The sequence below is a fragment of the Xenorhabdus sp. PB61.4 genome (assembly GCF_963894935.1).
GTDB classification, from domain to species: Bacteria; Pseudomonadota; Gammaproteobacteria; order Enterobacterales; family Enterobacteriaceae; genus Xenorhabdus; species Xenorhabdus stockiae.
This window is the reverse complement of sequence record NZ_CAWQJR010000079.1, coordinates 1-53,817: the sequence shown is the minus strand read 5'-3', so window position 1 is coordinate 53,817 and position 53,817 is coordinate 1. Positions and strand designations below refer to the sequence as shown.

The following is a 53,817-nucleotide window of genomic DNA, read 5'->3' as shown; positions in this document are numbered from 1 at the left end:
CAGCTCAGTAGCCAGGGCTTGTAACTGTTTCTCGTCCATCTTTTCACCTGTTTTAGTTGATAAATTAAACATATCAAAAACAGGCAATTACACAAATTTAGAAACAGGGTCTTTACACTCACATCAATCTCAAGGCATAGATTAACATCAGTTTCAAACCCTCTTTCCTTCAGCTCAAGTGCAGATGAACAGTTATAAAGTGATGCTAAACCATGCTGCTGTTGTTGTTTATAGACAGCAACGGCAGCGTATGCTTCAGGGGATAATTTACGATCGCCAAGAGACGCAATAATTCCACCAGCAGCAACATAGTCTTCAATAGAAAAACGGATACTCCCATCAGGCCAACGCTCTCCGCTCGGGATAACGAGAATACGCTTAAAATCCTCACAAGCTCTTGCACACGCAGTTATGTTTCTGAAGCAACCGCTAAAAACCGTCACACCATAATCTTTTGCTTTGAATGAAATTGATGAACCATTAGGTGATGGTAGAACCAGTTTAGTACCTTCAGGAATTGCCTGAAGAGAAGCTGGTGAAAGGCTGAATTGACTGTCAGCACATTTTCTGTTGAAGCTGGCAGACAGTGCCCCTAAATTTCTCGCATATTGAATAGCTGTCTCGTCTTTCCACGAGTAAGGATAAACATAAGCATTATTATCACTCGCTATACTGACACAGGTTGAGAAAGACATAACATCAACAATAACCACACAATCAACATATTGCGCCAGATTTTCAGCGGCGTGTAATCCCCATTCCAGACGTACTTCAAATTGACTCTGACAATACCAGCTCATATGTTTTCCTAAAGTTTATAAGATTATCAATAATCAGGTAGTCGTATACTTCCAATATGGAGGTGTTCAAAATTTATCGAGAAAGACATCCGCATATGTTCGTATGGGACGCATTGCCGTTAATGAAAGCGTAACCTTTCACGGTTGATAAGTAAGGTGTATATATGTGCCATGGGGACCGGATTCTCCATGGCGATGATTAACCTTACTACTACAGATTTTTTATGGCTCATTCTCCCAATAATCAACACACTCGCTCATAAAATTCATGGCACGGAATTTCTTCATCCCATCTACATCAGATTTGGCTAAGTATTTATTTGAATCGGGGTATTCGCAGATTTCGGGGCTTTCCATTGTACTGATGGAAACATAACGCAGCATTTCATTGGATGTATTAATAATATGATGCGGATACTTATCTCCCGGAGGGATGCAGATAACATCTCCTTCTTTTATCGGTATCATGTCACCAGCAATACGAAGTGTTCCAGAACCTTTGATAACAATGAACATTTCTTCTTGTGAATAATGAAAGTGATATGGCACCGCGCGTTTTCCGGGAGGAACGCAGTCAACAGAAGCACCCAGTTTAGAAGCCTGAGTCCCCTCTGTGAGAGAGCCTCCATGAGATGCATACAATGGAGAACGTTCAAAATTATCCAGCTCAATTTCATTTATATTTCTAATTATAAAATCTTTCTTTGGATTATTATCTGTCACTCGCTTTTCTCCGAAATATAGCTACATTACTATTCTCTTTTACTGTTTATTTAAGGTAGGTTGATTAACGTAACATGTTGCATTTATGAGTTATTACTTCTGATGCATTTTCGTCTTCTTCCTATGGTTCACTACACGCTGTTGTCGGCTAACATTATGCGGTTCTCTGACTTTCATTTTCCCACTACCGGGAGGTAATGCTCTATCAATAGTCAGTTCCGCACCTGCTTTTGTCAGGTTTTCTTGTAGTTGATGGTGTTGCTGACACCAGATAGCATCGATATCCTGATCACGTGTAGTATCTCTTTCTTCTGAAAATGCGACTGTCCTGACCTGAAAACGAGTACTTTCTTCACCACCAGCACCAAGTTCTAAACCATAATCCGGTGTTAACGGATGCGAGATAACCACCTGACCATCAGTTAACCATGCATTAACCTCATTTTCATTTATCTGATACCCCAGCTCGCGTAACCCTGCCAGAACAACATTACGACGTTCAGCTGCGGTAATACGTTGTTCTATCCGAATAATGGCATCATTTACCAATGCAAGATGATCTGTTATTTCAGCAAGTGAACCTTGCTGTACTAGATTGCCTGCTTCACGAGCAATAATCACGGCCTCTTCATCTTCCAGACTTTCCAGTTCAGCAATAGTGACAGCCAGTTGAACGCGAAGGTTCTGCAAATGTTGTATCTGTCTGATTTCGGTTGCCAGTTCAAAAATCAGGGAATCGGTTTTGAGTTGTTTTTGCGCTTTATCATTGAGTAATAAAATCTTCTGGTATTGGGTCTGATATAGTGAAAGATCCTGCTGGTTATCAAGAATACCCAATCTAATTATCATAGCTTCTATCTGCTCAAACTGAGCTGTTGTTTGAGCAGATATTGGTGCCTGATAAAGTGAATCACTCGTTGACTCTGTATCATTCTGCAATGAATGAATTAATGCCATATCTAATGACGGTTGACTGTCCGGTAATTTATCGTCAAGAAGGTCAGTTACAAATTTCAGATTCTTACTACGATGATAACTTGTCCGTACTTCCTTCTCCTGTTCTTCCAGTAATTCAGCCTCAAGTAGAGCTATTTCACCCTGAATATCCTGCGTAAATTTCTCAATATTATTTTGCAAATTATCCATTTCATTGGGTGACAGAGTAGTACCCTTTTCCATCCGCATACTTAATGACTGAAATACCTGAGAAAATGGTTTATTTCGTGCCTCATCAATATGGGAAAGTGACTGACTGATTTGCTCCAAGCGTTGATAATATTTCTTTAATCGAGCAAGTGAACGCTGACAAGCAATAAAGTGTTGTTTTCTGACCTTTATTCTGTGCAAAGATGAACTCATAACAATACCTATCGTTATTTATAAATATTCATATGCTGGGCTGAGAAAGCCTGTGTAATTGCTGTAACCAATTTCCGTTGTGCTATATCCGGCTGATGGAACCATTCCACAATAGAGATACGGTAGCAGGCCGGTACAACGTTCTTTAATACGGTTGGACGCCATACTTCCCGCGCCCTTGCCTGTTGTAATAACGAGTGATTCGGCATATCACATTCCAGACCAATGATATATTTTCCACTTTGTGTATCTTCAATAATGCAATCAAAATAGAACACTCCGGCTTGCTGCACGTTAGCTATTTGCCATCCTTGATTCTGTACAAAATCTATTACGGACTGCACAAAGCCATCACTCATCTGGTTGTGGTCATTAAATCCTGTATCAGTAAGACACATTTTATTAAGTAATGCCTGATTTTGTTCATTTTGTCCGATAGACAAGTTACGGGAGAAAATTAGATATCCCTGCAAGAAATCCCGGGGGATTTCAGGTTTGCGATAGGTTGCAAACAAATCGGATATTTCATCCAGTGGCATAGATGAGAAAATAACCACTTGTTTTCTGGCTCGGGTAATTGCCACATTTAGCCTGCGTTCACCACCTGTTTGTCCTAATACACCAAAATTACGCCGAAAAGTACCTTGTTTATTACGCCCAAATGTTGTGGAAAATAAAATCACATCCCTCTCATCGCCCTGTACGTTTTCAACATTTTTCACAAACAGAGACATATCTTCACCCTGTTCCTGCCGTTGCATTTCCTGTATATAAGCCTGACAAAAATCTGTATCTGTTTCAGTCAGCTCTATCAGTAACTGATGTATTAACTGGGCTTGTTTTTGATTAAAGGTGACAATTCCGACAGACGGTCGGCTTTCAGATGGTATCCGCCATATTTCAGCCAGACGTATTATGATGGCTTTTGCTTCTTCAGGATTGGTCTGATTATGGTATGTTCCATTGACCATCTCCAGTGACAGCGGTTTTATCTTGCTGAGCACTGTTTCTGAATGTTGTGCCGGAATATTCAGGCGTTTTTCATAAAAAGCATGGTTGGAGAAATTAATTAAATCGCGGTAAGCAGAACGATAATGGATGTCGAGTGTATAAACCGGTAGTACAGTTCGTGCCAGATGCAATAAATCCGGGCACTCAACAAGTTGTCGATAATCCCATTTGTTATCACTCTTTTCCTGCTGCTGTTCTGGAGAATCATTGTCCTCCCCGTCTTCCAGATCATTATTTATTGAACCACTAAAAAAACTGGAAGGCGGCATCTGTTTATCATCGCCACTAACTATCATTTGCTTACTACGATACAGCGTTGGTAGCGCATACTCTATCGGCATTTGTGATGCCTCATCATAAATAACCGTATCAAAAAAACCGGGTCTGAGTGGTAAAATCTGGCTGGCAATATCCGGAGTCATCAGCCATATCGGGCGAAGACGCATCAAACCAAGTGCTTCTCCCTCTTCGATAAACTCTCGTAATCTTCTGGCTCGTTTTCCGGTTAAGCGGGTAATTTCTTCCCACACACTTCGTGGACTGATTTGCTGATACTCTAGCCCTTTATTGAGTGACTCACGGTTTAGCGTCTGAAACTCTGCTAATTCTTTTTCCAGTTGCTGTGAGTTGTTATTCAGAACATCAGCCTCAGTAGATAAAACCGGCGTTCTGCTCTCAAATAATGTTTTCAGGGCCAGGTAATAGTGGTGTTTAAGTGTTTGTTCAATTTTATGACGGAGCTCTGTGTCGCTGAACTGAGAAAATGCCTCAACATGAGGGTGTAAGAGCGCGAAAATCTCCCGATGAATTTCACCGAAATCAGCAGAAAGTACACTGTATTCCAGATAAGGTTTTAATGTCGGCAAGGCAGCCTCTAACGCAATAAGATAGTGATTAATGGATGCTTGGTGTTCAATCGCGCTGGAAAAGCATTGTTGTGTCTGACTGGTCAGATATGGTTCCAACAAACCAAGAGCATGACGACTTTTTTCCTTTGTCTGAGCACGTGTAATTGCGGCTTCAATCTCAGAACTCTGCTGTAAAAAACCGAGCTGCTCTCGATCACATATCGCACCGAATAAATGAACAGGTTGCGGATAATTAACCACCCATTGCGCCAATTCAGCAATCTGACGAAGAGTTTCAGTTGTATTTATCGACTGCTGAAGTAATAAAAAGATATCAGAATCAGAAAGCGCTTCTAATTCAAGTTGTAGATGTAACTGGTTCAGTTCATCACGAATAAGGCGCTTAGCCTGTTCAGCCTTAATGGAATGATAAAGTGCAATATACTGTGCCGGATTATTTTCAATCCCATTAGTGGCAGTAAATAAGTTAAGTTTGCGCTGACGGACATAATAAAACGGATTCAGGTGCAACCAGAATGAAGTCATTTCTCTCTCTTTTAGCGCCAGTGACAACTGCATCAGCAGCTGGCTTTCACTTTGTGCCAAAAGATTAAAGAAACGAGGGTCGCACAATGAGATATCTATCTGCTGTAGCTGCGCTATCAGAACTTCCAACTGACTAATAATCTGCTGGCCACGTAACCGCGGTCCTTTTTCATCGCAAAATAACGGCAGCCAGCGGGAAAACTGCTGCCACTTCAGAGCGGATAACAAAGAGAAAGCTGTTTTACAGGCATCCAAGGCAGCCTGATGATCAGCTAGTTTATCAATGGTTATCTGTGTATGAGGGAGTGTCAGTGTTTGTTCTCGTGCCGTTTCGGTCTGTATAAATCCGGCTAAAACCCGGTTAAATTGCTGAAGGCTATGCTCATCCGAAGAGAAATAACATAATTGTGAAAATGGACTGTTTTCATAATTTGCAGCCAGCCAGAGCGGAGCAGCTTGAACGATATCATCAATAATTTTAGCTATTTCAATTGGCTCTGATGAACGGAAACACAGCCGTAGTTTTGGTAAAAGCTGCGGTAAATCGAGAGAAACTGATGCTTTATCATGCCTATCGCGCAAGGCAATCAGGGATGCCAACAATTGACGATAAGAACATTCTGCTGCCTCATGATGCTGGTACAATCCGTTGTAATAGTTATCTAACTGAGTTTCATGTGTATTTATACTTTTAGCAATAAGACCGCGTTTATACTCCCAGTTTGTTATTTGATCGCCGGTTTTCTTTAGCATAAACAGAGAATCTATCTGTTCACGTACTGATTGAATAACATCACGCCCTTTCTGCGCCTGACGTACATACACAATACGATTAATTAGGCCGCAGGCTATCAAACGTTTATACACGACTTCCAACGCTGCTGGTTTCTGACAAATCACCAGTACCGTTTTCTGTTGACCGATAGTATCCGCAATCAAATTTACGATAGTCTGACTTTTCCCCGTTCCCGGTGGTCCTTCAACCAATAACCCTCTGTTCTGCCGCGCTGCCGATATAACGGCTTCCTGTGAGGGATCTGTTGCACTAACAAAATAACGTTCTGCTGCTTTCAGTGGAAAAGGTTCTGATATTTCAGCCTCCACCAGCCCCAATGCTTTTTCCAGCGCTGTGTTCTCAATCGGCAATCCGGCTATTTGTTGTAGATCTTCACCGATGGCCTGTCCGATAAACGACGCATGGAACAAAACAGCTGAGCAACATAATGATGCACTGTTTTCCGCTATTTCCGCATCTGATGGTAGTGCGGATAAGTCCCTTACTGATACCGGCATGATAGTAGAGAGCTTCTCCATGATCCCATCAACGGTCAAACCAGCATATCCGATCAACTGTTCTAAAATTGTCTGCCACTCTTTTACCGGCGGAATATCATTCAGACTGGCTAATGCCGGATTGAGTTTGACTGCTCCACGTTCATTATCAAACTGTAAACGGGCAATACCTCGCATTCCGGTATTCATGACTAAATTAACAGGCCAGAGAAACAACGGTGCTATACGGGGCTTCATTTGTGACGGTCGGGTATGAATAAGTAGGAAAGGAAATCCCATATACATGCCGTTTATACCCGTGTCACGATGGTATAACTCGCTTTTCATCTGCAATATCCGCAACCTGTCGTTAACTTTAGGCATTTGCAGTAAAGTTTGGCTATCGATTGCGATAGTATTTTTAGGGCGGTTAATTAGATGCTGTAACAAATCCAGAGCACTTTTTTTAACGCCATTCAGTTCTGTCATATCAACCCGACCTGCCGATGGAGTCAGGCGCATACGAACCAAATTACCCCGTTGAGTACTTGCAGTGATTTTCCGGGTAAAAAACTGCATGACATGCTGAATGTAACGCTGTTTTTCTGGCACAAACCATTGTTCTGCCGGAACAGCCAGCATCACAATAACTTGCTCAAGTGACAAACGCTGAGTCAATAAAAACTGCTCAGTCCAATCGTCAATGTCCGTAATCCCGCACCGACAAAAATCACCGATTCGTTCTTTTACCTGCTGATAGAGTGTTAAGCGGGGTAACTGTAATAACGCATCTGCCTGTATACGATCAAACGTACTAATATGGTAACGCTTCGCAAGTTTAGCGGCCTGATCCAGTAGTGTCTGACGTGCAATAAACTGACCAATATCAGCACTCAATAATAGAATGAGGTCTTCGTCCTTTAAATTTTGCTGATCAATCAGGGTTCGTAAACCACTGTGGTGTGTATCGGGGAATAACTGATAGTGTGTCCGCCAGCGGGTAATTAGCTGACTATGAGAGGTAGTAAGCAGATAAACTCTCAATGAATTTTCATTCAGGCTGATTTCCAGCTTCTCTGCCCGGCCGTAAACCTGCTGTTGACGATAGTTAAGTTGTACCAGCCAGTGTTCAGGCTCAATTTGGCGTAACAACTGTGACAGCGGATCATTAATTAATCTGTAGCCAATATCTGCATGTTCTAATAACCAAGAGGGCGTAATTATCTCACCACAGTAAATAAACGGTATACCCGGATTTAGTACTTTTAAAGTCAACGTCAGACGAAAATTATCATCAATATCCTGAGTATCAAGGAAAAGACGCAGCTGTGTACGAATTGATTCATAATGACTCATTCCAGCAAGCCATGAAATGAGTTCTCCGCGTAATAATAGGGATAATGCCTCATTCCATTGCATCACCTCTGCCGCTTTCAGAGCAAACTGAGCAGGCTGATTATATTCCTGACCGGCCAGAATAATTTGTTGTCCGTGCTGCGGTATTTGCTGATTTATCTCAACAGGGGCAGCCATAGGCCGACCATCCAGCCATGCAGACACCTCAGGCCATTGCCAACGTTGTGTGCGATCGCGGGCTAATAATCCGAGCAAAAGAATACGAATATTTTCATCCAGATCATCAGGAATAGTGATCCCATGTGCCATTACTTGAATTAAAAAGGCATTAGTATGAACTTGCTCAAAACAGCGCCCATGAGTGATTTGTTCGAGCAGAATAATACCCATGCTCCACCAGTCGGAAGCGGCAGACACTCCACCAGCTAAGGTTTCCGGTGCACTGTATCGGCTGATATCCAACGGTGAAACAATATCAAGCTCGAATTCGGACAAACAGGCTGAACCAAACTCTATAACTACAATATCCAATGGCGAACGCTGGCGGATCATAAGATGGGAAGGCTTAAGATTACGATGACGTAAACCACGCTCCGAAAAGGCATTCAGCGCCTGCCCTATTTCCAGAATAAGTTGAGGGATTTCTTCCTGTTGCCATGTATTTCCCAGCGCAATAAAATCTTCCAGAGAACCACCGGGAATATATTCTGTCACATGCCATGACCTGTCGTATTGGCGACCGGTTTCCAGTAACTCCGGAACATGATTATTTGGTAAAAGCCGGTACACATCATAGACAGACAGTTCTGGTTCTTCTCCCTGCTGATAAAGTGTTAAAACTCCCTGTCTACTCGTTTCCTGATGAGTTACATGATAACGCTCACGGAAATTACCCTTATTATTTATTCGTTCACCTATCAACCAGTTTCCGACAGAAATCAGGTTATGTGGCGTTGGTTCTGTAAATACTGATTCTATTGGTGCTTCTGCTGATAAAAAAAGAGCGCTCTGATCAGCATTGTCTTCCACAGAGAATTCTGCTGCATCCCCACCACATTGCAGGCAAATAAGATCATCCTCTTCCATTGGGTGACCGTTCACACAAACGTAAACATGCTCCTGAAGCCTTACCTCTGTAGGTATTGTTGCTACATCAGTGGATATTGCTGTTGACTCTGGTAATTGTGGACGCCAGCCTGATTTATGGATAGGTTCAGCAGATAAGTCCCATCCACATGACTGTGTACTGATATATCCTTCACAGAAAATTTCGGTCAGGGGACGCTCTGTCTTACAATGGGGGCAAAAACGCATCATTACCATAACATACCTGTTGTTATTCTATTTTTTAATCTGTGTTACCTGATGATCCCCTTGGATAAGCAGATCTCTGAATCGTTCCATATCTCCTTTTTCCGGAATACCGGCAATAAATACCCGGCCTTGAGCATCCAAAGAGAGATCCAAAACTTTATCTGTTTTTTCTAATGGCAGATGATAAGAGTGATAAAGCTGCCGGCCTAATGGCGTTAAAAGATGCAATTCCTGATTGTCACTGCCACGCAAACGCAAAGCCTGTGTTGCTTCCTGCCGATAAGGACCAGAAACCAACACATCAATTAAGCCGACCATAATCTGCAACTTTGTTTTTAATATGCGGTATTCGTAGCCACTGAAAACCAGAACATCGCCAGAAAAGTGACGGCGTAACGATTTTAATAACGTATAAAGTGCCTCTGGCTGATCAAAGGGTTCACCACCGGAAATGGTAATGCCATCTGCTTTTGTCAGCCAAGGAGTAAGCTGTGTCATCAGAGTGTTAATCGCTATGCGTTGTTGCGTAGGTCGCCATGTATCCGGAGACATACATCCTTTACAACGAATGCTACACCCTTGTGTCCAGATCCCGATACGTTTTCCCGGACCGAGAGAAGTCACAGGAAAATGCAGGCGCGATAAACTAATCTCCATCAGACTGATTCCTTAACTGGTACCAGTTGTACTGTTGTTATTTCACCTGTTTCGCCTAATGCTATCTGTTCGATACAAAAAGATTTATTCGCGCATTCATTCAGGTCAAAGACCGCCCTTGATAACGGATTGATAAGGTGGATTTCAAGCTGATTACGAATACCTCTTCCGCCGTTAGATAAATCTGCCAGACAACGGGATTTAAGGATGGTTATTACGGTATCCGCAATTGTGATGAACAAGCCTTGTTTTTCCAGATCGCGCAGAATGTTGCTGACCATTTGGTTAAAAATCTGCTCTGCCACATCCGGTCGGATAAAGTCAAAAACAATAATATTTTCACCAATACGGTTGAGCAATTCTGGGCGGTTTAGTACCAATTTGAAGTGACGTTCGATTTCCCGTTTTATATTTTGTTGTACAGTGTCAAACGGTTCATCTGGAGTGGTGTTAGCAATCCGTTCCCCTTCATTATTCAGTCGATAAATGCCAAGGTTTGAGGTGAAGATAATTAATGACTCAGAAAAATAGACACGATCACCACGGCCTGATGTCAGAACACCATCATCAATAATCTGTAAAAATTTATCCATTAATTGTGGATGTGCTTTTTCAATCTCATCGAACAGTACAACGCTGAACGGTTTTTCCCGAATCGCATTAGTCAGTTCACCGCCCGTGTTATATCCCACATAACCTGGAGGAGCTCCGATAAGGCGCTGATCGGCATGTTCAGCACTGAATTCAGACATATCAAAACGGATATAAGCACTTTCATCACCAAACAATAATTGAGTTACTGTTTTTGCCAGCTCAGTTTTACCGACACCAGTAGGGCCTGCAAGAAACAATACTCCACGAGGGCGCCCACTTTTACTACTACCAACACCAGTTACTGCACGCTTAATAATATCCAGTAAATGTGTGACTGCATGGTGTTGACCTTTTACACGCTTTTGTATGATGTCATATGCATTACGGATTTTATTTTTATCAATTTTTTGCCACGGATCTTCCGTAATACCCACTTTATAACGTCTGACCGCATCGCTGATACGTGTGACCGGAACTTTCTCAAACCGGGCAAGTTGTATGATGGCAGTTAAATCGAGTAGTAGCAGACCTTCTGTTTCATCAATAAAATCACTTAATAAAACGGTATATTCATTATGCGATATTTGGTCAAAATCCGGTAAAGAACGTAATAAAGTCGGTGCCAGCGCTCGGCGCATTTGCCCGTCAGGTTTGGCGACCGGAATATGGCGTATTCGAGGATTGTTAATCAGAAACCAATCCGGTAAATCAGTCTCCTTTTCAACTATCCAGAAAATAGTATTAAAAAATGGCTGTCGCTGGAGGCCTGCCGGACGGGCTTTTGCCTGATGAGAAAGAACTAAGGCACGGGTAAACAAGTGATGTTCAATAGCAGCAAGATTTTCACGCTGAGAAATCAGACAGGAAGCAAAATCCACGCATAATGCAATGGGTTCATCTGGGTACTCTACCCATTTCTCCAGTACACTATTTAGTAAATCAATTCCACCAGGAATACTATTCGTATTTATCGGTAATCCCATGCGTTGTAATAATACTTTTCCCTGATCTTCAGACCGGGATGAATGATTGATTAACGTAAATCCTGACAGAGGATTAAACGTCATGATATGGGTATAGCCCATATCAAATAGTGTATTTTGTAACACTTGTTCCAGCCCCAGTGGAGTCATAACCTCTGGAGCAATTTCATACGCCTGAAGATCTCTGACATTACCAGATAAAATAAACTGACTTTTCAAAGGTAAAAAACGTTGTAGATCTCGTAACCAACGTGCTTTCTGGAAAGCATTTTCCATGAAGCTCTCTCTTTTTTATTCTCATATAAAAATAATGAATAAGTTTACCGTATATAGATAAAAAAATGCCAGATTAGACGATTAAACATATAGTTATTTCTATCCTCCTTCTCAAAAAGAACAATAAAATTAATAGAGGCAATATCAAACAAATACTATTTAGATTGATATTTTTAATAATATAAAAAAGTCTAACATTAGTTTCAGTGGATACTATTAATAAATGATTTATTTTTTAGTTGATACATTTTAGTGTCTATATTTCACAGAATGAAAATTAGGATATAATATTGGTTAGATGACAATAGGAGGAAGATATGACTGAGTCATTGCAAAAAACCAAGCTAAATAAGACTGAACATGATGTACTGGAAATATGTCGTGAAGTGCTACTTGTTGAATCAATGGATATTTATGATGATTTTTTCAGTCTTGGGGCAGATTCTATTTCTTTAGTTGAAATACAAATCTTTATTGAGGATAAGCTAGGAAAAAAAATAGACTGGAGCGATGTTCTAAGATTCAGGAATGTTCAATCACTCTCTGCTTTTATTGATTCCAGTTTTCGCATTCCGCCTCATGACAGAAGGGAAATCACATGGAACGGAGTAAAATATGCTTTTCGGGTTATTGGTGACATCAGTGATCCCCAAATAGTCCCCACATGTATTATTGTTGGTGGTTTTCAGGATATGTACTCCTTACCTCACCTAGAATACCTCCTCAAAGAAGACAGCCCTCTCATCTTTGTTGACCTGCCAGGGACGGGGTCTGCTGACGATATTCCCCCAAATCAAAATTTTGAGTTTCTGGCGGAATGCACACGACACCTTTTAGATACTTTGTCTTTACAAACAATAAATCTCATCGGTATTTCATACGGCGGAGCGACAGCGCTTGAGTTTACGTACAAATGGCCTGAGAGAGTTAATAAAACAGCATTTATTGGCACTGCACTCACCCAGCCACTTCATATTCAAGATAAGCTAGATACAGCATTAAAGGCGCTGACCGAAGGGAATTATGAAGAATTTACAGAAAATACCATTGCAAGTATTCTTTGCCTTGATCCGGATGTCAACATACTAGGCAGAGAAACAACATATAAACTTGTTAAGAAAACATTACTGGAATCAACACGTCATCATGCAGAAAGATATAAGTATCTCCAAAAACGCCTTTTAAACCAAAGAGAATATGAGAAAGCAAACGGCTTTAACAAAGCCACTTTATTCATAACGGGTGAATTCGATATCATCACTCCACCAGAAATTATTAAACGTTGTGCCTCTATTTTTCCTAACTCTATATTTACGACAATAAAAAAATCAGACCATCTTGTCATGATAGAACGGCCTGATGTGCTGACTGATATTCTTATTCAATTCTTTAATGGAACATCACCAATCCAAAACAGTAATTTAAACGATATTGAGTTTATCAGTTAATACTCTATCAATATTACTCCGACTTCAGGATATCTAAAACTCCCCTTAGCAAATCTGAAATACCTTGCACTTCATATACAAGGTATTTCAGGTTAATAACAAAAACGCCTTTGTCGCCATGATTTAAACAGATAAGCATTTCATCTACAGATAAGTGGAGTTTGCTAAGGTGAGTGATATTTGAAGAAATCGGGGCGAAAAATCATGATAACAATGTCATTATGCAGTAATAGATTGATTAGCACGTTATTTTTTGCATTAACAATCAATCCTGTGCTTGCCTTTGCCGGAACTCCAATTAGCACCGGAGAGCGTAATCTACCCACATTTTATAATTGGTCAGGGAAAAGCTCCACGAGCATAGAGTAATCATCACTGTATGTTTCCATGCTCATATACAAAAAGATCTGCGGTTAAAATAGGAAAGCAGATCTTAATGAAGGAGGTACCAAAAATACGCTATCTTTTGCGCTTATTGGAGCCTACGACTGCTGGGGAAGCCATATTTTTTAGACTTCCAGCCTAAAGTTAATCCAGCTAATAACAATAGACAGATCACCCAGGGGAATGAAGATACTCCACGGGTTTCCAGCAGAACTCCTCCCATGATACCGCCACCAGCGATGGCAATATTCCATACTGTCACAACCATAGATTGCGCTATATCGGCACCATCCCCTGCGGCGTCAGCAGAAGCTGTTTGCAATAATGTCGCTGCACCACCAAAGGTTAATCCCCAGACAGCAACTCCCAGATAAATGACTGAAGGGATATTACCACCAAAACCAAGCATAACGGCAGTTAAGGTGAATATGCTAAGGCTAAGTAACACCAGTATTCGCAGATAGTTATCAACCAATAACCCGATGATCCAGATACCCAGTAAAGCTGCTATCCCAAATATCAGGAGAATGAAATCAACACGTTCCGATAATCCGGCGGGTACAAGAAAAGGTGAGATATAGGTATAAAGAATGTTATGTGCCAACATCCAGAAAAAAATGACAAGCAACACCGGACGAACACCCGCTGTGGTAAAAACTCTGTAAACAGGAACACGCCGCTCTGCACTTTGCCCAGAAAAATCAGGTACCTTAAGTATGACCCATATCGCCAGTATTAGTGTCAGGCCAGACATAATCGCAAAGGTTCCTTTCCAGCCAACCAGATTACCCGCCCAAGTCCCGACCGGAACCCCCAGAGATAATGCAATTGGTGTTCCCACCATTGCCACGGCCATTGCCCGGCCCTGCAATGAAACTGGTACCATCAGTCGTGCATAACCGGCTAAAAACCCCCACGCAAGACCCGCTGCAACTCCAGCCAGAAAACGTACAGTTAACGTCAGAAAATAATTTGAGGATAATGCAGTAATCGTATTAAAAATCAAAAAACCAACAATCGCGCAGAGTAGAACGGGTCGTCTCCGATAACCGCGTACTGCGGCGACAAGAGGAATTGCTGCTAATAATGACCCTAGAGCATAAAGAGTGACTAACTGACCCGCTAACGCTTCTGAAACGCCAAGATCCAAGCTAATTTGAGGTAGTAACCCTGCGGGTAGTGTCTCCGTCAAAATAGCAATAAAGCCCGTCATTGCCAGCCCTAATAACCCGGAAATAGGAAGACGTTTAGTTGTCGTTACTGATAATACAGACGTTTTTTCATGCATTTAAATGATCCTTTTAATATATGTATCGATCGATATAAAAGTAGAGATAACAAGGCTACCTTGTCAAGGACTTTTATATCGATTAGTATTTAAGTAGACTTTAATGAGGAAATAATGATGGCTAAAATGGGGCGTCCACGTCGTTTTGATCGAGATGTAGCGGTCAATCAGGCGATGTTTCTGTTTTGGGAACACGGCTATGAATCAACGTCTCTGAGTCAGCTAAAAGCTGGAATGGGTGGCATTTCTGCTCCCAGTTTCTATGCTGCCTTTGGCTCCAAAGAGGCACTATTTAAAGAAGTAGTAACCCGTTATCTGGATACATATGGTCAGGTAACCGCAAGCCTTTGGGATCATAATATGCCCCCCAAAGACGCGGTTGAAATGGCACTACGTCACTCAGCGAGAATGCAAACAGAATACGATCACCCCTCGGGTTGTTTACTCGTATTGTCAGCTAGTGTTTGCTCACCAGAGCATGAACATATCCAAAAACTGCTGGCAGATATCAGAGAAGAAACGCGGAAAGGTTTTGCTTCGTGTATACAGCGCGCCATAGATAACGGTGAGTTAGCAAGCGAAAGTGATCCTTCAGCAATGGCGGCGATGTTCAATGGTCTTCTGTTAGGATTTTCAACTTTAGCCAGAGATGATGTTTCGCTGGAGGTTCTTGAATCATCCATTACGCAAATAATGAAAATTTGGGATCTCAAAGCCAATCATTGTTGAATAATAACGGGCTGTATTTTTACTTGAAACACAGCCCGTTGCAGATTTTTACGACAAAAATACTTTAACCAAAAGAGTGCTTATAGGGTCTGGAGCGTAAGATCTCCCACCGGAAAGTGTAAGAATCTTTCAAAGTCTTCTCTGAGAGCCGTCTCTGGTAAAGACTGTAAAGATAACTCCCTCTGCTGACAATCAAAAATACCATCTTCCTGTCCAAGGTCACTTTGTATCTTTGATTCATTAACAAACAATTCAGTTCTTGGGATACGAACTTTCTCGTATTGGCGCAGAGCGGCAACTGGATCTGGCTGCTGCTTCAACATATGCCCCAAAACAGCAGCATCTTCAATCGCCATCCCGGCACCTTGGCCCAGTGTCGTAAGCATAGGGTGAGCGGCATCGCCTAAAAGAGTAATTCTTCCTTTTCCCCAAAGCGGGGAAAAAGGCCTGTCCTGCGCAGATACGGAGATAATATCTTCCGATGGCGTTTGTGAAATAATGTCGGAAACAATTGTTGGCCAACCCTCAAAATAGGCCAGAACATCCTGATTACTCCCTTCCCAATGACAGGCCTGTTCGTTACTCATGTTTGCAGTTCCCCACCAATAAACTTCGCCTCCGCCTATATCGATTAAACCGACTCGTTTTCCCTGCCCCAAATAATGGACAACATAGCCGGGGGTAATTTGCGGATGCTGATAGCGGGTAATTGCCAGCCAGCAGATATAATCAGAAGAGCGGAGCGGCTGATTCCCCTGTAGATATTCCCGGACAACAGAGTGGATACCATCAGCACCAATCAACAGGTCACCCTGTGTTTCTCTGCCGTCAGCAAAACGGACAGTCACAGCATTATCACTTTCGATAATTTCATCTACTTTCGCATCGACATGGATAATACTCTGATCTAATTGCTGTAACAGGGCTTCTTGTAGTGCCTTACGTGATAAACAAACACTATCAAATCCATTGGAAGACGAGATTTCAGGTACAGGCATTCTGCGTATAAGCTGATCCTTAACGTTCCTGATTTCGAAATTCTTAACCGGAGCACCAAAGTTTTCCAGTTTCAGATTAACCCCAATAGAGGATAACGCCGCAACAGCATTAGTTATCACAGACAGACCAGAACCTGCCGTTCGTAAAGTCGTGGCTTGTTCGTAAACTTCAACCTCATAACCAAGACGCTGTAAAACAACCGCCGTCGTTAATCCGCCAATACCTGCACCAGCTATAATAACTTTCAATGGACGGGACATATTTTCTCCGAATCCGATATTACTTGTTTTGTAGACGATTTTTTCATTTCCTGAAGAATGACCTTTGCCACTTCCTGTACATAAGGTTCCTCCATGATTTCCAGATGATCACCGGGCACATCAATAACATTGATATAACCGCTTGTCTTGTTCTCCCAGCCATTTTTCGGATCACGATACTCACTTCGTACTGCATCATGCATAGAGCGCAGAATGACAGGTAACGGCCGTGTTGCATGTAATAAAGTCATATTGATATCAGCTTTATAAGCGGCATGGTCAGTAGCCGCTTTCCAGTTTGCTTTATACACATCGAATAACCGCTGTATGACTGCGCGGGAACTACCCTGAGGAATTGCACCTGTCGCGATAGCATGCTCGGTAATATATTCGAACTGTTCCTGCAAAGAGGTAATCTGTTCCGGTAAGGTCTGTTCCGGGAGTGTGGCGCCTTCATTCAGCCACAATAATTCCCAGAAGAACCATCGCAGCAAAGCGCCTTCATTTATTGTTGTCTCAGGCGATGCGTTAACAGCCACCGTGTCTAAAATAAAGAGGTCTGTCACATCTTCACCCTGCTCTTTCAATTGTCGGGCCATCTCGAATGCGACAAATCCGCCATAAGACCAGCCTCCGATTGAATATGGGCCATGTGGTTGTATTTCACGTATCGCTTCCAGATAATTTGCCGCTTGTTCTTGTATGCTGTTCAGCGGTATAGATCCTGCATCTACGCCATGCGCCTGTAAGGCATAGAAAGGTTGATCATCAGGGAAATACTTCACTAACCGCAAATAGGACAACACATTTCCCCCCATAGGGTGGACAAAGAACAGTGGCTGTTTATGCCCTGTCGTTCGCATGGGGACAAGCGGACTGAATTTAGGATACCCTCCCTCTTCCCTGATATGTGCAGCTAACTGGGCAACCGTCGGATAACTGATAAAAAGAGACAAAGGAACACTGGTACTGAAATGCTTTTCAATCAAGACCACCATTCTCATGGCAGTTAATGAAGTAGCACCGATATCAAACAGATTCTGGTGAACAGATACAGCAGGAATTTTCAGCAAATCAGCGGCCAAATCACACAGAACCTGTTCATAATTGTCTCGTGGCGCAATATCTTCTGCGTTGTTATGACATTGCATGACTTTCATATTGCGTAATGCAGCATCATCACGCTTACCACTTAGCGTTTTAGGCAGAGTACTCAGCCACTCTATTCGGGAAGGCACCATGTATTTAGGTAATTTTTCAGACAAATGTTGCTGTATACGCCCAGTTAATGCTTCATTCTTTTCTCCGATCAAGAATGCCACCAGCAGGCTATCATTTTCCCCATGTTGCTGAACGACAACAGCGACGTCTTGCAGAACCTTGTCAGCACCGGGCGTACTCGATATCGCTAATTCTATTTCTGCCAGTTCTATACGATACCCACGTACTTTAACCTGAGTATCTTTACGGCCTAGGCTGAGGATATTGCCATCCCTGAGTTTTACACCCAGATCACCGGTTCGATACAGTGTCCCGCTGCCTTTAAGGGCAATAAAGCGTTCTGCGGTTAATTCTGGCTGACGGTAATAGCCCTGTGCGACAGGTAAACCACGGGCATAAATTTCCCCCTGTTCACCAATGGCGACCTCTTCTAGCTGGCTATTAAGCAAGATGATATCTGCGTTGTTGATACTTTTACCAATGGGAGGAAGTGCCGGAAAAACTGCTGGATCCCCCTGCATGGTAAATGCCGTGATAACATGAGTTTCTGTCGGGCCGTACTGGTTCTCAAGAATACCGTTATTAATCTGACCGATAAGCAAACGAATATCGTCAGTCACCCGAAGTTGTTCGCCTGATGAAATAACAACTTTCAGGTTTTTCGGATAGGTTTCCAGTGCAACGGCTGTTTCAGCTAATTGCTGAAGCGCAACATAAGGCAGATAAATTCTTTCTGTCCGGTAATTATCAAGAATACGCAGTAATTGCAAAGGATCGCGTCGTTCATCCTCACTGATAAGATGTAGCTCACCACCGGCAGTCAGCGTAGAGAAAATCTCCTGAAATGAAACGTCAAAACTCAGTGGCGCATACTGTAAGGTAGAACAAATATTTTTACCGGTATGGGTTTCATTTTGCCAAATAACCATATTTGACAGGCTACGATGCGGCATTGCCACACCTTTGGGTTTACCCGTTGAACCGGAGGTAAACAGTAAATAGGCCAGTTGTTCAGGCACTATTTCTGTCTCTGATTCCTCTGTTTCTGATAAAGGCACACCTCTGTGTATCAGCGTGTCAGCCCGCATGGTTGGAATTGTTGCCACGTTAAATAACTGACTGGATTTATCATCAACAATGACAAGTGCTGGCTGAGCCTGTTCCATCATGGCTTCAATACGCTGAGCCGGATAGCTTAAATCCAACGGAAGACAAACTCCGCCGGCTCTCATAACACCAATCAGTGAAGCAACCAGTATCGGAGAACGTTCAAGCGCAATTGCAACAGGCGTATTTTGCACAACGCCACCAGCAATCAACACGGAAGCAATTTTCCCGGATTCCGACCAGAGTTTCCTGTAACTCCATTGCAGATCATGATGACGGATTGCAATTGCATCCGGCTGTTCCCGTACATTTTTGGCCATCATCGCCAGTACAGAGATAAATTCCTGAGAATATATGTCTTTGTTGCTTTGTGTAAGTGGCTGGCTTAGCGTCGCCGGTTGATCACGATGGCTGACCATTCTGTTCAATATGGACATATAGATATCCATATAGGTATCAGCCTGAATCTGTGAGAACACCCTGCCATCAAAATCACATCGCAGATAATGTTGGCCGGTACTGAAATCGGTCATGACATTGAGCAGTAATTCAAAATTCGTCTCTTCCCATGGATCAAATGTAATGAGAGATAAATCAGGAGTGTCAAAAACGTCTTTTAATACATGAAAATGAATGTAATTAAACGCGGAACTTATTTCCGCTCCTTCTCCTGCTACTTGCCGGATAGCATTAAGCGGATATTTACGATATGGAGCATGATGCTGTTCAGCGCTAAATACAGCATGGATACACTCTTTCCATGTTTTATTCTGCGCAGAAAAACGGACAGGTAATGTATTGAGAAACAACCCCAGTGTTTGTTCTGAATTCTGTGCATCCGGTCTGCCATGAGTGACTAACCCGGTTGCAATTTCATCCTGAGCCGTAATTTTAGCCACAGTCAAACAATGGGCGGCAAAGAATACTGATTTAACTGAAACACGTTCACGCTGGACTAATATCGTCAGCTTTTCTTCAGTCTCTTTGGAAATGATTGCTTTTTTAGTGAAGATCCGATCTTCTGGCTCACTGTCGTACAATCGGTAGGCCGGTAATTGCGTTCTGGGAAGCCCGCTGAACATGTTTTTCCAGAACAACTGATGTTCCTGACACTGTAATGCGTGGAGTTCATCCTGAATATACAGAGCTGGGGATGGTAATACATCTGTCTCAGAAGCATACATGCCGTCATGCTGGTAACGAGAAAAGAGTTCACGTATCAAATTTGCCACACTGCCACCATCCAGAATGGCATGATGAAAACTGAACACCATATCAATAGTATCTGCCGTTCTGAATAAGCTGATTCGATACAATGGCGCACAATCAAACTGATAGTTATGGCAACGCCCCTTTTCCATGCACTCTTTGATCGTTGTTTCGGAATCATCCTGTGTCAGTGAGCTGATATCATGAATCTCTACAACATCATCAAGCCTGATATTGTGGTTGATAATTTGCAATGGCTCACTGAAATCCGCCAGATTAAAGTGAGAACGCAGGACAGGATGCCGCTGGATTATCGCTGATATACTTTGGCGAAAAGTTTCAGGCTCCCACTTTCCTTTCAGCGTATAGCGGAAAACATCTTTATAGGTGGCTGAATGTTTGCTCTGCTGGCTGTGATATATCAAACCAAGCTGGAGTTGAGTGGCAGGAAACGCATCTTCATAGTGTGAAAGTGCTGCACGCTCTTTTTCTTTGATCAAGGCAAACGGAGATAGCTCAACATGTTTTTGAACTTTCCGGCCAGCGTCAATTTGCTGGCCCAACTCAGCTATTGTCAAATATTGTGATAACTCAGAAAGCGTGACATTCATTCCTGCTTTTTCAGCCTCAGAACGTACTTTCAACATCAGGATTGAATCACCGCCTAATGTGTAAAAATTATCCTGCACGCTGAGCTTCTCAAGCTTTAATACCCGTTGCCATATTTCAGCCAATTGATGTTCAGTTTCAGTCTGAGCATCATCATAGCTAGCCGAAACCTCCGTTTTTACCAATGAGCTATTTACCAGCGTAATAAGTGCCTGACGATCAACTTTTCCATTTGGAGTAAGAGGAATATAAGAAACAGGGATAAATTGCTGCGGGATCATGAAATCAGGCAAGCATTCCAGTAACATTTCACGCAGTTTTTCAGAAGTAAGATGCTGGTTATTAATGACATTCAGGTTAATAACATAATATGCACACAGGTAAGTATCACCATTACTGTTTACCTGTGGTAAAACCTCCGCTTGGCTGATCCCCTGAATACGCTCAAGCGTATTTTGTATTTCCCCAAGCTCAATACGGTTTCCTCTGATTTTTACCTGATTATCAATTCGCCCCAAATATTCAATGCTGCCATCAGGTAACCATTTAGCTAAATCCCCTGTACGATACCAGCGTTCACCTCCATCCAGAATGAATTTCTCGTCTGTTAATTCAGTTTTATTGTGATAACCACGGGCTAACCCAATGCCACTGATCTGCAATTCACCTGCAATACCTATTGGTTGCCGGGTACCATGCTGGGACACGATTCTCAGTGTAATATTGTTGATCGGGAATCCAATAGGAACCCGACTGATAACACTGCTATTTTCGGGAAGAAACTCAAAATATGACACATCTACGGTTGCCTCTGTCGGGCCATAGAGATTAATCAAAGCCGGTGCATGTAAACCAAAAGCGGAAAAAATCTGACGGAATTGATTAACCCGTGTCGGAGGTAAGGCTTCACCGCTGGTGAATACACGGCGTAGACTTGTTAGTTGATTCACTAACTCTGGTTCAGCTTCCAGAATATCGAGGAAAGGCTGAAGCATAGAAGGAACAAAGTGCAATGTTGTTACGTTGTGTGCACTTATCGCGTTTATTATCTCCCGCGGATCTTTATGAGCACCGGGAGGTAATAAGTGAACAGATGCCCCGGAAATTGACCACCAGAATAACTCCCAGACAGACACATCAAATGAAATAGGCGTCTTTTGTAATATCACATCAGTGCTATTGAGTGGATAACGTTCCTGCATCCACTCAATCCGGTTTACCGCTGAATTATGATTGATCATTACACCTTTAGGTTGTCCGGTAGAGCCTGAGGTATAAATCATATAAGCCAGCGAATCTGCGGCAGATAAATTGGGCTGCTTTATATGCTCATGAATTGAAATGCGACTTCCGTCAATGACAACATATGATTGCTCACTCAAAGACGGATTAACCTCATCGGAAATGATGACCGTGACACCACTGTCCTTCAGCATATAGTTAACCCGCTCTTGCGGATAATTGGGATCTACAGGCAAATAAGCGGCACCGGCTTTCAAGACCGCGAAAATCGCTGTGAGCATATCCGTACTGCGATCCATCAAAATAGCAACCATGTCCCCTTTTCTCACGCCAGCCTTCAGTAAAACGGCCACCATACTGTCTATACGGCTTTGGAACTGGAGATAAGTCAGTGCTGGTTTCCCGCCAGAACTTGCGATAGCGATTGCGTCACCATCTAATGCAACCTGAGTATAAAATAGCGTTGATAAGGTTTCTTGTTTTGAGAATTCAGTAACCGGCCCTTGTTCAAAAAGAGCAAGTCGTGCCATTTCTTCTATTGAAGAGAGGTTAACCTGAGCAACAGTCTGCTCCGGTGATGTAACCATCTGTTCAATGATATGACCTAAAGATGAAGTAAAGGCTTCAAATGAATAATCTTCATCGAAAATATCCTCAGCCCCGGTAATATCAATGGCAACTTCCCTGTTATTCCCACAACTATGAACATGAATCGCAATAGCATCATCTTCATGGGCTGTTGCTGCGGCATAAATCTCTCCGTCGTTATAGATATCACGGGAAGCCGCAGTTAGGGGTGAATAGTTATAAGATACAGTGACATCAAAACACTGACGTTTCCCGGCGCCTATAGATTTAAGTAAACGCCCAAGAGGAATATGTTCAAACGTTTTTAAATTTGAAATATCGGCTTTAATACGCGCCGCCAGTTCAATAAACGTATCCTGTGCGTTGACCATAACAGCCAGTGGCAGTGTATTAGCCCACTCCCCTGCAATATCAAGCTGATTCATACGACGGTTAAGGAATGGAATACCAATGGTTAATCGGGTGTTATTGTGTACTCGTGATAACAAGATAGCCACTGAAGCCATAACAACCTGATAAGGATTGATTCCCTGAGAAAGCATTTTCTCTACTTTAGCGGGCGCTAATAGGTGCCTATGTTGTATAAAATGAGACTGATGCGTTTTCTTTTTCCGATTAAAAAAAACCGATTCATGACGTTGTGTAAGATCAGCCAGTTTTGTTATTTGCTGTTCGGTTTCTGGCTGTGACAGAATTTTTTCCTGTTCAAGGATCGATGAAATATATTTTTCAGTGTTGAGGGATAATGACTCTGTATTATCATCAGTATTCCGATAATATTTGGCGATTTTTTTTGTTAGCTGATTTATTCCCCAACCATCACAAACAATATGATGGGCTCGAATAAAAATAGCTGACTGGTTATTTTTCAAATTGCGCAGTAAGACAACTTCAAGTAATGATTTGTCATTCAGAGTAAAAATGTGTTTTGCCCATTCTTTGAAGAGCACAGAAATATCTTTACCTTCAGCATCAATAATTTTTACTTGATTAATAGCACTGTTTTTTATCTGCTGATTCAGCACTCCATCCTGTTCAAGGATACGTATTTGACGTGTTACATCGCAATTTATAGTATTGTTAACTGCATGAAAATACCTTTCAAAATTAATATTTTCTTTTAATTTTAGTGCGATGGCTATAGTAAATTGATTACTTTCTGGATTACGTTGAGTTTCATAATAAATTTCTTTTTGGTACTGGGTAAGAGGTACTACTTGTGAAGTTTTCATAGCGGTTTACTGCTTACATCGTAATTCGGGTGTTTTATTTTATGAACCACGCTCTACTCAACACAAGGAGTATTATTTTACATTGCATTACATTTTTTATTAAGCACATAATAAAATCAGATTTTATGGCAATTAATTGATATTTATCAAAGAAAAATAATTTAATTAACAGCTTTCCATAAAGTCTGGGTGATAATATTTAACCTGTTTTTTCATGGGGATAATTATTGCTCTTATGACATTATTTGATAATGCAAGATTTATTAAAAGAATATATTTTAATTCTAATTAATTATGTATACGTAGGAGAAAATAATGCTATCAGAAATGACTGTGTCTTATCGTAAGTCTGCTGCACTGTTTGCCTTTGTAGAAAGTAAGGCGCCATTATATTTAACCACTCAAAAGGGTAAAACAGCGAAACACCTTGCTCAATTATGTCATGTTTCTGAGGACAGGTTTCATAGGTTGTTGAATTACATGCAAACCCTCAATGTGTTAACAAAAAAAGAAGATAAATTTTATCTCACTGAGCAATGCTCAACTCTCAGTGATCCAAACAGCCTTGAGACACTACACATAAAACTCGAATTAAACCCAGCTATTTGGAATGCATGGTCACAATACAGCACATCTCTGAATGAAATGAGCGAAAAATCGGCGTTTGAAATTCAAAATCATCAATCATTTTTCGCTTATGCAGGTCATGAAAGTAATAAAAACTTCAAAGTGACTTTTGATGAGTTTATGTCAAAAGCAACTGAGTCAAAGAGTGATCCAATTATTGAAAATATGCCTCTAGATGGCATTACTTCATTCATTGATATCGGTGGAGGTCTTGGCGCTTTAGCAAAAGATATAAAAACGCACTATCCCCATATCCAGTGTCACGTCATGGATTTGTATGATTTTGATAAAAAAGAATCTGAAGGTGTGACTTTAATCAACGGTGATTTTTTTGCTGATATTCCTTCAGGATACGATGCTTATTGTATAAAAAACGTATTGCATAACTGGCCAGATCAAAAAGCCGTTGACATTCTCAGAAATTGCCATAAAGCAATGAGAAAAGATTCTGTTTTATATATTATCGAGATGATTAAAGAGAAAAATAATGCGACTTCAGAATCTTTTGATTTATATATGGATGTCACAGTATCGGGTAAATCACGATATCGCTCAGAATTCGAATCAATAGCAGGACAAGCGGGTCTTACTATAACAAATGCATACAATCTTAATTTCTCCCTGACAGGAAGTCACCACTATATTATTGAAATGAAAAAGTAAGCAATCAATAACCCGGATCACTATCCATAATTCGGGTTATTTTCCTTATTTCTTGCTTTTCTATCTCTCACTACTATTCCGGAAAATAACATGCAACAAACATTAACCACTCAAACCTCTCGTCTTGAACTGACTGAACGTATTATCACAGCCAAACTTGCGAAAAACCTCTCATGGGAAGACATTGCGCAGGGCACAGGGCTGAGTGTGACTTTTGTTACAGCGGCCTTACTTGGGCAGCATTCATTACCGATGGAAGCAGCCAAAAAGGTTGTCGAACAATTGGGGCTGAAAGATGATGCGGTAAAACTTCTACAGGCAATTCCTATGCGGGGTTCAATCCCAACCGGAATACCGACTGACCCAACGATTTATCGCTTCTATGAAATATTACAAGTCTACGGAACAACCTTAAAAGCGTTAATTCATGAGCAATTTGGCGATGGTATTATTAGTGCAATTGACTTTAAATTAGATATCAAGAAAATCGAAGATCCCGCAGGCGGAAGCCGGGCTGTAATCACTCTGGATGGTAAATATTTACCGACAAAACCGTTTTAATCATGTGAAACCCGTGTGCTGGTGGGTGTTTTTCTGTGAGCGGAGAATGCCGGAGAATGTTTCTGACAGAAATGGCATTTAAAAAACTCTTCCCGGATAGAACATGAGAGACACCGTAGTCCGATAAGTTTCCTATTGAAACCAAATCGCAACTACGTGTCTCTGAATTAGCTATTTCGAAGGTTGTTCCTACTTCGTAATTTCCTTAACTTGCAATCGATATGTAATCAATGATGCAAGTTCAGCCAGCGGCTTATCACTTAACAACAATTCCAGCGGAATATCCAAACGTAATTGTTTGTTGATTTTTTGTACCAACATTAAACCATTCAATGAATCAATACCGTTGTTAGTCAAAGGTAGATCGGGATGGAATACTTCTGTTGACGTCCCAACAATCTCACCACAAAAAGTTTGTAGCAAGCTAACGACATCATCCAGATCACTCACTGCAAGCGCCGCTTCTATGGGGAAAGTCTGAACCACATTTTCTTGCTGAACATCACGCAATAGCGGTAAATGACGCATCTGGCCGGACAGCAAATTTGACCAGTTCGTCAAGAATGGCACCAGTTGCGGCTCAATCCGAGCAAACAAGCGCTCTAAAACAGCTAATCCCTCCTCTGAACCAAATGGCTGTAAGCCACTATTTTCCAATATTGGCAGCGTTCGACTATCCCGCAAAGCGATCCCCGCTTCCCATGGCCCCCAATTAAGGCTTAACGCAGGTAAACCTTGCTGACGCCGTAAACAGGCCAGACTATCCAACATAGCGTTAGCCGCTGCGTAAGATGCCATACCCGGTAAAGCCAATAATGCCCCCAACGAGGAAAACATAACAAAATGCTCTAAAGGTGCATCAGCCAATGCTTGATGCAATGTCCAGGCAGCTAATGCTTTAGTGGCAAATACTCTATCAAACGCCTCAGGGCTGAGTTCACGATATCCCTGATCTTCAACATGCGCAGCGCAATGAATCACCCCTCGCAGCGGCTGGCTGGCTTGTTGTCGATACTCAGCCAAACAAATGCGGGTCCTTTCCACATCACCGAGATCAACCGGCAGATAATTAGCCTCTATCCCTTGTTGATGTAGCATTTCCAATAACTTTTGATCAGCCGCATCAAGGACAAGACGACGCCCTATCAATAACAAATGTTGGGCACCATGTTGTACCATCCAGGGAATCAATTGACGCCCAATATCACCAAAAGCACCAGTCAGCAGATAGCAGCCATCTGGACGAAAACGCACTGGTGGTAGCGCGGGTATTTCAGGTAATGGCACAAGGCGTAGCACATAACGCTGGTCATGGCGCAGAGCTAATTGATCCTCGCCATCACCTATCAATAGCGCGTCCCACCATTTGGCTGGAGCCGTGATACTGTCAATATCCAGTAATCCACCCCATAATGCAGTTGCTTCTTGTTGGCCAATAACGCGCATCATTCCCCATAATGCGGCGGCAAATGGGTCGGGCTGATCCTGCTCAGTGATTTGATGAGCACATTGAGTCACTATCCACAAACGTGGTTTTATCGACCGTTCGGCCAGCGCCGAACACAAATGTATCAACGAATGATAAACCATCCGCGGAGCCTGCAACGGCCAGAGGATCAGGATCCTTTCGGTTTCAACAGGAAGAGTATCAACTAATTCCTGAATTTTCTGATAACTGTCAGGCAGACCAGAATACAACGAGGCACATCCACCACGGCGTTGCAACTCATCAGCTAACTCTTCTGCCAGAGCGTTTTCACCCCCAAGGATAGCCCATTGCGTCACAGACTCTGTTGACGGCTGAGCGGGCAATTTACGCCACTGTGGTTGGCCGACAACCAGATTGTGCAGTTTGGCAGACAAGCTGTTTTTTCTATTACCAACAAGCTGAACGCAAAACCCGCTGATCTGACAAAGCAACTTACCGCTATCAGTATAGACGTCAATATCACCAATCCATTGTTGTTGCGTCTGCTTAGTATTTCTGGCATGGGCATGAACCCGACCTGACAATTTACCATTGATACGCAAATGCTGAATACTGACCGGGATACGGAACTCGTTAGCAGGAATTGGCGCGTGAACATCAGCAGACTGAATCGCCAACAATGATTGGAAGATGCCATCCAAAGCCGCTGGGTGGAAATTCATTCCCTCCGGTGCAGGTGGTAATTCAATCTCACAGATTGTTTCTTCTTTACCAACAAACGCATGGCGCAGAGTACAAAAAACACCACTATAACTGAAATGTAGATGTTGAAATGCCTGATACAACATCTCTTGGTTCCACATGCAAGGATAGCGATCATTTACCGCTAATGGAGGAATAGCACAAGCAGTAGCACCCGGTACAACGATGTTCACTTGTGCACTGGCTGCAAGTTGGTAATGTACACTCTCATCCAGATTACGGGTAATGTGTACTTGCACTTCCATTCGCTGGCGATCTAGCTGTGTCTTTAACCTGAATTCTATGCCTGGCTCTAGCAGTAAAGCCGATTGCAACACAATATTATCAAGCGCTAATCCAACGTCAGGAAAACAGATACTAGCCGCCGCCAACATGATTTCAATATAGCCCGCAGCCGGAAACATTGCATTTCCCATGACAACATGATCGAGTAACCAAGGCACTTGTTCTACAGTCAACTCAGCTTGCCAACTCTCGCTGCCCGGCTGAGCTTCGCCCAATAATACACCGCTCAATATACGTAATCGGCGGCGACGGCTAATCTCTGGTTCATGCCAATAAGATTGCTGATGCCAGGAGTAAGTGGGTAGATCAATTGGGCAAGCGGTAGGCATCAGAGCCCGCCAGTCCGGTTCAACCCCAGCTTCAAACAGCTGTCCTAACAGTTGTGGCCAATTCTGCCCTGAGCGACAAGCAAACACTTGCCCTCGATAAGGCTGGCTCCAGTCCTTTAATCCTGCACTCAGTAGGGATTTAGGTGAAACTTCCAGAAAATGGTGGAAACCCGCTTTGAGCATGTTTTCTACCGCATCGTCAAAACGGAGTGACGAGACAACATTGTCAGCCCAATGCTCGGGATTCAACTTTCCATTAATCAACTCCCCGGTGACTGATGAAAACACTGGCAACAAAGGTTCTGCCGCGGGAACGGTTGCCGCATCCGCAGTCAACCCAGCCCTGATTGACTCTATATAATGTGAATGAGAAGCAATTCTATAATTAAGCCAACTACTGGCGATACGCTGCTGCTTTAAGCGCTCAGCAACAGCGGTTAATTCACTTATCGGCCCAGACAGTAAGCAACGATTGATACTATTACGCCCTGCTATCACCACGGCAGGCTCGGCACCGGGGGCAGACAAATGAGGCAATATCTGCTCAACTGTCGCCGCCACGATTAATAATCCGCCGCCTTTATTCAACACACGTTCCAGATAATGATAACGCTGATGTAACAGTGTCAGGGCCTGCGTCAGATCATAAATTCCCGCCAGATAACAAGCCGCCATTTCACCGGAACTATGACCAAGTAACGCCGCTGGTTTGAACCCCCACTTCTGCAACTGCGCAGCCATTGATATTTGTACAGCAAACTGCATTGGCGGCTCTATCAGTTCATCGGCAGAGATCAATGCCGCATATAAGGAAGGTGCAGAAAATCCCGTCCAAATGGCCTCACAACGCTCGAATTGTTCAGTAAATTCGGGAAATTGCTGAAACCAAGCGATAGAGTCTTGCCAATCTTCACTGCCAATACCCGCAAATATCCAAACCAGACGATCAACCTTTTTATTGTTATGCTCCGACGACACATTCAGATTAGTCAACCGCTGTAGCAACTGTTCCCGGTTACTGAATGCGATCCCCTTACGTAACGGAAAGCAGTGACGAGTCGTCGCCAAGCTATAGCACAAATCATCAAGGGCAATATCTGGCTGCTGTTGCAGCAAATCAGCAATGCTCTGAGCTTGTTGCTTCAGAGAAAACTCAGACTGCGCAGACAATGGCAGCATGAAAGCTTGCCCTTGCGTCGTCCGAAGTTGTACGGAAGGTTCTGCATTATTACTTAACACCACATGGACATTCGTTCCGCCAAAACCAAAGGAATTCACCCCAGCTATCACTTTTCCTTCAGGCAATGGAGTTAACTGCTGTGGAACTTGCAATCCCAACTCAGTAAAACGAATGTGGCGGTTAGGCGGCTCGGCATGTAAATTGCCCGGTACCTGTCCTCGTTGTAAACACAATACCGCTTTAATTAATCCAGCAATGCCCGCCGCAGCTTCCGTATGACCAATTACGGATTTACACGCACCAATCAACAATGGGCGGTCTGTCGGTTCGGGCCGACAGACCAGCCCCAGTGCTTCTGCTTCTATCGGATCACCTACCCCAGTCCCAGTACCATGGGCCTCAATATAATCAATCTCTTCCGGGGAAATCCCCGCCTGAGCACAGGCCATCCGAATTACTCGTTGTTGTGCGGTGCTACTTGGCTGAGTAATCGTGGGAGTGCGGCCATCTTGATTGGCAGCTGAACCGTGGATCACCGCCAAAACGGGATCGCCATCCTGTAAAGCCGCATTCAAAGGTTTCAGCAAAACAGCACCGACTCCTTCACTACGCACATAACCATCAGCGTTAGCTGAAAAGCTATGACAGCGGTTGGTCAATGATAGAAAACCAGTACGGCTTTCTACTATCGAAAAATCAGGCATCAACATTAACTGGCTGCCACCCGCTAGCGCCAGTTGTGATTCTCCGCGCCGCAAACTTTCACAGGCCAAATGGACCGCTAACAGGGACGATGAACAGGCGCTATCAATAGTCAAGGATGGCCCTTGAAAATCAAATGCATGGGATATCCGGTTTGACAACATGGTTCCCATTGCACCGGTTGAGGTATAACCGGTAGTCTGACGCAAATCAGTAAATTGCAGGTGCATATAATCATGAGTGAAAGCACCGATATAGACACCAACCGCCTGACCCGCCAACGATTTTGGCGCTATTCTCGCCCGTTCCAGCGTTTCCCATGTCACCTGCAACATCAAACGATGCTGTGGATCGATAAAAGGCGCTTCTGTATTACTGATATCAAACACCGCCGCATCGAAGCCGGTAACATCAGCGATAAACCCGCCTTCTCGCGCTACCATTTTCCCCGGCAAATTGCGATCTCGGGAACTATAAGCCTGAGTTGACCAGCGTTCAGGGGGGACTGGAGTAATTGCGTCACTTGAACCACATAACAGCTGCCAGAATTCCTCTGGAGAGCTAACACCTCCCGGGAAACGGCAACTCATACCGATAATGGCAATCGGCATATTATCGCTTCTCATCATATTAATATCCATAGTGGTATTCTTTACTCCGATTAGTTGTTTGCCAGATCATCGGGCTTACTTATCAACACCAAGTCGTCGGACTGGGAATACATTTTGGCGGATGAGGTGGTAACCCCGGCATCATCAATGACTGATAGCTGATACCCGTATTGAGTAGCTGATAACGCAAACCACTTGGGCAGGTGGTGGCTCCATCCATTGCCTGAGTGATATCAATTGTCACCCCAAAAGCGACATTAACCGGTTGCAATGTATTGTCAGCCGCAGTACGGATGATACGTAATGGCGATCCACCACAAACTTGCAGATGGTTATTACCGACCTCACTCACCCGAATCACCATAAAGTTACAATATCCTCGATAATTCAGATCGGTGTCTGGCGGCTGGTTGGAGATAATCCAATATTGATCACTTTGCTTTTCAATGATTTTGGCATTAGATAACAGGCTGTAGCCGTTATCAGTGAATACCTGACGCAACTCTTTTGAGACTGTGCCACTATTTAATGAACTCATCAGCTCAAGCGCCGCACTGAATAAAGGCACACCTGTTAACTTATTGCCTGTTTCTTCAAACGGTAAAGCCACTGCGCCATTGGTCAGATTAGCGCCGGTCAATTTAGCTTCCGTAAAGATAGTGCCTTGAATTGAAGCAAAGGCCAGAGATGCCGGCTTAAGACCTTCGGTGGGTTCTAACATTGCCTTGCTGAAATCAGTATTCACCAGGCTCGCATAGGACAAATTCGCACCAAACAATCGAGCCTGAGTGAAATTCATTGTCGCTAAGTTAGCATTCGACAAATTGACCTGTTCCAAATTGGCGTTATCGGCTCTGGCGTTACTGCCGTACCAATGAGCGCCAGACATATCAACCGCGTACAGATTAGCGCCAGTCAGGATAGCATTAGGCATAAATGTGTTGGCAAGAATTGCCGCATTACCGCCATTATCTTGCGCAACGTTTAATTGCCCATCCTGATAGTGAATAAATAATGGTTTACCATCATGTTCCACCAGCCAGTTCTGGCCCGGCTGACGAACCAACACCTCTGCCTGACCATTAACTAATATCTTTCCCTGATACAACATTTGACGCAACCGTTCAGGCAGTTGCTGATTATCCAGTGTCTGAGCATCGGCTTTATCCAAATGTGTCACTGTGGATAAAGCACCAAATTGAGCACCAGTTAAATTAACATTCTCCAGACTCGCATTAGATAAATTCGCGCCGACTAAAGAGACATTCCCCAGAACAGTGGCACCGGCCAGATTAGCACCGACCAGAACTGCGCCATTCAGTGACGTATAATCCAGATTTGCCTTTTTCATCGACGCCATCAGAAATATGACTTGATCCAGCTTCTGGCTGCTCAGATTAACGCCATCCATCTGCGCCTGAGTAAAATCCGTTTTAGCGGTAATCGTGGCATCAACCAAGTTCATCTTTGTCAGCACCGTCGCTAATAAGGTACTGTCGCTGAGGTTAAGCTGGCTATAACCGGTGGTTAACGATAACCGAGCGTTGGTCAGATTTGCGCCACTGAAATTAACATGATTGATATTCGCCCCGGTAAAATCCGTCCCCACTAATGTGGCCTGACTAAAATTCGAGGTCTGCAAAGTGGTATTCTGCAAATTCACCAACGTCATGATCGCCGCGGTAAAATTGCAGGAAGCCAGACTGGCCCCGCTGAGATCAACATTAACCAGATTCGCCTGAGATAAATCAGCATTCTCCATTATCACCGAAGGTAACAACGCTCCAGAGAAATCCGCACCGGGCGCTTTTAGACGATTCAATATCGGCTGACCACCACTACTCTTACAGCCACGGAAAATGGCGTTCGGTAGCTCAGCGTCAGGCATATTGGTATCACTACCGACGATACACTTTTCAAAAAGCGCATTTTTACCATGAATATGCGTTAGATCAGTCTTGCTTAAGTCACAACCATTAAAATTACAATCATCAACTTTGATATTAGTTAAATCAGCGTCAAGCAATGTCGAACCATGCAGGTCAGCATTGGACAAATCGACGGCCATCATCACCATTTCATTCAAATTCTCTTTAGCGAGATAAGCAAAACGCAGATCGGCTCCCATAGCCCCCCATTCTTTGAGGAATGCCAAGTCCTTTGTCACGATAGTACGAGTAAATTGGGCTGACAGAGGCGGACTGCCAGTGACTGCCTGCCAAATCAGCCCAGATTGTTGTGCCACCAAATAGCTGTCACCACTGCTACTGATACGACGCAGGCGAAATCCAGATCCTCCAACCTCTTCCAACCGGATCTCAGCAACCGTACCAGTGCGCGGTTGATTAGCTTGAGGAGTATTGCCGCTTGCGGCCAGGTATTGCCCATTGCCAGCCTGTAACCAAAAGCTAGTCATGCCATAAGCATTAATCATTTGATTTATCGCCCCTGATTGCTTGGCTGACAGGCTAAGCGTACCATCCTCCTGAACAGTAATCAGTTGGCCAGAAGCCGCTGCAAATTGCCATTTGCCAGCAAAAGATCTAGATTCGCTCATGTCATTATCCTCGCAGCAAGTGATTTACAGAAACCTTCCCAGATCTCCCAGCCTGACCACCGCTGGCGCTAATCCCTCCAATACCATATTTTCCATCGGCTGCATGTGAACCGTCACCATTTACCCCACCGCGCCCAGCAATCCCCCCAGCACCTCCGGGTTGCCCGAATCCTCCACTCCCGCCATTAGAGGTGGCAGATACCGGTTTTGGTAAGTTAGTCTGGAGATATCTGACCCAAACATTACCTCCATTGCCGCCATTACCTCCATTGCCGCCATTTCCCCCATTGCCACCGTTACCACCAGCACCACCGGGTTTCCCTGACGATGATGAATTACCACGGCCACCATTGCCGCCATCACCCCCATTGCCGCCATAACCCGCTATGCCACCATCACCACCGTTACCGCCATTATTGCTAATACGCACTACACCCTGTACGTCAAAACGGGTACAACGCAGGGCAAACCACCAGCCAGAACCTGATTGACCATCCTGGCCACTCTGACCAAATTGACCATTACCACCAGGGCTACCGGCAGTGGCTGGCTTACGACGAGAAGCATTCTGACCATCAACCCCCCGTTGACCATCAGCGCCATTGGCTCCATCGGCACCATTCACGCCATTAGTACCCAAAATTTGAATATCTGCGACCATGACTCCTCCTTGCCGTTATTGTTTTTTGCCATTGACATAAACTGAGCCTACGGTACCTGCTTTTCCGGCAATTCCTGTGCTCCCCGATATACCATTTTTACCTGAGTTACCACTGGAATAACCACTACCGCCGCCGCCGCCGACACCACCAGAACCACCATTGCCACCAGAACCACCATTGCCGGCAATTGCCCTGGCCTTAAAGGATGCGCTCCCCCCTTCGTCGTAAGTAAAATAGATGTTACCGCCGTTACCGGCGTTACCACCATTACCGCTGGCACCACCATTGCCACCGTTACCGCCATCACCGCCGTTTCCAGCCCTACATTCGCTGGTAGAGCTACCGCCATTCCCTCCTCTCCCGCCATTACCACCGTTACCGCCATTACCGCCATTACCACCATTACCGCCTTGTGTCAGCATATTCACAAAGCCTGTGATAGTGCCGGTTTTAAAATTGACATCCACTGCATCCCCTCCTTTCTCGCCGTCACTTCCTCTGGCGCCCTCAGTACCATTGCCACCCGTAGCACCTGACGTAGCCTGTATTGCACAGGAGTTTTTATTATCTTTACCGGAGTTACCATTACTGCCGTCTTTCCCATTGGAGCCACTGTTTCCGCTCCCGCCATTGCCTCCGTTCCCTCCAATATTTTCAATGCTCGGGCCATCATTATCTGTACCTCCTAAGGCACTAACTATGATCACTTCGTTCGCCTGAACCGTGCCATTGGTGAGATAAATAACTTTACCGCCAGGTTGAATCGTTATCTTATTAAAATTTAAGTTAACGGGTTGCCCGTGACTCTCTTTACTTCCAACAATCAATGGATTACTGGCAGTAACAACGATATCTTCACCACTGTATAACGCGACTTTCATCGGGAAACGTTTAGCGTTCAGAATATCTTCATAATCTTTGACCAAAGGAGAATAACCATAGATATAAGCGCGGAAAGCTTTACATATATCAGCATGATTACCGGTGACATTTGCCAACCGTTCAGCAGAATAGGGTTCAGGTAGCGGATGATGGGGTTCCATTCCGCCTGGTCCATACTCACTGTCAGGCACACCCCCAAGTTCCTTCAATTCTTGTATGGTTTGTACGGTAAAAAACGCAGGTGGCACAGTGGCTATTTTCGGGTCGTCAGAAAATATCACCGGCCCGTCAAAGTCCGAAGTGTTCAATTGCTTTGGCTGCCGCTCGGTACCGGTCAAATGATAATGCTCACGCAATTCAGCCAAAGTTTCGTTAACCGTTTTCATTTTATTCATGGGAGTTCTCCTGAGTTTGGGTATAAGTTTGTACGTTTAGAATCACAGAGGCATCACATATCAGTTGCCCACCTTGCTTAAGCGCCAGAGTGTCAACTACCACCACTATCGGTCTTGAAGTCGGATTGCTAATGTTCAGAACCCCGTCATCAGCTATCTCCAGTTCAGCAATCGCAAAAACATCAACGGTTGCCGGAAAGGATATCGGCGCTTCAACAGGGGGGATACCAGAAAGGGTCAATAGATCAGATGCTGACGACACTTCTGCCGTATAAGAAGGAGCCAGTGACTGTGGGTCGTCAGGCCGTAAAGAGCCTTGCGACGAAGAAGCAACAACAACTTTCTCCGTTACATCGCTCTCTGGGATACCTAATAATTGCAAAACCTCTTTAAATCCTGAGTTATAATTTTTTAATGGCATAGTTTTCTCCGAGAAACTGTAAACAGAAATAATCTGCTGATTATCGCCATCCACGGTGCAAATAACTGGGTAACGGGTACTAACATCAGTAATGATGAAATAACCATTTTCATTGATAGTTTCGATCGTTGCCTTGTTACTAAGAGGGTGTTTGTTGTCAGCAAAAACTGCGCGGATTTTATCCATGTCGTGTCGCTGGAATATCGGTAATTGATCGATACCCAGATCGAATATTGGTGTAGTTGGCTTCCACTGGCTGATCTGTGGTTGGGTACGTTGATTTTCACCCAAGAATTTGCCGTAATTCATCGCCACCAGAGTACGGAATGAATCTATCGCCAGATGTCCAGCAACAATATGCTGGCGCTTAGCTGGATCAGGCACTAAGGTCGAATCAGGGACAGTTACCAGGAAAGTACCGTCAGGATTATAAATATCAAGGATATAATCCGTTGGATCCCGCCCTTCGTTACGGTATGACAAGACATAAATATATCCCTTCGTCTCAACCGCAACATCCAGATACTTAATCCCGGCTGGCTTATTCAGTGGCATATAGGACAGATAATCCGCTACCGTAATCTGAGTAGGATTCGTTGTATTAAGGGTTAACAGCCAGGATCGAGCGCTGCTAAGATCATCAATTTGCCATTTGACACCTTGACCGATAGCGGTAACCCGCACATTACTCAAATCGTTATATACAGATACCGTTTGTCCCTGAGCGGTCAGCGTGTAAGTCGCGGGTTTCTGCGGATCATATACCAACCAGCTCAGCCCTTGCTGTATCACGTCAACCGTTGTGCTGCCAACTGGGTCAATATTACCGTCTGCGGTCTGGTTATAACTTAGATAGATCCCATCTTGCGCAAAGGTTTTAATAATCTGCTCGTCCAGTACTCCAGCATTCAGCGAACGTATAAAGTTTGGATCACTGTTACTGAACAGGAATGTCAACCCCTGCACACGAAATGCTTGTTGTAATTCCGGGGAAAACTCCTGAGCATCCAGTGTTGCCTGATAATCAGCGGTAGCAAGTTGAAACAGTGTTGCACCCGCAAAACTCGGGAATGGGTTCCCTTTAGTATCAAACGCCTGAATACGGGTATTGAATGTCTCCAATAATAGTATGCGGCCATCTGGCGTTACGGTTAGGGCAATTGGCCCATGAGTTAGCCCTTGCAGAATCCCTTCTCCAGAGACAATTTGTGCCGCTGGAGCCTGATCATCCGGATAGCCCTGATCACCCAACGTCAGGATCTGCATCTTGCTATATTGCCAACTGACAGCAATGACATAGCCGCTCGGATGAACCACCATCGCATCAAGATGTGGAATGGTGAAAGTCCCCCACGAAAGCGGATTATCCGTCAAACCAAAATTATGGCTGCCATCGCGCAGATCCACCCGACGTAAGTGATATTCACCAAACCGTGAATCAATAATAAAGTTATAAGGCGTGATGGTTTTTTCGTCCGGTCCTTCGCCAAAACTGTTATAACTGATCAGTGGTTGTACTTTGAAACCTACCGCAGATAATTTCAGACGCTCATTCAACGAGTCGTTGCTCAAAGTGGAAATGTTTTGCAACACGTACATCTGGCCGCTATTGGGTGGACTTAATGGATCTTCCAGTGGAATATCCTGCCCAGAAGCCTGATAGCAATAACCAACCTGATAATCTGAATTCAGGATTGTCATATTGACCAGCTTGCAGATGTTATTGCCTACATTGCTACAATTGGTTGAAGACTGGGTTTCCAACGGCACGCTGCCTTCAATCCACTGGTACTCTTTTTTACCGCTATCGTAAGACAACTGTTCCCAATATTCGTATTGAGTCACCTGAGTCAGCGGCACCAACATCTCTTTTATATTACCGCAGACGCGCATGATGCCTTCATTAGGGTCGTCTGGCTGCGCATTCAGCAGATCACTGGTGTAGCTCCCCGCTAACCAGCCAGTGGCTGAATAGACATTAGCCTTGATTTTGAGTGTTCCACCCCAGCCAACCGAATTGAAATTAAAAGATAGTGGTGTATTGGAACCTGTCGCGGGTAATGGAATAGTCTGGGTATAGTAGGTGCCGTTGGTATATTCAACGGTTACCTGGCACTGTACTGCCACCGGCGGCCAGATTGCGGTTTTCGGACGGCCCGCTTCACCATGAGCAGGATCGGGATTCAGGGTAAAAGCCAAAGTCATCTGGCGCTTGATATCCACTTCCAGGGTAGCTGGTGTGGAAAGCAACTCACCCGTCGTCACTGCAATCTGCGCAAAATCTAGCGCAATTGAAGCAAGCCGAAACGCCCAACCCACCACCGGAACCGCCTGAGCGGCTGCACTGGCTGCTATCTGGGCGGTAACATAAGTGGCTAATGCTTCCATCCCTTTTTTGGCCAAAATACCAATGGCAATACTGGCTAAACTGGTGAGCACTTTCTTGGTATTGAATAACGCGGCTCCGACAGCTGCCCCACCACCAATCAACGGGAAGGCAACAGCGGCTAATGCAGCAACACTATCCTTATCGGAAATAAAATCTTTATACCACTGAGTGTTAGTCACTGCGGCACCAGCCAACATCATCAGGGCCGGAATACCGTACTGGAACATGCCAGTTAAAATCACACCCGGCCAGATAATCGGGTCTTCCCAGCGGGAAGTTCCCAAACCACCAAACAAGAATTTAGCCGCCTGAGCTTCCGCTGGCCAGGGTAAGCCAAATTTAGTGGGATCAGTGGGCATCGGAATCCCCATGATCGTATTGACATTAGCCAATACACCCAGGGCTTTTTGTGATGGCGTTTCAAATAATGCCGCCAACTCTTTAGGAAAATAAAATGGCCAATCACCATCAACTGTCGGATTATCAATTGGTTGTTCCATCTTAGTGTCTTTAAAGAACTGAATATAGACACCTAGCTGACGTAAGTATTTGTTCTTAAAATCAATGGAAAAATGGCTTTGGCTGCTATCGTAACGGATGCTGTCAGCATACACATCCATACCGTGATTAGGAGTACGGTTGGTGGCAGTCCAAATTTGGTTGGTGCCCCGCTTAACAGTCAATGCTGCTGCCTGATCTTTGAATTCGGCAACGTCCAGAGACGCACTTTGGCTGACACTCCAGTTATGATTTTGCAGGCGACCATCATTATGCGAAGTTTTCAGCGCATTAGATGTTGGCGAGCCGGAATAATTCTCCGTATCATCCGATAGGTTATATTGCATCACCGGATCACCTTCGGCGAAAATCACCTGTCCGTCTTGACCTACCCAGTCAAATTCGTAAAACATTGCGTTGCCATCAGGGTCAACCAATTGCCCATAAGTGGCAAAACCGCCTGTCTCTGTCGCGGGTCCCTGACTCGATATTGATATAGCCAGTTCATAAACTCGGTTATATTGCAGTGGGTCTATTGCCTCCGGTGGGGCAATATGTGAATGAGTGACAATTGATGCTGCATAAGCCTGACTGTTAGATAATTCCGGATGGGAAAACACAATAGAGCAAGCAACATCCCACGGTGTTTTAATTTCATTAGCCGCAACCCACAAATCGGCGTAATGAATAGAATTTCGCGCTAAATGTTGGTTATTAACACCGAGAGCACTAAGTTTACCCGGCAAAGCCATCTCTATATTATTTACTGTCAGTTTTTCTCTGTTACGTTTGGCATAATGATGTAAATGAGCATTGGGAATATGATAAGAAAGATGATAAAGAACCGGTAATGAAGAACGATAAGGCCCGGATTTATCACCAACCACTTTAATTAGCGTAACGTGATGAGGTAAAAAATAGTGTTCAGGTACCTCCGCGAAATGGCTGATATTGTGTGAACCGTAACTCAGAACCATATCTATTGCAGGATTTTCTCCAGCTGCTCTGGCTAAACTTGACTCATCATGTTCTTGCAACGGTATATTATATTCACCAACCCAAAGGTTTAATTGACTGGATTGGGTACGTAAATGGCTTTGAGCTAGGTCAAAATGTAGAATATGCGTTTTCATTTGTATTTCATCTCTCTAAATGACTATTTTCGTTATCACAATAAATACTCAATAACCGTATAAATAATCCGGCAGAAAATCCCGAAAAAACAATCCCCATGAGAATGAATACATCCTCCTATAGACTTATTTTTTAAATGATAAGCACCTGAAACTAAGTAGAAAAAAATTTCTCTACTTTACAAAAATCAATTTAATGTGACATAAAGCTAACTTTCAATTTTAGCTAATTAATGGTTTCAATTTTAAATCTTTATTATTCGACTTTATTAGTATGAATTAAATTAAGAGTAAAAATAATCCTCTAAAATTATAAAACCTATCTTCAATAATAAAACAAGCCTTTAAACAAACTCATCTCATAAATTAAGAGGGCATTTAAATAAATTAGTCTCATAAATTAAGAGGGCGTTCAGAATTCTGTGTCACGTTAATTTATCGGTTATAACGTTATTACATTATCCAAACGCTCTTCAAAGGTCGTATATTCAATCTGTTGATTGTGTTAAACGTAGTATTCACTTTCAATGAAAGTGCCGATGACATTATTCGCGTACTTTGGTAGATAAATTGCCCGACTCTTCTCTTATAGCAATATCCCAACTAAAGGCGCTAATGATGAGGGATATTTTTGCGAAGCATGGAAAAAAGCTGTTGCTCTGTCTTGCACAGAGACAAACCACCTTCAGTATGTACTTTCACCAGCCACGGCTGTACCAATCCAGCCTGCTCAAGCTGCGTTTTTTGCAGGAACACGGTTTCAGTGCTGCCGGAACTGATCATTTCTCCATTTGCCAGCACATATAAGCCATCGCAGATTTGATAGATTAAATCTATATCGTGACTGGAAATAATGATCCTTTTACCTTCAGCAGCAATAGTGTGGATAATATCTAGCATTTGTTGGCGACCTGCCGGATCAAGCCCTGCGGTTGGTTCATCCAGCAATAAATATTCAGCATCCATAACCAGCGCACCCGCAATAGCGACTCTTTTTTTCTGACCAAAACTCAGGTATTGAATAGGCTTATCGCGAAAAGTGTGTGCATCTACCTGTGTCAGTGCATATTCGATCCGACGCTGAATTTCAGTTTCATCAACACCCAGATTACGCAAGCTAAAAGCGAGATCACTGTTGATATCGGTATAAAAAATTTGTTGGTCGGGGTCCTGAAAAACTGTCACAACACGCTGGCGCAGGGCCATCAGACCTTTTTTACTGTAATCCAGCGGTGTGTTATTCCACCAGACTGCGCCTTTTTGTGGGCGCAGAATACCGGAAAGATTCATAAATAAGGTGGATTTGCCACAGCCATTTGCACCAATAATGCCAGTAACCTGAAAGCGACTGAAATCAAGTGTGAGATCTTTTAAGACCGGATCATCCTGATAGCTGAAAGACAGTGCCCGAGTTTCTAACATATTATTTCACCTTACTTTATGGTTTTCTTATTGTTAAATGGAAATTCCCCTGATATAGCTTGAGTTCCAATGCCACGCTCATTTGCTGATAACGGTTCATTACCCGCACAAATAACATACTGATTAGCATTGCCAATGAGTGGTAGCTCGTTCGCAAAGTGCGGTAACCGAACCGTAATGACTGCGCATGATGAATTGCGGCTGCTTCCTCTACAAAGATAAAAATAAAACGCCATGTCAGCAGGAGTTGTTCGATTAGCAAATGAGGAACGCGGCAAAATTTCAGTAATCTGATTATCTGCTCAAAGGGCATGTTCATCATGAACCAGAATGTTGCAGATAGCGCAGCAAGGCTGCGCCAGAGAGTTTGGTTAGCTATCTGAATTCCCTGCGTATCAATGCCAAACCAATATTGCCCGATACGAAATCCCCACAGCAGTTTTTCCGGCTGCATACCAATGGACAACACAATAGCAATCAGGCCAAATACCAAAAAACTGCAAGGAATTAACAGCCACTTCAGATAACGCAGCAGGCTGATCCGCAATAGATAGCAGCTAAGCATCACAAGCCCGACCAACAACACGGCCTGCCCCAATGGCGAAAGCACCATTGCCAGAGTCATGAATAAGAGATACAGGGCGAATTTCGCCCTGGGATCTTTATCACGCCAGCGGCTCTGGTAACTGAGTTTATCTATTCCGATCATGATCTTTCCGATTACGGTGATAGTAACCAAAAATGTAGAAAATCACGGCGGTCCCCAGACTTCCCTGTAAAGTAAACAACAGGCTTTCAATCTCACCACTGGCAGGTTCATAGAAGGATTCAAACCACGGTGTATAATCCGGCGCTATTTCCATAATCTGAGCTTCTGCCTGCCCATCTGCTCCACCAAATTCGCCGCCATGCTCAATGAAAAACGGGATAATACACAGGGCTGCAACGAGGGACAGTAATATCAAGGTCTTTTTCATTTGTTGTTCTCCTCAGAAACTACGGGCCTGAATTAATTGTCTTTTTACCAGCTGGTCGTAAATCAGTACGGTTAGTAACCCTTCAGCCACGGCAATGGGAAGCTGAGTTATGCAGAAAATACCCATGAATTTAAGGATCGCCGCCCCCATACCGAGTTGCGGATCAGGAAAAGCAACACCCAACTGAATGGAGGTCATGGCATAAGTGACGATATCAGCGACAAAAGCACACAAAAAGACGCTAATATCTTTGCGCATTCCCGTCTTGCAGGAGAAACGCCAGATCAAATACCCGGCCAGCGGGCCAATAACTGCCATTGACATTCCGTTAGCACCCAGCGTTGTGATACCGCCATGCGCCAGCAATAGCGCCTGAAACAGCAAGACAATTGCGCCCAGTATTGCAACAACGGAAGGGCCAAATAGAATCACCGCCAGCGCCACGCCGGTAGGATGTGAGCAACTTCCGGTAACCGAAGGAATTTTCAGGGCTGAAAGGACAAAAATAAATGCGCCACACAGTGCCAGCAGGACTTTCTGATTCCCCTCATCCTGCACAATCTGGCGTAACTTTACCAACCCGACCGCCAGACAAGGCAGAAAAGCCAGCCACCAGCCAATCGCCCACATGGGGGGCAAAAAACCCTCCATGACATGCATAGCAAAAACTTCCTGCGGTGCCATCACCAACAACAGCGCGATAATTGCACTCAATAACGTAGAGTTCGTCAGTTTCTGTTGCATAACTCACCTCGATAATTGCCAGTTTTTATTAATTAAAATCGTTGAAAAATAAGATAACTCCTGTCTGCAATCTTTTTCACTGAACGGCAGTGTGGTAAGGTCGCGCCAGCATTGTTCACCCGGCAATGTGGCATCAGCCATCATCAATGCATGTTCCAGAAGATTGTGACGTTGTAACAAGTTGCGGATCAGGGGGAAACGGGAATAGACTTTCATCAGGACAAGGCAATCGTGATTGAGCAATGCCTGTTCTAAAGTGGTTTCAGAAGCAGTACAGGAAATCACAGCCAATGTCTGGTTTTCCATTGCCAAGGGCATCGTACTGGCAGCGGCGATAGCAGAAAATGAAGTTATTCCCGGAACAATTTCCAGCCACGGCGGAATGACCATCTGCGTCGATACCAGTCGCTGCGAAAGGTATACCCATGTGCTGAACAGCATAGGATCACCCAAAGTGATAAAACCGACTTTTCTGCCATTGAACACTTCTTCTTGCAATGAGTGAGCAACTTCATCCCACACTGCGTTTTTAGCGTCTATATCGGCTTTCATTAAAAAGTGGTAAGTGAAAACTTTGGTTTCCGCCAAAAGATATTCTTCAATAATGGAGTGAGCAAGACTTTTGGCTCCCTTTTTACCCGTTGGCGTATAGATCACATCAAGTTCAGCAAGAATGCGGGCTGCCCGTACCGTAATCAGATCACTGGCTCCCGGCCCTACGCCAATAACATACAATCTCCCCATATTATCCGACGATTTTTTGTCCATCAGGCTTTCTCCTGACAGTTCAGCGCACAAGTAAGGTGGTCGACAAACATCTGCCGAATTTTCGGATTTTCTCCCAATCCCTGTAGCCAGGGGATTGCGGCTATTCCGGCTTTTTCCAGCTGTGATTTCCACGAGCCATCTTCACTTGAAGCCATGTCATTGATGGCATGATCTCCGGCCACCAGCATCAATGGCATCAGGTATACCTTACGGATCCGTTGCTCTTTTAATCCTTTTATAATCAGGGGAAGTTCCGGATAACTTTCAACCGCACCTACCCGTGCCGGAAAGTGATAATGATTCATCAGATGGTCAAGACAGGCGTAAGCAGAAAAAGCATGGTGCTCTGTACCATGTCCCATAAAGACGACACGTTCGTTTTCCGTCAGTACAGGAAGCTGGTGGTGTAATGCCCGCATCAGTTGCAGATAATCATCAAAATGGCTGAGTAACGGAGCGCCGAGCACTAATCGTCTAAAGCGAGGACGAAATTTTTCAACTTCATGTAACACCTTTTCATATTCATCGCCCTTGATAATATGCAAACACTGAACGGCAACATCGTTATAACCGGCGTGGTGCAATCTGGTTAACGCATCATGGGGGTTATCAATATGAATATCATCGCGCTGGCGCAATTTGCGAATGATCATACCGGAGGTAAATGCCCTGAAGAGTTCCCTGTCCGGAAATACGGATGCCAGTTGTTGCTCACAGGCTTCAATATTATTTTTCAGTGTTTCGTGATAACTGGTTCCGAAACTGATCACCAATAGTGCTTTTTTCATTTCGTTTTTCCTTATTGGTTTGTTTTAATTTGCCAACAAGCACGCCATCTCTTCTAATCCATGAATCTGAGTGATCCCCTCACCTTCAAATTGTTGTTCTGGGCGACAAAGCACAATGCAGGGCAGCCCAAGAGAAAGACACGGTTCCACTTTTTCCCTGAAGCCCCCCTGTTCACCAGACTCTTTGGTAATCACAACATCTGCCCGGCAAAACTGGTAAAAAGCCCGATTAAAATCAGCACTGAACGGGCCTTTCAGGGCAAAAATCTGATCGACAGATAAGCCGCAGGATTCACACATTTTCAGCACTTCTGCGGTTGGTAATACCCGGGCCAGTACCGTTTTCTCTTTCAGGTACGTCATATAATCGGCCAGTTGTTTACTGCCGGTTGTCAGCAAAACCCGTGTACCCAGCCTGACCGCTGTTTCGCATGCCTGTTTGATGGTTGTGACTTTATGAATAAGCGGGTTATCGACGGTATCAATATCGCTGGGTCGGATATAACGAATGAGAGGAATACCTAACTTCTGGCAGGCACTGACAATATTCTGGCTCAGTCGTTCAGCATAGGGATGCGAGGCATCAATCACCCTTTCCATTTCCCGCGTTTTCAAGTAATCAGCCATCTCTTCCGCTTCCATTCTGCCGGTAATTATTTCGCCACGGATCCCCATCGCCTGTTGTACGCCTGCGGAAGTTGCCACTGACAGGCAGTAATTGATACCGACAGTATCCATCATCTGACAAATCTGGCGGGCATCGCTGGTTCCGCCAAAAATGAGAGTCGCTGGCCGTTTCATAACCGGTATCCCCTTGGTGTGATCATCAGTCCGTCACGTACATATGTTGACTGATTACCCACTATCACCAGACTACGCATATCAACACGGGAGAAGTCCATTGAGCCAAAAGTGGTCAGCCATTTATCTTCATGTTTACGTCCTGCTGCTTTCACGACTCCCACAGGCGTATCTGCCGATTTCCATGGTTCCATCAGGGCAAATGCCCGGGCCAGATGTTCTTCCCGTCCACGGCTGCGCGGATTATAGAAACAGATGACAAAATCGGCTTCTGCCGCGGCCTTCACCCGTTTTTCGATCAATTCCCACGGCGTAAGCAAATCACTCAGGCTGATATGACAAAAGTCATGCATTAACGGTGCCCCCAGCAAAGCAGCGCAGGCGGTACTTGCCGTCACTCCCGCCACCAGCCTGACTTCTACATTACGTTTTTGCTGGCTGACCAGTTCCAGAATCAGACCGGCCATGCCATAAATACCCGCATCACCACTGCAAACCACCGCCACATTTTTACCCTGTTCTGCCAGCTCAATAGCTGTCTGACAACGTTCTATCTCCTTACACATGCCAGTTTTAATAATTTCCTTGTCACCAACCAACGGTTTCACTAAATGGGTGTAGGTTTTATAACCCACCACGATATCAGCGGCTTTCAGGGCTGTTATCGCTTCCTGCGTCATCATGGCTTCGCTACCGGGACCAATTCCAATAACAGTTAACATGGATTCAATACTCCTAATGTGATGGTGACACCTTGCTCTCGCAGGGTATGGCCAACTAAGTGCCCTTTACTCATTAGCCAGGCCACAGGCTGGGAAACACTGCCGATGCCTACCGTTTTCCGGACAAATTCAGATGTGGGAAATACTTGTTCATAGTGGGAAAGCTGATTAACAGAAAAAGTCTGGAATGGAATTTGATGCTGGTGGCTTAATTGGATTAATGCTGGTTCGTCTTTTTTCAATTCAATACTGCCGATAGCTTTCAGTGACAGTGGTTCAAGGTTGAGTTCCAACAGATGGCGTTCTAAGAGTTCGGCACATCGCTCAGGTTCTACCCCTCGCCGGCAACCTATTCCTGCCACAATACGGCGAGGAATTAATTTAAATACAGGGATTGCCAGCATTAGATTAGTGCGCTCATAACTGACGTATACCAAAGCATCCAGCTCAGGGCGCTCTTCCAGAAAATCGACGGGAATGAACCCACGTATATCGTAACAATTTTTTTCATCACTCAAATCAGGGTGAAACCAAATTCCAACCCGTTTACCGTTAACCAGCATTTGATTAACGGTTTTAACGCTCTCGCGGAAATTCTCCATCTTTCCATCTAATTGTTGGGATAAGAGATCCAGCGCCGCGACCTGATTAACATCCGTTGCTGTCGTAATAACGGCCTGACCATCAAGGATATCGGCAATCTGCTGTGCCAGTTTATTTGCTCCTCCCATATGCCCTGACAATAAACTGATAGCAAACTGCCCTTTTTCATCCAGCACGATAACCGCCGGATCAGTCATTTTATCCCGGAGTAAAGGCGCAATAACCCGAATGGCGATCCCTGTTGCACCAACCATGATCAGTGCGCTATACCGTGTGAATACTTTGCGTACCGTATTGGAAAAACTACCGTCAAATGTGAAAAATCCACTTTCCACCAGCTCAAGGGAAGTAAAGCAATCTATCGCTAAATAGGACTGCAAACGACGAGCCAGTGCGATGCCTCCCGCTGTCAGGCAAAACAAGGCATATTTGTTATCAGGTGCGACTGCATTAACTGACGTTGTCACTCCATCTGTTATAGTGTCAGCAATCATTATGTCAGGCGCTACGGTATTCATGGCTGAACCTCGCATCGTACAGTTTTGAATAGTGGTATTCTTGCCCAAGAAAAGCGCCCACCAGAATCAGAGCCGTTTTACGAATACCGGCACTGCGGACCTGTTCAGTAATGGTTTCCAGTGTTCCACGCACAATCTGTGAATCAGGCCACGTTGCCTTATAAACCACCGCAACCGGTGTTCCCTGTTCATAACCGCCCTGAATTAACCGAGCAACAACCTCCCTGATGTTCTGTACCGAAAGGAAAATCGCCATTGAGGTTTGATGAGCGGCAAAGGCTTCCAGTGTCTCCTGCGGGGGCATTGGTGTTCTGCCTTCCATACGGGTAATAATTAAACTCTGGGCAACTTCGGGGACGGTGTACTCCACCCCTAATTGCGCGGCCGCGCCAAGAAATGAACTCACGCCGGGAACAGAGATAAAACTGATCCCGTGGTTTTTCAGCTCCTCCGCCTGTTCACGAATAGAACCAAACAGCGATAAATCTCCCGTTTGCAGACGAACCACCAATTTTTTCCCTTTCACGCCATTCACCATTAATTCGGTGATCTCTGATAACGTTAATCCGGCACTGTCATGGCATTCAGCATCAGGTCGGCAATAACTCAGCAGCTCGTGATTAACCAGTGATCCGGCATAAATCACTATCTGAGCCTGACGTAATAATTGATATCCCTTTAGGGTAATCAGACTCTTATCTCCCGGCCCCGCACCAACAAACCAGACTTTTTCGGTGTCAAAGCTGACGTTATCCATTCTGTACCTCCGGATAAGAACCTTTCCGGCAAGACAGTAAGTAAGTCGGATTGTTAGGTCTGAAATAATGCCCCTGTCCTAATGCGGTCAGTTCCCCCACCTGAATTTCGCGCCCGTCCAGCTCTGCTACCGTACACGCTCCCAAATAGGACAATGCCTGTGTGAAATTTTCTAACAGAATGAAAGTCATGACCAAACGCCCGTCTGAATTCAGGTTGAGCAACGCCCAGTCAATAATTTCGGTCAGATGGCCACCCGTTCCGCCAATGAAAATAGCATCTGCACTGATTTCCAGTGGCACAGGGGCTACCCCCGATTTAATACGGATCTGATGGCAGGAAAAATGCTGAACATTTTCAGCCAGTAGCAGTAATGCATCTTCTTTGCGTTCAATGGCGATAATATCCAGAGCGGGATAACGCAGTGCCGCTTCAATACTGACGCTGCCAGTACCGGCACCGACATCAATAAAATGTCGGGCGTTTTCCAGTTGCAAACGTTCCAGTGCCAGCGCTCTAACCACTTCTTTGGTCATTGGAATGCGATGACCACGCAAAAACAGTTCATCTTTCATAGAAATCACCCTTCAGGATAATCACGACATTCAGGCCATAATGAATGTCGCCACGTTGCGCGATCTGCTCTGCTGTCAGGCAACGAATGTGTTCATGTTTGTGGGATAAGTTTTCACCAATCACCATGTAACGCTGTTGCCCTCGCGCCAGAATTTCCTGTGCAATCTGGTAAGGGCCAATCACGTTATCCGTCACCATGGCGATTTTTTCGTGTTGGAGTAACCAGTCAAAATCCGGCTTGCGACCGTGACTGCTGGTGAGATAAATGTCATTCATATCCAGCAAAATTTGCGCACACAAATACTGGACTGAACTGATACCGGGAATAATGCGGATATTTTTTCTACCATTATGCTGGTCATCAGCATCTGGTTCTTTTGTAGTAAAAGATAGCTTTGAGAAATGTTGGCTAATCCGTTTACCGATGCCATAGAAAAGCGGATCACCTGAAGCCAGTACAACAACTTTGCGATGCTGATTTTGTTCCAGCCACTGCATTAACGTATCCATATCAGCATTCACAGGATGGGTTTCACCATCGAAGTAAGGAAATTCGGCAAGATGACGTTTTCCTCCAACCAATACATCAGCATGACTGATAACATCCAGCGCAGACAGTGTCTGATTTTCCAAAGCTCCCGGGCCAACGCCCACAACCGTGATCATCGTCCGCCCTCCATAAAATCCTGCACGATCTGGTCTACAGGCCGGTTACAGCCTAATACCTGATTATCAAAGGAGAACAAAATGGCGTCACACTGGGGTTTACTCTTGGCGAAACGCAACATTTGGTCGATGCGCCAGCCTATTTTCTGCGCTATCTGCTGATACACTCCCTGCCAGCCCTGTTCAGCTATCAATTCAATGGCAGCTTCAGTGGTGTCACACTGATCCACGGCCTGAATCAGTTCGAAAGGAGCTCCCATTAAAGCCAGACTGGCAATCAGAGTTTCCATGCGTCCATCGGCAATATGGCTGTGAGTATGAAAAATACCTGCGGCAATTTTCACTAATTTGCCGACATGCCCGACCAGCACGATATGGCGGAATTCCAAACGTACTGCTTCCTGTAACATATAACCGACAAAGTTACTCATGGTGACAACATAACTGGCATCAATACCCAGCTGCTGGCTGACAAAACGTTCCCCATGATTACCCGGCACAAAAATAATGCGATCCAGCCCACTGGCACGTTTCGTTTCTAACTCCAGTGCCAGTGAACGTTTCCAGCTCTCTTCTGACATCGGAGTTACAATGCCTGTTGTACCGATAATCGAAATTCCGCCTTTAATCCCCAGTCGATCGTTATAAGTTTGCTTCGCTCGCTCCTTACCTTCAGGTGCAAAAATGATGATATCTGCTCCCCGATTCGGACCGATTACCTCCCGTACCGTCTCTTCTATGGTCTGACGAGGGGTTTTATTGATTGCCGCCCAGCCTATAGGTAACCCGACGCCCACCCGCGTTACCCTGCCAATACCGTCACCGCCATCCAGTGTGATAACACCGCTGTCATTCAGGGATACCCGGGCAAAAATCAGCATCCCGTGAGTTGCGTCTACGTCATCACCACCATCTTTGCGGATAGCAGCGACAGCTTGATCGCCTTCAATCAAGGGCTGTTCAATATTCAAAGCCAGTGTGATGCCGGAAGGGGTGACAATTGAAACCTGATGGATAACCTGCTGACGCAGGATCATTAACGCAGCAACCTTTGCCGCAGCGGTCGCACAAGAACCGGTAGTATAGCCTTTACGATACTGTTTTCCTCTGTGCCAGACTGTACCGAGTTCAATGAGATCATTCATGGCTCACCTCTGGCATCCGGTACAGAATCGCGTTGATTATCGCAGCCGCAATATTGCTGCCTCCTTTACGGCCTTTTGCTGCAATACAGCTTATTCCGCTCTGGATTAGGGCATTTTTTGATTCTTCTGCCCCAACAAACCCAACCGGTACACCGACGACAGCAATGGGGGCAACTTGATGTTCCATCAAACGAAACAAGGCTGTCGGAGCATTACCGAAAATAAAAATCTTCTCTCCCGGTTCTTGCATAGCCAGATCGACAGCCGCCATCGAACGCGTAATTTGCTGCGCTTTCGCCATGTGAATAGTACGGCAATCGCTGACATAACAACGGCATTTGCTTCCATACTGAGCCAGACGGGTTTTGTTAATGCCGGACAGCGCCATAGTTGTATCGGTATATAGCGTACAGCCACGCAATATACCGTTACGAATAAGATGAAAAACATCAGGGGAAAAATAGAGAAGATTAAGCCAGTCAAAATCAGCAGTGGTATGAATGACCCGTTTGATGACCGCTTCCTGCTCCTCATCGACAAAGTGAAAATCAGGATATGACTCGGAAATAATCCGGCTGATGATATCGAAACTATTTTTTTCAATCTGTTGGGGCTGTCGGATGTAATCACTCATGTTATTCCCTCCTTATATCATCACGCTGAACAGGCTATACAGCAGGGCAAAAAGCAAAAGCGCCATGACTGATGCTACTTGCATTATTCGAACAGACTGAGGTATATCCTCTGGTGTGACTTCGCGCTTTGCATCACCAATCCACGGCTTTTCGACCAGCTGGTTAAAGTAAACATTCGGCCCACCCAAGCGGATACCTAATGCCCCTGCCATAGTTGCCTCTGACCAGCCACTATTCGGGCTGCTGTGCTGGTAGCGGTCACGCCAGCCAATACGCAATGCCTGACGAAAATCCTGCCCCTGCCATTTTGCGGCCATTGCCAAGAGGAGCCATCCAAGACGTGCAGGTACCCAATTCGCGACATCATCCATACGGGCTGAAAACATTCCTATTGCCTGATAACGGGGAGTTTTATATCCCACCATTGAATCAAGGGTATTGATTGCCTTATAAGCCATAGCAAGTGGAGCGCCACCAAGCATTAAGAAAAATAAGGGCGCAATAACGCCGTCTACGCTGTTTTCAGCCACGGTTTCAATCACAGCACAGCTAATTTGTGGTGGTTGTAATTGAGAAGTGTCACGACCAACAATTTTGGCAAGTTCCTGACGGCTGATATCCAACTTATTGTGATCTGTAGCTTCCTTACACAATGCCTGATAAACCGCATTTGCTGCATCGCTCAGGCTTCGCCCTGCCAGCATGGTATAAATCAGCCAGATTTCTGCTACACATCCCAGCCAGAACATCAGCCCATAGGCCAGTTGTAAAAGCCAATAGCTCGCCAGCCAAGTACTCCCCACAACGACAAGCCATAGCAACACACCGCCCCATTTCAGGCTGGTTTCGGTCTGACAAACCCGACGAATAAATTGCTCAGATCGGCTGATAAGCTGCCCTATCCAGCGAACGGGGTGAGGCCAATGAAGAGGATCACCCAACTTCATATCCAGAATAAAAGCGGAGAACCACAATAAGACGGTCATAACAGCCTCCGGGCCAGCATTAACCAGCGATGGAGCAAATGAGGCCGTTGGGCAAAATGAATATGCAGATAACCCGCCAGCGTATTGCCATTCAGGTAACTGCCCTGCCAGCTTTTCTGGATTTTCTCTGAGTCTTCTTTGGTGTTTGTTTTCTTAATACATTGAAAAACCGCTGGCTGAGTCGTAATAAAATCTGAGTAATGAAACTCATGGCCACGTAACGTTTCTCCCTTCGCAATTAAAGGCGTATCGCACATTGCCGTGGCTTCGCAGTAACCAAAGCGTTTCAGGTGATCCCCCATCCGGCTTTCACCAGAAATCAGCCCTACCATGTTATGCCTCACACCATCTGCATCAATCAGGGCATCACCGAGATACATCAATCCCCCGCATTCTGCATAAATGGGAATACCTTTCTGGTGTGCCTGACGTAATGCTGTATGCATGGCGCAGTTGGCAGCTAAAGTACGGGCATAAATTTCAGGATATCCTCCCCCCAGATAAACCATCTGACATTCAGGAAGTTGGTGATCATGCAGAGGGCTGAAACGTTTGATTGATACACCGGCCTTTTCCAATAACAACAGGTTATCCGGGTAATAAAAGTGAAATGCTTCGTCTTCTGCCAGTGCCAGTGTTAAACCCTGCCCTAGAGTAGGATCAACCAAAGAACTTATATCGCCTTTTGGCAGCGAAGATAGCCGGGTTAAATCCAGCAACTTATCCAAATCTATCGAGTCTGCAACCTGCTGGGCAAGACGGGACCAGCGTTCAGTAGGCTGATCTCGCTGTTCTTGTGCTGGGAGCAAACCTAAATGACGGGAAGGCAGCGTCACTTCAGGCATAACGGGAAGCCGCCCCAAAACAGGAATACCGCAGTAATTTTCAATTGCCTGTTTTAAAAGCTGAAAATGACTATCCCGATTAACGCGATTAATCAGCACACCAGCAATATTCACTGCCGGATCAAATAGCTGAAATCCCATCACTGTTGCAGCAATCGAGGTGGAAACAGCCTTACCATCCACCACCAAAATTACCGGACAACCCAGTTGCTTTGCCATCGCTGCACTGCTGCAATAGTCAGGATCAGTGCCATAACCATCATACAGCCCCATCACGCCTTCAATGACGGCAACATCGTAATCAGCTATAGCTTCGTTAAATAAACCATTCAGGATAGGTTCCGGGAGCATAAAAGCATCAAGATTCCGTGAAGCAACCCCCGTTACCGCACAATGCCATCCGCCATCCAGATAATCAGGCCCGATTTTGAACGGTTGTACCCGTAGTTTTCGGTTTATCAAGGATCGCATAATGCCCAACGTTACCGTTGTCTTACCACATCCGCTGCCTGTACCTGCGATGACAAAAGCATATTTCTGTTGCATGTGCTTACCCCAAAACATATAAATTCTGATTTGATATTAAAATCAGATTTAGTTTTTAAGACTTTCTTAGTTTTAATCTTGTATTAGTAATAGGATGTTAAATTCATGCATTCCTAATCATTGACATATATCAAACAAAATGATTTTTAATTAACCCGCCATATAACAATTAATATTC

At 44.4% G+C, this 53,817-nt stretch carries 34 protein-coding genes; 4 read left to right on the top strand and 30 right to left on the bottom strand.

Features of this window, described 5'->3' with window-relative positions; all coding sequences use genetic code 11:
• The 6 genes from AACX68_RS05480 to AACX68_RS05455 all read right to left on the bottom strand — a co-directional run.
• The coding region (locus tag AACX68_RS05480; protein ID WP_228858530.1) for a 2-phosphosulfolactate phosphatase at positions 1-800 on the bottom strand (800 nt) is incomplete at its 3' end.
• 222 nt (positions 801-1,022) lie between these two features.
• Complete coding sequence (locus tag AACX68_RS05475; protein WP_228858529.1) at positions 1,023-1,523, bottom strand: cupin domain-containing protein; 501 nt, start codon at positions 1,521-1,523, stop codon at positions 1,023-1,025.
• 93 nt (positions 1,524-1,616) lie between these two features.
• A complete protein-coding gene (locus tag AACX68_RS05470; RefSeq protein ID WP_228858528.1) occupies positions 1,617-2,882 on the bottom strand; it encodes a hypothetical protein in 1,266 nt (421 codons plus the stop codon).
• Positions 2,883-2,896: 14 nt separating this feature from the next.
• Complete coding sequence (locus tag AACX68_RS05465; protein WP_228858527.1) at positions 2,897-9,238, bottom strand: AAA domain-containing protein; 6,342 nt, start codon at positions 9,236-9,238, stop codon at positions 2,897-2,899.
• An 18-nt stretch (positions 9,239-9,256) separates the two neighbouring features.
• A complete protein-coding gene (locus AACX68_RS05460; RefSeq protein ID WP_228858526.1) occupies positions 9,257-9,886 on the bottom strand; it encodes a 4Fe-4S single cluster domain-containing protein in 630 nt (209 codons plus the stop codon).
• Positions 9,886-11,739 (bottom strand): AAA family ATPase, encoded by a 1,854-nt coding sequence (locus AACX68_RS05455; protein ID WP_228858525.1) that lies wholly within the window; start codon positions 11,737-11,739, stop codon positions 9,886-9,888. Before AACX68_RS05455 ends, AACX68_RS05460 begins: the two co-directional genes overlap by 1 nt.
• A gap of 317 nt (positions 11,740-12,056) precedes the next feature.
• Between AACX68_RS05455 and AACX68_RS05450 the strand changes: the two genes are divergently transcribed.
• Positions 12,057-13,187, top strand: a complete 1,131-nt coding sequence (locus tag AACX68_RS05450) for an alpha/beta fold hydrolase (RefSeq protein WP_228858524.1) — start codon at positions 12,057-12,059, stop codon at positions 13,185-13,187.
• Between the two features lie 472 nt (positions 13,188-13,659).
• On the opposite strand, the gene AACX68_RS05445 is transcribed toward AACX68_RS05450, so the two are convergent.
• Entirely contained in the window at positions 13,660-14,859 is a 1,200-nt protein-coding gene (locus tag AACX68_RS05445; protein ID WP_228858523.1) for an MFS transporter, read from the bottom strand.
• 117 nt (positions 14,860-14,976) lie between these two features.
• Here AACX68_RS05445 and AACX68_RS05440 point away from each other — a divergent pair, with 117 nt between their 5' ends.
• Positions 14,977-15,588: a TetR/AcrR family transcriptional regulator gene (locus AACX68_RS05440; protein ID WP_228858522.1), complete on the top strand. Its 612-nt coding sequence runs from the start codon at positions 14,977-14,979 to the stop codon at positions 15,586-15,588.
• A gap of 80 nt (positions 15,589-15,668) precedes the next feature.
• On the opposite strand, the gene AACX68_RS05435 is transcribed toward AACX68_RS05440, so the two are convergent.
• Entirely contained in the window at positions 15,669-16,847 is a 1,179-nt protein-coding gene (locus tag AACX68_RS05435) for an FAD-dependent monooxygenase (RefSeq protein WP_228858521.1), read from the bottom strand.
• The gene (locus AACX68_RS05430) at positions 16,832-24,055 is read right to left on the bottom strand and encodes an amino acid adenylation domain-containing protein (RefSeq protein ID WP_228858520.1); all 7,224 of its coding nucleotides are present in this window, start codon (positions 24,053-24,055) and stop codon (positions 16,832-16,834) included. Before AACX68_RS05430 ends, AACX68_RS05435 begins: the two co-directional genes overlap by 16 nt.
• Positions 24,056-24,370: 315 nt before the next feature.
• Between AACX68_RS05430 and AACX68_RS05425 the strand changes: the two genes are divergently transcribed.
• Together AACX68_RS05425 and cynS are read left to right on the top strand one after the other, a co-directional pair.
• Positions 24,371-25,345, top strand: coding sequence for a methyltransferase (locus tag AACX68_RS05425; RefSeq protein ID WP_228858519.1), 975 nt, complete (start codon positions 24,371-24,373; stop codon positions 25,343-25,345).
• Between the two features lie 90 nt (positions 25,346-25,435).
• The gene (cynS, locus tag AACX68_RS05420; RefSeq protein ID WP_228858518.1) at positions 25,436-25,906 is read left to right on the top strand and encodes a cyanase; all 471 of its coding nucleotides are present in this window, start codon (positions 25,436-25,438) and stop codon (positions 25,904-25,906) included.
• A 189-nt stretch (positions 25,907-26,095) separates the two neighbouring features.
• Here cynS and AACX68_RS05415 read toward each other — a convergent pair whose 3' ends face one another.
• The 21 genes from AACX68_RS05415 to AACX68_RS05315 all read right to left on the bottom strand — a co-directional run bounded on the left by AACX68_RS05415 (position 26,096) and on the right by AACX68_RS05315 (position 53,639).
• Complete coding sequence (locus AACX68_RS05415) at positions 26,096-31,222, bottom strand: type I polyketide synthase (RefSeq protein ID WP_228858517.1); 5,127 nt, start codon at positions 31,220-31,222, stop codon at positions 26,096-26,098.
• 64 nt (positions 31,223-31,286) lie between these two features.
• Positions 31,287-33,761 carry a pentapeptide repeat-containing protein gene (locus AACX68_RS05410; RefSeq protein WP_228858516.1) on the bottom strand — a complete coding sequence of 825 codons (2,475 nt, stop codon included), beginning with the start codon at positions 33,759-33,761 and terminating at the stop codon, positions 31,287-31,289.
• Positions 33,762-33,765: 4 nt separating this feature from the next.
• Positions 33,766-34,422 (bottom strand): hypothetical protein, encoded by a 657-nt coding sequence (locus AACX68_RS05405; RefSeq protein WP_228858532.1) that lies wholly within the window; start codon positions 34,420-34,422, stop codon positions 33,766-33,768.
• Positions 34,423-34,437: 15 nt separating this feature from the next.
• Positions 34,438-35,700 carry a hypothetical protein gene (locus tag AACX68_RS05400; protein WP_228858515.1) on the bottom strand — a complete coding sequence of 421 codons (1,263 nt, stop codon included), beginning with the start codon at positions 35,698-35,700 and terminating at the stop codon, positions 34,438-34,440.
• On the bottom strand, positions 35,693-40,141 hold the full coding sequence (locus AACX68_RS05395; RefSeq protein WP_228858514.1) for a hypothetical protein: 4,449 nt from the start codon (positions 40,139-40,141) through the stop codon (positions 35,693-35,695). Before AACX68_RS05395 ends, AACX68_RS05400 begins: the two co-directional genes overlap by 8 nt.
• Positions 40,142-40,753: 612 nt before the next feature.
• Positions 40,754-41,563, bottom strand: a complete 810-nt coding sequence (locus AACX68_RS05390; RefSeq protein WP_228858513.1) for an ATP-binding cassette domain-containing protein — start codon at positions 41,561-41,563, stop codon at positions 40,754-40,756.
• 16 nt (positions 41,564-41,579) lie between these two features.
• Entirely contained in the window at positions 41,580-42,272 is a 693-nt protein-coding gene (locus tag AACX68_RS05385; RefSeq protein WP_228858512.1) for an energy-coupling factor ABC transporter transmembrane protein, read from the bottom strand.
• Positions 42,256-42,540 carry an energy-coupling factor ABC transporter substrate-binding protein gene (locus tag AACX68_RS05380; RefSeq protein WP_228858511.1) on the bottom strand — a complete coding sequence of 95 codons (285 nt, stop codon included), beginning with the start codon at positions 42,538-42,540 and terminating at the stop codon, positions 42,256-42,258. Before AACX68_RS05380 ends, AACX68_RS05385 begins: the two co-directional genes overlap by 17 nt.
• 12 nt (positions 42,541-42,552) lie before the next feature.
• Positions 42,553-43,284 carry an energy-coupling factor ABC transporter permease gene (locus tag AACX68_RS05375; protein WP_228858510.1) on the bottom strand — a complete coding sequence of 244 codons (732 nt, stop codon included), beginning with the start codon at positions 43,282-43,284 and terminating at the stop codon, positions 42,553-42,555.
• Positions 43,285-43,287: 3 nt separating this feature from the next.
• Positions 43,288-44,052 carry a cobalt-factor II C(20)-methyltransferase gene (locus AACX68_RS05370; RefSeq protein WP_228858509.1) on the bottom strand — a complete coding sequence of 255 codons (765 nt, stop codon included), beginning with the start codon at positions 44,050-44,052 and terminating at the stop codon, positions 43,288-43,290.
• Complete coding sequence (gene cbiK / locus AACX68_RS05365; RefSeq protein ID WP_099122117.1) at positions 44,052-44,840, bottom strand: sirohydrochlorin cobaltochelatase; 789 nt, start codon at positions 44,838-44,840, stop codon at positions 44,052-44,054. The genes AACX68_RS05370 and cbiK overlap by 1 nt, the downstream gene beginning before the upstream one ends.
• A 24-nt stretch (positions 44,841-44,864) precedes the next feature.
• Positions 44,865-45,641, bottom strand: coding sequence for a cobalt-precorrin-6A reductase (locus AACX68_RS05360; protein WP_228858508.1), 777 nt, complete (start codon positions 45,639-45,641; stop codon positions 44,865-44,867).
• Positions 45,638-46,363: a precorrin-3B C(17)-methyltransferase gene (locus AACX68_RS05355; RefSeq protein WP_099124960.1), complete on the bottom strand. Its 726-nt coding sequence runs from the start codon at positions 46,361-46,363 to the stop codon at positions 45,638-45,640. Before AACX68_RS05355 ends, AACX68_RS05360 begins: the two co-directional genes overlap by 4 nt.
• The gene (gene cbiG / locus AACX68_RS05350) at positions 46,357-47,460 is read right to left on the bottom strand and encodes a cobalt-precorrin 5A hydrolase (protein WP_228858531.1); all 1,104 of its coding nucleotides are present in this window, start codon (positions 47,458-47,460) and stop codon (positions 46,357-46,359) included. Before cbiG ends, AACX68_RS05355 begins: the two co-directional genes overlap by 7 nt.
• A 4-nt stretch (positions 47,461-47,464) precedes the next feature.
• A complete protein-coding gene (locus tag AACX68_RS05345) occupies positions 47,465-48,241 on the bottom strand; it encodes a cobalt-precorrin-4 methyltransferase (RefSeq protein ID WP_228858507.1) in 777 nt (258 codons plus the stop codon).
• A complete protein-coding gene (locus tag AACX68_RS05340) occupies positions 48,234-48,815 on the bottom strand; it encodes a decarboxylating cobalt-precorrin-6B (C(15))-methyltransferase (protein ID WP_228858506.1) in 582 nt (193 codons plus the stop codon). Before AACX68_RS05340 ends, AACX68_RS05345 begins: the two co-directional genes overlap by 8 nt.
• Complete coding sequence (locus AACX68_RS05335; RefSeq protein WP_228858505.1) at positions 48,805-49,482, bottom strand: SAM-dependent methyltransferase; 678 nt, start codon at positions 49,480-49,482, stop codon at positions 48,805-48,807. Before AACX68_RS05335 ends, AACX68_RS05340 begins: the two co-directional genes overlap by 11 nt.
• Entirely contained in the window at positions 49,479-50,627 is a 1,149-nt protein-coding gene (gene cbiD, locus AACX68_RS05330) for a cobalt-precorrin-5B (C(1))-methyltransferase CbiD (RefSeq protein ID WP_228858504.1), read from the bottom strand. Before cbiD ends, AACX68_RS05335 begins: the two co-directional genes overlap by 4 nt.
• Positions 50,620-51,261 (bottom strand): cobalt-precorrin-8 methylmutase, encoded by a 642-nt coding sequence (locus AACX68_RS05325; RefSeq protein WP_228858503.1) that lies wholly within the window; start codon positions 51,259-51,261, stop codon positions 50,620-50,622. Before AACX68_RS05325 ends, cbiD begins: the two co-directional genes overlap by 8 nt.
• 12 nt (positions 51,262-51,273) lie before the next feature.
• Positions 51,274-52,248, bottom strand: a complete 975-nt coding sequence (gene cbiB, locus AACX68_RS05320) for an adenosylcobinamide-phosphate synthase CbiB (protein ID WP_228858502.1) — start codon at positions 52,246-52,248, stop codon at positions 51,274-51,276.
• Positions 52,245-53,639: a cobyrinate a,c-diamide synthase gene (locus AACX68_RS05315; protein ID WP_228858501.1), complete on the bottom strand. Its 1,395-nt coding sequence runs from the start codon at positions 53,637-53,639 to the stop codon at positions 52,245-52,247. Before AACX68_RS05315 ends, cbiB begins: the two co-directional genes overlap by 4 nt.
• Between the last annotated feature and the right edge of the window lie 178 nt (positions 53,640-53,817).

What these genes read in the sequence shown, in the direction of transcription:
- AACX68_RS05390 (WP_228858513.1), bottom strand. Translation starts at nt 41,563, where the DNA reads ATGTTAGAAACTCGGGCACTGTCTTTCAGCTATCAGGATGATCCGGTC.
- AACX68_RS05465 (WP_228858527.1), bottom strand. Translation starts at nt 9,238, where the DNA reads ATGGTAATGATGCGTTTTTGCCCCCATTGTAAGACAGAGCGTCCCCTG.
- AACX68_RS05380 (WP_228858511.1), bottom strand. Translation starts at nt 42,540, where the DNA reads ATGAAAAAGACCTTGATATTACTGTCCCTCGTTGCAGCCCTGTGTATT.
- AACX68_RS05315 (WP_228858501.1), bottom strand. Translation starts at nt 53,639, where the DNA reads ATGCAACAGAAATATGCTTTTGTCATCGCAGGTACAGGCAGCGGATGT.
- AACX68_RS05345 (WP_228858507.1), bottom strand. Translation starts at nt 48,241, where the DNA reads ATGGATAACGTCAGCTTTGACACCGAAAAAGTCTGGTTTGTTGGTGCG.
- AACX68_RS05415 (WP_228858517.1), bottom strand. Translation starts at nt 31,222, where the DNA reads ATGATGAGAAGCGATAATATGCCGATTGCCATTATCGGTATGAGTTGC.
- AACX68_RS05355 (WP_099124960.1), bottom strand. Translation starts at nt 46,363, where the DNA reads ATGTTAACTGTTATTGGAATTGGTCCCGGTAGCGAAGCCATGATGACG.
- AACX68_RS05395 (WP_228858514.1), bottom strand. Translation starts at nt 40,141, where the DNA reads ATGAAAACGCATATTCTACATTTTGACCTAGCTCAAAGCCATTTACGT.
- AACX68_RS05360 (WP_228858508.1), bottom strand. Translation starts at nt 45,641, where the DNA reads ATGAAACGGCCAGCGACTCTCATTTTTGGCGGAACCAGCGATGCCCGC.
- AACX68_RS05400 (WP_228858515.1), bottom strand. Translation starts at nt 35,700, where the DNA reads ATGAATAAAATGAAAACGGTTAACGAAACTTTGGCTGAATTGCGTGAG.
- AACX68_RS05430 (WP_228858520.1), bottom strand. Translation starts at nt 24,055, where the DNA reads ATGAAAACTTCACAAGTAGTACCTCTTACCCAGTACCAAAAAGAAATT.
- AACX68_RS05405 (WP_228858532.1), bottom strand. Translation starts at nt 34,422, where the DNA reads ATGGTCGCAGATATTCAAATTTTGGGTACTAATGGCGTGAATGGTGCC.
- AACX68_RS05445 (WP_228858523.1), bottom strand. Translation starts at nt 14,859, where the DNA reads ATGCATGAAAAAACGTCTGTATTATCAGTAACGACAACTAAACGTCTT.
- AACX68_RS05335 (WP_228858505.1), bottom strand. Translation starts at nt 49,482, where the DNA reads ATGATCACGGTTGTGGGCGTTGGCCCGGGAGCTTTGGAAAATCAGACA.
- AACX68_RS05435 (WP_228858521.1), bottom strand. Translation starts at nt 16,847, where the DNA reads ATGTCCCGTCCATTGAAAGTTATTATAGCTGGTGCAGGTATTGGCGGA.
- AACX68_RS05450 (WP_228858524.1), top strand. Translation starts at nt 12,057, where the DNA reads ATGACTGAGTCATTGCAAAAAACCAAGCTAAATAAGACTGAACATGAT.
- AACX68_RS05455 (WP_228858525.1), bottom strand. Translation starts at nt 11,739, where the DNA reads ATGGAAAATGCTTTCCAGAAAGCACGTTGGTTACGAGATCTACAACGT.
- cbiG (WP_228858531.1), bottom strand. Translation starts at nt 47,460, where the DNA reads ATGATTGCTGACACTATAACAGATGGAGTGACAACGTCAGTTAATGCA.
- cbiD (WP_228858504.1), bottom strand. Translation starts at nt 50,627, where the DNA reads ATGAATGATCTCATTGAACTCGGTACAGTCTGGCACAGAGGAAAACAG.
- AACX68_RS05425 (WP_228858519.1), top strand. Translation starts at nt 24,371, where the DNA reads ATGCTATCAGAAATGACTGTGTCTTATCGTAAGTCTGCTGCACTGTTT.
- AACX68_RS05460 (WP_228858526.1), bottom strand. Translation starts at nt 9,886, where the DNA reads ATGGAGATTAGTTTATCGCGCCTGCATTTTCCTGTGACTTCTCTCGGT.
- AACX68_RS05340 (WP_228858506.1), bottom strand. Translation starts at nt 48,815, where the DNA reads ATGAAAGATGAACTGTTTTTGCGTGGTCATCGCATTCCAATGACCAAA.
- cynS (WP_228858518.1), top strand. Translation starts at nt 25,436, where the DNA reads ATGCAACAAACATTAACCACTCAAACCTCTCGTCTTGAACTGACTGAA.
- AACX68_RS05370 (WP_228858509.1), bottom strand. Translation starts at nt 44,052, where the DNA reads ATGGACAAAAAATCGTCGGATAATATGGGGAGATTGTATGTTATTGGC.
- cbiB (WP_228858502.1), bottom strand. Translation starts at nt 52,248, where the DNA reads ATGACCGTCTTATTGTGGTTCTCCGCTTTTATTCTGGATATGAAGTTG.
- AACX68_RS05325 (WP_228858503.1), bottom strand. Translation starts at nt 51,261, where the DNA reads ATGAGTGATTACATCCGACAGCCCCAACAGATTGAAAAAAATAGTTTC.
- AACX68_RS05470 (WP_228858528.1), bottom strand. Translation starts at nt 2,882, where the DNA reads ATGAGTTCATCTTTGCACAGAATAAAGGTCAGAAAACAACACTTTATT.
- AACX68_RS05375 (WP_228858510.1), bottom strand. Translation starts at nt 43,284, where the DNA reads ATGCAACAGAAACTGACGAACTCTACGTTATTGAGTGCAATTATCGCG.
- AACX68_RS05410 (WP_228858516.1), bottom strand. Translation starts at nt 33,761, where the DNA reads ATGAGCGAATCTAGATCTTTTGCTGGCAAATGGCAATTTGCAGCGGCT.
- AACX68_RS05440 (WP_228858522.1), top strand. Translation starts at nt 14,977, where the DNA reads ATGGCTAAAATGGGGCGTCCACGTCGTTTTGATCGAGATGTAGCGGTC.
- cbiK (WP_099122117.1), bottom strand. Translation starts at nt 44,840, where the DNA reads ATGAAAAAAGCACTATTGGTGATCAGTTTCGGAACCAGTTATCACGAA.
- AACX68_RS05385 (WP_228858512.1), bottom strand. Translation starts at nt 42,272, where the DNA reads ATGATCGGAATAGATAAACTCAGTTACCAGAGCCGCTGGCGTGATAAA.